This is a genomic window from Ruegeria hyattellae (assembly GCF_041537925.1).
Classification (GTDB): domain Bacteria; phylum Pseudomonadota; class Alphaproteobacteria; order Rhodobacterales; family Rhodobacteraceae; genus Ruegeria_C.
Genome location: NZ_JBGOSH010000001.1, coordinates 56336 through 112989 on the forward strand (window position 1 = coordinate 56336; position 56654 = coordinate 112989).

The window sequence follows — 56654 nt, forward strand, 5'->3', positions numbered from 1 at the left end:
CATACTGGCCCTCTTCAGCACCACTGACCGGCGTACCCGGCACCTTGTTCTTCATGCCCGAGACCTGCGCCAGCGCATCCTGTGTCACGATCAGGTCCATCGCACCGAAGATGCCGGTAAAGACCCAGAACATGACAAGGCCGAAGCCGACCATGCCGATGGGGCTGTCATACAGCTTGCCATAAAGCCCCAGCCGCCGCTTGAACGCCATCGAGACGGCAAAGAGCAAGATCAGCGCAACCCAGACCGAGGTGAACTGGTAAAACATGCGGGCAATGATTTCGAATGTCGTGAGAGGTTCCATGCTCAATCTCCTCCCTTAAGCAATTCGAATACGTGGGTTCAGGTAGACATAGCCGATATCCGATATCAGCTGCGTCACCAGCACCACAATGACCGACACTACCGACACCGCCAGCAACAGCTGGATGTCGTTATTGCCCGCCGCCTGTACCAGCACCCATCCAAAACCCTTGTAGTTGAAGAGTGTCTCGACAATCACCACACCGTTCAGCAGCCATGGGAACTGCAGCATTATGACGGTGAAGGGGGCGATCAGCGCGTTGCGCAGCGCGTGTTTCATCACGATGTTGGAAAAGCTGACGCCCTTCAGCCGCGCGGTGCGGATATATTGCGCCGTCATCACCTCGGTCATCGAGGCGCGCGTCATCCGCGCGATATAGCCCATCCCGTAAAGCGAGATGGTCAGCACCGGCAAAAAGAAATTCTCGAACGTGGCGTTTTCCATCGCTGAGGTTGCGGTCCCTTTGAACCATTTCAACCCAACAGCGGAGGAGGCAAAGACCGCGATAAAGATCACGCCGGACACATATTCCGGTGTTGCCGTCGTGGTGATCGCGAAGGTCGACAAGGTCCGGTCGGTTTTTGACCCTTCCTTCATGCCCGCCAGAATGCCAAGCAACAGCGCTGACGGGACCATCAGCAACATCACCCAGAACATCAGCTTGCCGGTCAGCGCCAAGCGTGTTGAGACGACGCTGGAGACCTCATCCTTGAAGACTGTCGAATAGCCCCAGAAACCTTGCAGGATGCCGCAGAATTCTGGCGATTCCTCTGCCGTCTTGCCGGGCAGGATGCACCGCCCCTGAACGCTGCCATCTTCATTGGTGTGCCGGTAAGAGGGCAGAATACCAAGCCATTCACCGTATTTGATCGGTATTGGCTGAAGATAGCCGCCCTTTTCGAGGAAACTGCTGACCTGCTCGTCCGACATCCGGAAATTGCCCTGCGTCTTGGCGAGCTTTTCAAGGTTTGGGTAGAGGTTGGTCAGAAAGAAGACGAGGAATGTCAGGCATAACGCAGTCAGGATCATGACGCCGACACGCTTTAAAATGAATAGTCCCATGTGTGCCCCTGTTGGTGGCCGGTGCGAGGCTATTCAGGCCTCGCGCATCGCTATTTTTGTTCGCCGCTGATGGACGAAAAAGCCGCGCCCGGGGGCGCGGCCTGTTTGTTTTTGCGTTTAGCCGATGAGGCCAAACTTATAGATTTGCGGCAGGTCGGCGATGTGTTTTTCGACGCCCACCATATTGTCGCGGTGGTGGCGCATTGCCGTCCGCCAATAAGGCTGGATGGTCACGCCTTCGTCGATCATGATGCCTTGCAGTTTGCCCATCACCTCGCGGCGCTGGTCCACATCGGCAATCGAGTTCGCTTCTGCCAGCAGGGCATCGAATTCGTCATTCGCAAACCCGGATTCGTTCCACGCTTCGCCACCTTTATAAGCCAGCGCGAGAACCTGGGTTCCAAGCGGGCGGTGGTTCCAGTTTGTCGACGAGAACGCGTATTTGGTCCAGTCGTTCCAGAAGGTCGATCCTGGCAGCACAGTATGGCGCGCCTTGATCCCCGCATCGTTGAGCTGGGCAACCACAGCCGCAGTCGTGTTGCGGCGCCAGTCATCATCAATTGACTGAACCTCGTGCTCATAATCTCCCATACCGGCCTCGTCCATCAAAGCCTTTGCGCGCTCCGGATCAAAGGGAAGACGTTTGACCGTGGAATCAAACTCGGGATGCATCGGTCCGACATGGCAGTTATCTGCCGGGATGCCGTAACCCGCCATGCCAAGCTCTAGGCAGACCTCGTTGTCCACCGCCATGGCCAGCGCCTGCCGCACCCGCCGGTCGGCGTAGATCTTGTTGCCGTCGGCGTCTTCAGCCAGTTGATTGGGGCGAATGACAATGGTGAAGCCGGAGGGTATTTCCGAACGCGTCAGGCCGAGACCATCGAAGATGTCGACAAACTCGCCCACCGACTCCCAGTTCATGTCGATTTCTTCGGCCTCGTAAGCCGCCAGGAAGGCCGCGGGATCGGTGCCGTAGTCGATGAATTCGATCCGGTCGATATAACCGCCCTTGCCTGCGGCATAGCCCCACCAGTCATGGCCTTCGTTTCGAACCAGAACCCCTTTGACGCCAACTTCGTGGCTTTCAGGAATCATGAAGCCGGTGCCGATTGGATTGGCAAGCATATTGTCCGGCTCGTGGCTGCTGTGCACCACCGCAGCCGGATAATCCGACATGCCGGGAATGATCGTGATATCAGGTGCGCTGCTCTTGAGCTTCACCGTATGAGGATCAACCACCGTGATCGCCCCGTCCGCAGCTTTGTTGGTTTCCGGATCAACCAGTGACGACATCCGCGACGCCATCGAGTTTCCTTCGACGGTGCCATCGCACCACATGGTGATGTTGCGCGCGACGTCATCAGCGGTGAAATCCTCACCGTTGTTCCACTTGACCCCTTTGCGCACGTTCAGAGTGTGTTCGGTCGCATCGTCATTGGTTTCCCAGCTTTCAAGCAGCATCGGCTTGAACGAGCCGTCATTGTTGTATTCGACCAGGTATTCCAGCCAGCCGGCGGTGAATGTTGCAATCTGGGTCCAGTCGTAGGTGCGCGGATCTTTCAGGCCCCGCACTTCCATCTGGTAGCGGATCGTGCCGCCCTTTTCGGGCTCCTGGGCCTGCGCTGGCGAGGCCAGTCCGATCATGCCGTAGGCAGCAGGCACGGCGACGCCAAGGGCGGTCACGCGAGCCATGAATTCGCGGCGGCTGAGCTTGCCGTCCCGATATTCCTGGGCGTGCATCTCGGCCGCCGGGTGCACCGGTTTTCCAGTCAGTGTCTTGTTGGTCATTTGGTTCTCCCCGTGAGTGAGTTTGTTTTTGATTGTGGTCGGGAGCAGTTGCGCCGGATGTTACGCCAGAGACTACCCTGCGGCGCGCCGTAGGCGCGATGGTCCTTTCAAGCTCCCCATATCAATATACGGCAACAGAAAATCCCGGGCGTCAACGATTGGTTTCGCCATTTCGAGGCTCAAAAACGACATCTGGATGATTAAAAAACGACTTTCGGGCAAAGCCCGGCTTGGACGACCTGCAGGCAGGGCTTATGCCGCGCTGCGGCGGATCGCTGATGGGGCAAGGCCGGTATGGTGCTGCATGAAGCGGGTGAAATAGGCCGCGCTGCTGAAACCGAGGTCTTTGGCGATGTGGCTGGCAGGGCGGTTGCTCTGGACCAAGGCGGCGCGTGCTTCGTGCAGGACGCGGCTGGTCAGCAGGGCCGCGGCGGTGCGTCCGGTTTGCGATTTGCAGACTCGCGTCAGATGGGTGGGTGTCACGCCCAGCGCTTCGGCGTGGTCGGCCATGCTTGCGCCGGTGGCATGGCCGTGCACCAGCCGGTCGAAATAGCGGCGTGCCAATCGCCGCGCGGCGCTGGCGCGGGGTGAGGCGGGTTCAGTCTCGATCACGCGCTGTAACCAGATCGCGGAGAGCTCGGAATAGGCCAGAACCGCCTTTGAGTTCAAGCTCTTGCCACTGTCCTGTTCGCGGGTGATCGCGTCCAGCAACCCGGCCAGTTCGTTCTGCGTGGTGACGTCGCGGACCCGCAGATGGACCGGGCGATCGGGCAACGAGGGCGCACTGCCCACGGGCAGCACCAGTGCCTGACCGAAACACTGCCGTCCCAGATCAACGGCCAGAAGCTGCCGTGCGGGAACGAAAATGGCGTTATGCGTTCCGATGCCCGCCCGCGCGCCGTCAAACAGCGCCACGCCCTGACCGCGGGTGATCCACAGCAGCAGGTGTTCGGGCCGGTCATGGGGCAGGTCCAGTTGCCAGCGCCCTAGCGGCGCGAGCTGGGGCAGGCTCAGCAGCCGGACTTCGTTTGCCAAATTCTCGTCGCTCGCCATGCAGCCAACCCGGTGGGACACCCTGTCATCACCATAATTACAGCATGAATGCGGGGGCCGGACAACCAGCGCGCGGCGATCAGAGGTCGGGTCGCAGCCGATGCCAGCCTGCCATCCGCGCCCGGAACCACGTGCGCTGACGTTTTGCAAATTGCCGCGTCGCGACGGTGGCGCGCTCGCGGGCGGTCTCAAGATCAATCTTGCCGTCGAGATAGGCGATGATCTCGGGTACGCCGATGGCCTTGCAGGAGGGCAGGTTAGCATCATAGCAGGCGCGCATTGCGGCCACCTCGTCCAGCGCGCCGCCCGCCAGCATCGCGTCAAAGCGGCGGGCGATTCGGTCCAGCAGCCAGTCGCGGTCGTTTTCCATCACGATCGGCACCGTTTGGTCGAGAGGCTGGATCGGGGCAGAGGTATCGGCCTGCCATGCGGCCAGCGGGCGTCCGGTGGCGCGCAGCACCTCCCAGGCGCGCTGTACCCGCGCGCGGTTTTGCCGGTCGATCCCTTGCGCGGTGTCCACGTCCAGCCCGGCCAGAAGCGCCTCAAGGGGCAAGGTATCGCCTTTGGCGCGTATTTCGGGCGGCGTTGGCGGGATGTCAGCCATGCCTTCGGTGAGTGATCTGAAATAGAGCCCGGTGCCACCCACGATGATCGGGCGCTGCGGGCCGGTCAGCAGAGGCGTCACTTCGCGCAGCCAGTGACCCGCTGAATAGGCCACATCATAGGGCACATGGCCGTAGAGCAGGTGCGGCGCGCGCGCTTCTTCGTCGGCTGAGGGGCGCGCGGTGATGACGCGCCAGCAGTCATAGACCTGACTGGCATCAGCATTGACGATCACTCCGCCATGCCTCTCGGCGATCTGCAGCGCCAGCTCCGACTTGCCTGAGGCGGTTGGACCGGCGATCAGAACCGGCAAACCTTCGGGGATGTCAGGTAGTTGCGCGGCAAGCCTCATGTGACGGCCCGACATTGCTGCAATTTCCTGTCTGTCTGGTGCCTGACCCGCATTGAACCTCGCTGCGTTTTGCTCCATTTTGCGCCGCAATTACACTGGTGCCGCAGCGGAGCGCAACATGACCTCTCTTTCCCCCGAATTCGTGACGCAAGCCAAATACAATCGGGTGATGCTGAAAATATCGGGGGAGGCGCTGATGGGGGATCAGGGGTTCGGCCTGCATCCGCCCACCGTGCAGCGCATCGCCGAAGAGGTCAAATCGGTTCATGATATGGGCGTCGAGATCTGCATGGTCATTGGCGGCGGCAATATCTTTCGCGGGCTGCAGGGGTCGGCCCAGGGCATGGAGCGCACCACCGCTGACTACATGGGCATGCTGGCCACGGTGATGAATGCGCTGGGGATGCAATCGGCGTTGGAGGAATTGGGCGTGTTCACCCGCGTGATCTCGGCCATTCCGATGGATCAGGTCTGCGAGCCTTATATTCGCCGCCGCGCAGTACGCCACCTTGAGAAAAAGCGGGTCTGCATCTTTGCCGCGGGTACCGGCAACCCATATTTCACCACCGACACCGCCGCCGCGCTGCGCGCCAGCGAGATGGCCTGCGAGGCGATCTTCATGGGCAAGCAGGTAGACGGCATCTATGACAGCGATCCCAAGACCAACTCCGATGCCAAGCGCTATGACCGGATCACCTACAACGAAGTGCTGACCAAGAACCTCAAGGTGATGGACGCTTCGGCGATCGCGCTGACGCGGGACAATAACATGCCGCTTATCGTGTTTTCGCTGGACGAGCCGGGCGGGTTCCGGGGCATTCTGGCCGGCGAGGGCACCTATACCACGGTGATGGGCTGAGGCGCCTCGCAAAGGGCCTGAACTATCCAGCATCTCCCAACACGTTGAAATCTTTGATTTCAGGCGGGGTTGGGTGACCCAGGTAACGCGCGAAATGCAATAATGGTGGCCTTTCGCAAAGTGTATAGGTCTCTTGGATCCTGAACGCGGTACTGCGCCAGCCGGTCGACGGGCGCGTTCCTGTTCATCCGGAGGAAACCCAGTCGGGAAACCGTGCCCGGCCGGACCGGGGGCAGTGCCCCGGTCCCGGGTCTTTTCATGCGCTGCCCGGCGCGGCGCGTTGCAGCATGCCGAACAGATCGCGCGGATCGTCGGGATCAGCGAGCAGGTCAAGCGCGTGGTAGAGGCCCGTCGCCTCCAACTGATCGCGCACATAGCGCAGCGCCGAGAAATCCTCGATCGCGAAACCGACGCTGTCAAAGAGCGTGATCTGGCGCTCTGACGTGCGGCCCGCAGCCGCGCCGGTGATGACCTGCCAGAGCTCGGTGACCGGATAATCGTCGTCGAGTTGCTGGATCTCGCCCTCGATCCGCGTTTGTGGCGGGTATTCCACGAAAATGTCAGAGCGCTGCAGGATGCCTGCGGCCAGCTCGGTCTTGCCGGGGCAGTCACCGCCGATGGCGTTGATGTGCACGCCGCTGCCAACCATATTGTCGCTCAGGATCGTGGCGTTTTGCTTGTCTGCGGTACAGGTGGTCAGGATCTGCGCGCCCTCGATGGCCTCTTCGGGTGTCTTGCAGATCACCACCTTGATATCCTGCGCCGCAAGGTTTGCCGCGCATTTCTCGGTCGCAGCCAGGTCGATGTCATAGAGCCGGACCGATTTCAGCCCGCAGATCGCCTTCATCGCCAGGGTCTGAAACTCGGACTGCGCCCCGTTGCCAATCATCGCCATCGTGTCCGCGTCTTTCGGGGCCAGGTGTTTTGCAACCATGGCCGAGGTGGCGGCAGTGCGCAGGGCGGTGAGCATGGTCATCTCGCTCAAGAGCATCGGATAGCCCGTTTCGACATTTGCCAGCAGGCCGAAGGCAGTAACCGTCTGCAGCCCTTCCTTGGTGTTCTTGGGGTGTCCGTTGACGTATTTGAACCCGTACATTTCCCCATCGGAGGTGGGCATCAGTTCGATCACACCAACCTCGGAATGGCTGGCGACGCGGGGGGTCTTGTCGAACAGCTCCCAGCGGCGAAAATCATCTTCGATGTATTCGGCGATGCCGGTCATCATTGCTTCCACCCCGATATGGTGGATGAGCTGCATCATGTGATCGACGGAGACAAACGGCACAAGTGCCTTGTCGGAGGGTTTCATGCGGCGGTCCTTTCGGGGCGGCGGGTCAGGTGGATACCGGCAAGCATGCAGCGCACCGATCCTCCCGCGGTTTCAAGAGTGGGAATGGTGAGTGGCAGTGGTTTCGCCGAGCGCTCGATGACGGCCAATTGATCGGGACGCAGCGCCTCAAAAGCGCGCGCCGACAAGGCCAGCAGACGCTCGGAGCCAGTCAGCTCGATAGCGTTGCCGGCGAAATTGCCAATCTGATCATGGGTCAGGTCGATCACCTGGCGCCCATTCTCTGACAACCTTTCCGCCACTGTCCGGCGGCGTTCGGGATCGGGGATCATGTCGAGGCAGATCAGCGCGTAATCGGTGCCGATGCCCATCAGAACATTGGTGTGATAGATCGCGGTGCCCTGCGCGTCGGCGGCGTCGAAACTGATTGGTTCATAGTTGAAATGCGCGCAGAACCGTTCCAGCAGCACCGGATCGGCGCGGTTCGACCGGGCCACATAGGCGATGCGCCCGATATGATCCAGTACCATGGCGCCGGTGCCTTCGAGTGACAGACCGTCCTGCTCCAAGCCGCTGTAGTCGATCACTTCCGAGACCCGATAGTCGCGTTTGAGCAGTTCGATCACATCCGCGCGGCGCTCGCGGCGGCGGTTCTCGGCATACATCGGGTAAAGTGCGATATGGCCGCCGGTATGGGTTGAAAACCAGTTGTTCGGGAACACGCTGTCGGGTGTGTCCAGGTCGCCGTGATCGTCAAAGACATGCACGTTCACACCGGCCTCGCGCAGCGTTCCTGCGACCCTGTCGAACTCGGCGCGGGCGCGGGCAGAGACGTCGCGCGCATCAGCCTGGCTCTGAAACGCGTTGTCGGCGCTGGTTTCGGGGTTGGGGTGAAAGGCGTGCGGCCGGATCATAACGACCGAGGAGGGGGCCTGTATGATGCTCACGAGAAACTCCGTGTCGGCCGGTCAAAGACGCGGCGGCCCAGCGCCGAGGCGGCAAGGTCCACCATCAGATGCGCGGTGCGCCCGCGCTCGTCCAGGAACGGGTTCAACTCGACCAGATCAAGCGAGGTCATCAACCCGCTGTCGCTGATCATCTCCATTACCAGATGCCCCTCGCGCATGGTGGCACCGCCCGGCACCGTAGTGCCGACGGCGGGCGCAATCGACGGGTCCAGGAAATCCACGTCGAGTGACACATGCAGCAGACCGTTCTGACTGGCCACATGATTCAGGAACGCGGCCAGCGGGCGGACGATGCCATGTTCGTCGATCTGGCGCATGTCGTGAAAGCGGATATCGGAATTCTGCAGCGCCTCGCGTTCCGCAGTGTCGACCGAGCGTAGGCCAATGATGCAGATGTTTTCCTCGGGCACCTTGTTGGTGATTACCGGAAAGCCGGTGAAGCCGCCGCGTCCGGTCACATAACCCAATGGCGTACCATGCAGATTGCCGGAACCGGTGGTCTCTGGCGTGTGGAAATCGCTATGAGCATCCAGCCAGAGCACGAAAAGCGGGCGGTCGACCGAGGCCGCATGATTCGCCATCCCGGCCACGCTGCCTAGTGCAAGCGCATGATCGCCGCCCAGAAAGATTGGCAACCCACGCTGTGCGGCCTCTTGACCGGTGCGGATCAGCCGGTTTGTCCAGCCGATGGTCCGATTGGGCTGGTGCAGATGGGTATCGTCGGGTTCCGCCGCATGTGAGGCCGGGGTCAGGTTGCCCATATCCTCGACCGCGTGGCCCAGATCACTCAGCGCCTGTGCCAGCCCGGCAGTGCGGTAGGAATCGGGGCCCATCAGGCACCCGGTGCGCCGCTTTCCGCTATCTACGGGAGCGCCGATCAGAATACATTTTGTGGACATCATCATTCGCCTGTCATTTCAGTCTTCTTCCAAAATCTGTGCAAACTGTGTTGCAATCCAGAGGCAAAATTGGTCGATTGGGAAGTGAGTTGATCAAAATGGATATGCAAGATGGACAAAACGGATGAAAGGCTGGTGTCGGCCCTGCGACGTGACGCGCGAGCGTCGCTCTCGGATCTGGCGCTGCAACTCAGCCTGTCGCGCACCACGGTCCGCGCCCGGATCGAGCGGCTTATCCAGCGCGGTGACATTCTGGGTTTTTCGGTGGTGCTGAAAGAGGACACGGCGCAGGACCCGGTGCGCGGGCTGATGATGATCGGGATCGAGGGGCGCGGCGCGCAGCGGATCACCCGCCAGCTTCAGGGGCTGACCGAGGTGCGGGCGATCCATTCGACCAACGGGCGCTGGGACCTGATCGTCGAACTTGGCACCGAAACGCTGGAGGAGCTGGATCGGGCACTGGCACGGATACGCAGTTTCGAAGGGGTGCAGACCAGTGAAACCAGCCTGCTGCTCTCGACCAAGAAAACGGTCTGATCAGTTGCGTCCGACGCGGGCGGCAGAGATCCAGACGCACATTTGGAACAGCGAAAACAGCGCATTCCAGTTCGCCATGGTGAGGCCCAGAAAGAAGGGCTGCAGCGCGTCGCACATCACCAGCGGGGCCAGATCGGCACCCCCGGGCAACAGCGCGTCACCGCTCATCCCGGCCAGACCATCGCCGCTGCCGGTGCAACTGGCGGGGCCCTCCCACCACTTGCGCTCGACACCGGTGTGAAAGATTGCGATGCCGCCGGTCGTGGCCGAGGCCGCAGCCCCCAGCAGCGGAAAGATCGGGCCAGGGATCGCCAGCGCACACAGACCTGCGACGATGGCGGCAAAATGCGGCCAGCGCTGCCACAGGCACATGGCGCAGGGCTCCCACCCGAAAAACTGCGAGATATAGGCCCCGACAAGCAGCGCGGTCGAGGTGGCAGTCGCCGTCAGCACCAGCCTGTTTCGACGTGTCAAAGGTACCTCACAAGCACGAAGCCGCCAATCAGCAGAGCAATAAACAAGGTGAACATGAGACCGAGACGCTTTTCGATGAAATCGCGTATGGGCTCGCCGAATTTCCACAAAAGCCCGGCCACGATAAAGAACCGGAGACCACGCGCAAGGATCGAAGTGGCAATGAACGTGCCCAACGGCATGCCGGTCCAGCCCGACATGATGGTGATGACCTTGTAGGGGAAGGGGGTGACACCAGCGGTCAGGACGGCCCAGAAGCCGAAATCGTTGAAACGGGTGTTGAACGCGTCCATCGCCTGCGCCTTGCCCATGGCTGCCAGCACGGGTTGTCCGATGGTTTCATAGAAGAACGCCCCGATCGCATAACCCAGCAACCCACCCAGTACCGAGGCAACCAGCGCAACTGTGGCAATCAGAAAGGCGCGCGACGGCGCGGCGAGGATCATCGGGATCATCAGCACATCGGGCGGGATCGGAAAGACCGAACTTTCCACAAACGAGACCCCGGCCAATGCCCAGAGCGCATGCGGGTGTTCGGCAAGACGCATAGTCCTGTCATAGAGATTTCTCAGCATCGGATTGTTATGCTCACTGCCTCTTGGTCGGGCCCGGCAAAGCACGACAAGCGGAGCAGGTCAACCAGTGAGGCCCGATTTGCCGAGCCAGAGGTGCCGGAGTGTCCGTTGATCCTTCGTAAGTCGAGCCTGCGGGAACGCAAAGCGACATTTGGGATCTTGTAGATGCCTGAGGGGTCTTATGCGGCTCAACACACTCGCAAAACCTCGCCAATGCAGCTGGCATCATTTCGCAGGCCCGTAAGAGGTGCATTAGGTAGCCAAGGTCCAACTGATGCATTGGGACCATATAATGTTCACGCCCCGAGCTCATTCCATTCTTTTTTTCAAGCGACAATAATGCTAGGATGATCTTATTGTTTTGTTTTTTTGTTCTAGGGTTTGGGTATTGATGTCATTGCTTTTCCGTAGTGTCGCGTTGGCACCCTTTGTGGTTTTGTTTGGTTGGACGCAGCCAATAATGGCGCAGGGCTCGGGTAGCGAGGTCGCGCCGCTGGGTAGTGCAGACAGAATCGATCCGCTTTCGCACGAGGTGGCGTCGTTTCGAAGCATCATTGCAGGGCTCGAACAGGACGCCAGGATGGCAGAGAACATGCTGAGAGCGACCCGCTCGCAACTCAAGACGGCACTTGCAGAAGTCGGAAAGCTTTCAAGAAATATTGACGACCTTCTAAGCACAGAGGCGGATATCAAATCACGAGTAGAAGCAGCCCGCACGGAGCTACAGAAACTGCAGTCCGAGACAGCGGCGGTGCAGGCTGACCTGACAGAGACGCGGGACAATGCCACGCAGCAGGCTGCGGCGCAGGCCGACATCCAATCCGCGCTGTCCGAGCGGGATGCAGTTGTTGCCCAGACCGAAGACGCAAAGACGGATCTGGCTTCGCTGAACACGGAAATCGACCGCCTGCGCCAGACCCGAAGCGATCTGGAGGCACAGATCGCCCGGTCCGAAGAGGCCCGCGTGGCGGCGGAACAGCAGGCGCAGAAGGTGGCGGCGGCGCAGGCCGACATCCAATCCGCGCTGACCGAACGGGATGCGGTGGTGGCGCAGACCGAAACCGCAAAGACGGACCTGGCCTCGCTGAGCGCCGAGATTGACCGGTTGCGCCAGACCCGAAGCGATCTGGAGGCACAGATCACCCGGTCCGAAGAGGCCCGCGTGGCAGCGGAGCAGAAAGCGCAGAAGGTGGCGGCGGCGCAGGCCGACATCCAATCCGCGCTGACCGAACGGGATGCGGTGGTGGCGCAGACCGAAACCGCAAAGACGGACCTGGCCTCGCTGAACACTGAAATCGACCGCCTGCGCCAGACCCGAAGCGATCTGGAGGCACAGATCGGTCAAGCTGAAGAGGCGCGCGTGGCAGCGGAACAGCAAGCGCAGGAGGTGGCGGCGGCGCAGGCCGACATCCAATCGGCGCTGACCGAGCGGGACGCAGTTGTTGCCCAGACCGAAGACGCAAAGACGGACCTGGCCTCGCTGAACACTGAAATCGACCGCCTGCGCCAGACCCGAAGCGATCTGGAGGCACAGATCACCCGGTCCGAAGAGGCCCGCGTGGCAGCGGAGCAGAAAGCGCAGGAGGTGGCGGCGGCGCAGGCCGACATCCAATCGGCGCTGACCGAGCGGGACGCAGTTGTTGCCCAGACCGAAGACGCAAAGACGGATCTGGCTTCGCTGAACACGGAAATCGACCGCCTGCGCCAGACCCGAAGCGATCTGGAGGCACAGATCGGCCAGGCAGAAGAGGCGCGCGTGGCAGCGGAACAGAAAGCGCAGGAGGTGGCGGCGGCGCAGGCCGACATCCAATCCGCGCTGACCGAACGGGATGCGGTGGTGGCGCAGACCGAAACCGCAAAGACGGACCTGGCCTCGCTGAGCGCCGAGATTGACCGGTTGCGCCAGACCCGAAGCGATCTGGAAGCACAGATCGCCCAGGCCGAGGACGCGCGCGTGACGGCAGAACAACAGGCGCAGGTTGCGGCAGCGAATCGCGATGCCATTGCGGCGCAGCAGGAGGCCAAGAAAGCTGAAATCCAGAACACCCTTGCCGACCTTGCCGCGCTAGAGGCAAACACGGCAGATCTCAGGTCTCAACTCAGTACACTAAGGACGGAACGGCAAGAGACCCAAGCAGCTTTCGATGCGTTGAAGGCCGGGTCGCAGCCCGCTCAAGCACCGGTCCAGGAGGCACCGGCCCAAACCGCAACCAGATCGAAGCAGCGCCGGGCGGCGCCGTTGCAGTCTGAAGAAGTCAGCCGAGCGATTGCGGCAGCACCGGGTTTGGCTGGAACTCCCGCCGAAAAGCGAAGTGAGTTGCAGGAGCTATTGACGGAAGGTGTATGTACACATGACGCATTGAGTGCCGTATTCAACTCGATCAACCGTCAGACGCTCGCGTCACTGGTCCGCGATCTTGGTCGTTGTTGAAAAACCGAATTTAAGGAACAGGAAGAAAGATGAAGAATTTTGCAAAACGATCGCTGCAGCTTTTGGGCACTGCCTTGATCATGTGCTTTGGCCCCAACAGCATCGAAGCACAGGAATTCGAGAAAAACATTCTGACCGGCGGCCCGACCGGCACCTATATTCAGATCGGTCGCGACATCTCGAACCTGATGGCTGGTTGCGGACAGACACTGATCGTCAATGAAAGCGCCGGTTCCCTGGAAAACTTCCTGGGCGTGCGCAAGCGGCGGGCGACGCAGTTCGGGATCGTGCAAAGCGACGTTCTTGAATATCTGAAGACTTATTCCGCGAACGACCCCGACATTGCCCGGGCGATTGCCGGTGTAAGGATCGCCTTTCCGCTTTATAACGAAGAGGTCCATATTCTGGCCTCCAAAGACCTTGGCTCGGTTGCAGACCTGAATGGCAAGCGGGTTGCCGTGGGCGTTGCCGATAGCGGTACGTTTCTGACGGCATCGCTGTTGCTGGATTTGGTCGGTGTCAAAGCAGGGAAGACGCTGACAATCGGACCCGATGAATCGATGGCGCGTCTGAAGAATGGCGAGATCGATGCATTCTTTTATGTTGCCGGAGCGCCAGCTCGGTTGTTTGCGGACTCGGGCCTGGACGTATCGAAATTCCATCTGCTGCCGATTGTCGATCCGGTGCTGCAGGCGGTCTACACTCCAGTGCAGATACCCGCGGGCACTTATGACTTCGTATCCGAGCCGCTTGATACCGTCGCCGTGAAAGCGGTTTTGATGACATATGATTATGACAGGGGCCGGAACAATTATCACCGGCTCAGCTGCGATGCAGTTGCGGATGTGTCGAACCTTATCCAGAACCAGTTTTCGGCGCTGCAGCAGATCGGACATCCCAAATGGGGGCAAGTTGACCTGAATGACCAGCCTCCCGGATGGGATATCGGAATTTGTGTCAGCCGGGGACTTGACGAGAACTATGTGCCTAATTGCCGTGAGGAGCCTGGGGAATCGGTTCTCGAAAGCCCTGCAAACGCAGCCTATCGTGAACGTATCTGCGCAGCGATTGGCTGCTGACTTGCTTGCAGGCGCCACGCCAATAGCTCGGCCATCCGGTTGCTGACTGGATCGTGCGTTCCTCGGTTGGGGGGGCGCATATCGAATAAAACGAAAGCGTGGCAGAAACGGGTACTTTAGGGCTTTTCAAACCCGTTTCGCATCGCTAGGTAGGCGCACGGTCCGGGGCGTGGCGCAGTCTGGTAGCGCACCTGTTTTGGGTACAGGGGGTCGTGAGTTCGAATCTCGCCGCCCCGACCACATCTGCAACGATCAGGCGATTGTGATCGGCAGCCTTTGCGTCGTGCTCCCTTTCTGGGAGCAGACCATCGGAATCGAAACCGGGTGTGATCAGGCGTGATCCACACTCTTTGAACCGATCTCTCCCACATGCTCGACGATTTGATGCATCAATTTTCGTTTCGACAACTCCGCCACCGCCGTTGGCAAATTTCGCAACTCTCCCTGTCTGGCAACCACTGTCAGCGTTCGGGACAACCCGACGACCGGCAATTCCATCAGACGCAGTTTCATGTTTTCCACCATGCCATCGATCAGCAGGGTTGGCGTCAGCAAACTGAACCCCTGACCGGCGGAAACGCAGGATGTCACCATGCTGGAGCGGTCGGCCTGAATGACCTTGTCCGGCTCAAACCGTAGGCGCCGCAGGTGCTGGGCTATTTTTCGACCGGCATTGGTCGTGTCTCCGAACCGCACCAACGGCAGGCGCTTCTGGATGGCTTCAAGGTTGTCTGTGGGGCCGTCATACCCGCTTGGCAGGACAAGCAGGTAGTCTTCTTTCAGGATGTGATGCCGTTCCAGCCCGTCCATGTCCAGGAATGGGTTCGAGGTGATGGCCAGATCAGCTTGTTTGGTACGCAGCAAATGCTCGTGATTTCCGCTTTGACCTGCGTGGAGCGTAATATCCTCGACACCGAATTCACTTTGGACCAGCGCCACCAGCGATGGCGTTAACGTGGTTGCGATGGACGCCTGAATTCCGACCCGCAACAGGCTGATCGACGCTTGCCCCACATGGCGCAACTCGGATTCCATGTCGGACAGGGCGTGAAGGATTTTTTGCGCGCGATTGTGCAGGCGCAAGCCCGCGTGGGTCAATCGCGCGGGCCGAACGCTGCGATCGATCAGGCGCGTGCCGAACGCCTTTTCAAGCGAGGCAATATGTTGCGATGCTGCGGGTTGTGACAGGCCCAACAGCCGGGCACCCGAGCGCATCTGGCCGGTTTCTGCCACGGCAACAAAAACTTCCAACGAGCGGATGAGGCTGGGCGAAAGGGAACGGCGGTCGAGCATCAGATCATCTTTAGTATAAGAATTCCTTATATAGTGTGAATGCGTTTGGGAACTGTCAATCCACCTGCAAAGCTAAACGCATGGAACGACGAGGCAGACACAGACGCCGCGGCAACGCGGCCCGGGCCACCGGAGCAGAGCCTTGCGCGCCGTTCATTCAGCGCAAACTTTCGACCTTCAATGTCCTGAGCGAGGCTGGGTTGGAGCAAATCGAGGCCAATGCGGATCAAATCCTGTTCGAGACGGGAATGGAGTTTCGGGACGATCCCGAGATACTGACAATCTTTGCCGATGCCGGCTGCGATGTGGCCGGATCCCGGGTTCGGTTTGCCCCGGGGTTCTGCCGCAAGACGATCATGGCCACAGCTCCGGCACGATTTGTCCAATATGCCCGCAACCCAGAGAAAAATGTGCAGCTTGGTGGCGATGCGACGGTATTGTGTCCGTCCTGGGGGCCACCGTTTGTCCATGATCTGGACCGGGGACGGCGCTATGCCTCCTATACGGATTTCATTGAACTGGTGAAGCTGCACCAAACGCTTCCGTGGTTGCATCATTCCGGCGGTGTAGTGTGCGAGCCGGTGGACCTGCCGGCCAACAAACGCCATCTGGACATGCTTTATGCCCATATCCGCCATTCGGACCGGGCCTTCATGGGTGCCTTTATCGGCGCCGAACGGGCCGGACATGCGATCGACATGGCAGGCATTCTGTTCGGTGAGAAATTCGTGGCCGAAAAGCCAGTGCTCTACTGCGTGGCCAATACCAATGCACCACTGGTGATGGATGGCCATATGTCCGGGGCCCTGAAAACCTACGCGCGGGCTGGCCAGCCGGTGGCCTGTACGCCTTGGGTCCTGACCGGAGCGATGTCACCGACCACCGTGGCCGGAACGCTTGCACAGGTTCTGGCCGAGACGATGGCAGCCATGACGCTGGTACAGCTCATCGCACCGGGTGCGCCGTGTCTGATGGGGAGCTTTGCCGTGACGATGTCGATGAAATCCGGCGCGCCGACCTTTGGAACGCCCGAGGCAGGCCTGATGGTGCTGGCAGCCGGACAACTGGCCCGCCGTCTGGGTGTGCCGCTGCACACGGTCGGAACGCTCAGCGCGTCTAAACTGCCAGATGCCCAAAGCCAGCAGGAAGCAACCTGGGGACTGATGATGTCCATGTTCGCGGGCGCGAACCTGATCAACCACGCGACTGGGTGGTTGGAAGGCGGGTTGGTCACGTCATTTGAAAAAACGATCCTCGATCATGATCTCTGCGGCAAAGCGGCCCGGTTCTTTGAGGGCATCGACCTCAGCGAAAATGCACAAGCGATGGAAGCTATCGCCAAGACCGGACCCGGGAAGCACTTCCTTGGGTCCGAGCATACGCAGGCCAATTTCATGACGGCCCTGTTTCGCCCCTGGGCGCCGGATGACAATTCTTTTGAACAATGGGACGCGGCGGGGGCGAAAGATGCGGCGACGCGGGCCAATGCGATCTGGAAAGATCGCTTGCACAGCTACGAAGATCCCGGTCTGGACGCTGATATCGATGCCGCGCTGCTGGATTATGTTGCCCGCCGCAAGGCGGAACAGCCTGATCGGGACTATTTCTGATGGCGGGCACCTTGATCATAGGTGGCGGTGCGATTGGTCTGAGCCTTGCCTACCACTTGGCCAAGCGCGGCGCGCAGGATGTCCTGCTGCTGGAGCGAAACCAACTCACTTCGGGCACATCATGGCATGCGGCGGGTATCGTCGGACCGTTGCGGGCTACACCAAACATGACACGGCTCGCAATGGCGGCACTGGACGTGTTCCCGCATTTGGAGGCCGAAACCGGCATGTCGACCGGCTATGTCCGCACCGGTGGTTACTGGTTGGCACGGGAACCCGCACGGCTGGATGAATTGCATCGGATCGCCGATCTGGGGACGACACAAGGACTGTCACCGCGCATGATTCAGCCCGGTGAGGTTCCGTTGGGACTGCTGGACCTCTCGCATCATGTTGGTGCGCTGTATGTCCCGGAAGATGCAAATGTGAACCCGGTTGATCTTTGCATGGCCTATGCGCGCGCTGCCCGGAAACAGGGCGTCACGATCCGCGAAGGCGTGCAAGTGGCAAGATTGCTGAAGGATCGCCGCCGGATCACAGGCGTGGTCCTGGCAGACGGGACGCAGATCGCGGCAGACCGCGTGGTGATCGCCACCGGTGCCTGGTCGTGCGAATTGGCGGCAACGGCTGGGGTTGCCCTGCCGCTACAGGCGGTTGAGCACATGTATGTTGTCACGGAACCCCTGCCGGACCTGCCCAATCCATTCCCGGTGATCCGGGATCTTGATCGCGGCATCTATATCAAGGGCGACGCGGGCAAGCTGGTCTTTGGCGGATTCGAACCCAACGCCAACTGCTGGGATGCTTATGGTCCCGAAGGCGATCGCGCCTTTCTGGAACTGGCCGAGGACTGGGATCATTTCGCGCCCTTTCTGGAAGCGGCACTGGACGTGTGCCCGTCACTCAAAACCGTCGGCATCCAACATTTCATGAACGGACCCGAGAGCTTTACAGCGGACACGCGACCTCTGGTTGGCGAATCCGAGGTTGACGGGCTGTTCGTGGCAGCCGGGATGAACTCGGTCGGGATCATGTCGTCGGCGGGGATCGGTCGCGCGCTTGCGGATTGGATCGCCGATGGCGTTCCACCAATGGATATGTGGGAGGTTGACGTTGCCCGCGTCGATCCGGCGACCGCCAGCCCCTCTCATCTGCAGGATCGCATGAAAGAGGCTGTTTCCGACCTCTTTGCGCTTCACTGGCCCTACAAGCAGCCCAAGGCCGGACGGAATTTGCGCAGAACCGCGCTGCACGATCACTGGGCCGCGGCAGGTGCGCAGTTCGGGGTCACTGCGGGATGGGAGCGCGGGCTCTGGTATGGGGCGGCGCAACCCTATTCCGTCGGGACACAGGCATGGTGGCCGAGGGCCGAGGCCGAAGCGGCCGTCATGGCAGAGGGCACCTCGCTGATCGATCTCAGTCCGCTGACCAAGCTAGATCTGTCCGGGCCTGACACGCTCAGCGCTTTGAACTGGCTCTCGACCGCTCAACTGGATGTTGCTGTGGGCCGTACCGTTTACACGCAACTTTTGAATGCACGTGGCGGGATCGAGATGGACGTGACACTCACCCGGCTTGGGGCCGAGGCGTTTCACCTGACATCGGGCGCGGCAACCCGGGCACGCGATCTGGCCTATTTGCGTCGCAACCTGCCCGACACCGTGTCGATTGCGGATGTGACCGAAGATTTCTGCACTATCGGTGTGATGGGGGCCGGCAGCCGCGCGCTGTTGGAAGGTCTGGGCGAAGTGCCTGCCATAGGATTTGGGCACTCCACCGAGGCCCGGATCGCCGAGGTCACATGCCGCGCTACCCGCCTGAGCTTTGTCGGTGAGTTGGGCTGGGAGCTGAGGGTGGCCAATAAAGACGCGGCAATGCTGTTTGACGCTTTGCGCGGCGCCGGGGCGACGCCGCTGGGACATTACGCGCTGGACGGTTGCCGTATTGAAAAGGGCTTCAAACATTGGGGGCATGAGCTGGGGCCTATGGTGACGGCGCTTGAGGCCGGGTTGGCGTTCACCATCGACTGGGGCAAAGATTTCATCGGCAGTGCCGTCTTGCAGGCGCAGCGATCGGAGGGCGTGCACCAAAGGCTTGTCCTGATGTCGATCATGGGCGAGGCGCTGATGCAGCATGACGAGCCGGTCTTTGAAGCCGGTCGCCATGTGGGGCTGACAACCTCGGGGGGGCGCGGGCCGCGCACCGGCCTGAACCTGTGCTTTGCAATGCTCGACACCATGCCGGGCGAAACCCTGACGCAGACCTGCGCGCGCGCTTTCACTGTCAGAGTCGCCGGGCGAGACTACTCGGCCACACCGCTGCGCCGCGCTCCATTTGATCCCGATGGCAAAAGGATGCGGGCATGACCAGGGTGCAAGTGCTGATCATCGGGGGCGGGGTCATGGGCGTCTCGCTCATGTACCACCTGGTCAAGGCGGGTTGGTCTGATGTGTTGCTGGTGGAAAAGAACGATCTCACCCACGGCTCGACTTGGCACGCGGCGGGACTGTGCACGCATTTCGCCCATAACCCGACCATTCAGGAACTGCGCGCGGTATCTGTCCGGCTTTACCGCGATGTGTTGCCGCAAGAGACAGGGGAGGATTGCGGCTTTCACCCGTCGGGTGCGATGCGCATCACCCGCAACCCCGACCGAATGGACGAGTTTCGCCATGTGGCCGGATTGTCAGAATTCACCGGCTATCCGCTCGAAATTCTGACGCCGGATCGGATCGCGGACCTGCATCCGCTGGCACGGCTCGACGGATTGCTGGGCGGTATTTATGAACCGGATGACGGTCATGTCGACCCGTCACTGGCGACCAATGCGATGGCGAATGTTGCCCGTCGAGGTGGGGCGCAGATCTGGCGCAACTGTGCCGTGACGGGGATTGCCCGAGACAGCGCCCACTGGCGGGTCGAAACGCAGAAAGGCGTGGTTGCGGCAACCCACATCGTCAACGCAGCCGGGACATGGGGCTGGGAAATCGGACGCATGATGGGCTTGAACATCCCGTCGGTCCCCGTCCTGCACCAATATCTGGTGACCGATACAGTGGATGCTGTCCGAGACCGCGTTGCCGCCGGATTGCCGGAACTGCCCATCATCCGCGATCCGGAAGAAAGCTGGTATGTGCGCCAGGAACGCGACGGGCTGATCCTCGGTCCTTACGAAAAAGAAGCGCAGGTCTGGTCCGTTGATGGTGTCCCTCCCGGATTCGGCGCCGAGTTGATGCCTCCGGATCTGGACCGGGTCGAACATATCATCATGGCAGCGATGGAGCGTATCCCGGCGCTGCAGACGGGCGGGGTAAAATCAGTCATCAACGGGCCGATCACCTTCACCCCCGATGCCAACCCGCTGATCGGGCCCGCCCACGGCGCGCAAAATGCCTGGTTGCTGACTGGATCCTCGATGGGCGTGATGGAGGGTGGCGGTGCCGGTTGGTTCCTGTCCCTTTGGATGACCCACGGCGCGCCGCCGATGGATGCGCTGAGCGTCGATAGCCGACGTTTTGGCGCCTGGGCGGACCGCAATTACCGTGTTGCCAAGGCGGTCGAGTGTTTCGGCCTCCAGTTCGGCGTGCATTACCCCCATGAAGAACGCCCCGCCGGGCGCGGTCTGCGCCTGTCGCCTCTGCATGACCTGATGATCGAGCGCGGCGCGGTGATGGGTGCAGCACATGGCTGGGAACGGCCTAACTGGTTCTCCTCCAAGCCGGGCGTGGTGGCTGACGAAACCTTCCGCCGCGCCAACTGGTTCGGTCCGGTCGCGGCCGAGGTCGAGGCCGCATCCACCCGTGTTGCCATGGCGGATCTGTCTGTCTTCTCCAAGTTCGACGTTACGGGGCCGGATGTTGCCCCCTTTCTCGAGGCATTGGGAGCCAACCGTGCGCCCGGGCCAGGCCGGATCGGACTGACCCATGCGCTCACCCCGGCTGGCGGGGTCTTGTCGGAATTCACTGTCACGATGCTTGGGGCAGGGCACGCCTATCTGACGTCGGCTGCTGCGGCCGAGGAGATTGACCTCGACCTGTTGCGCGCGCGCGCCATGGGCTTCAACGTGCGGGTCAAAAACATAACCGAAGACATTGCCGTGATCGGCGTCATGGGGCCAAAGGCTGCTGACGTTTTGCCGGAAGTGGCCGATATGCCATGGCTAACGGCGCGGGAGACGACCGTTGCGGGCGTGCCGGTGCGCGCTTTGAGGGTGTCCTATATTGGCGAGTCGGGCTGGGAATTGCATGTTGCTGCCAAGAACGCCGTTCAGCTCTTTAAGATGCTGGAGCAGACGGCGCAGCCCTTTGCGCCGGGGTTTTATGGCGCCTATGCCGCCAATTCCATGCGCCTCGAAAAAGGGTATCGGGGATGGGGAAGTGATCTAACAAGCGAGCGCAGCCCTATGGAGGCGGGGCTTGCGTCTTTCGTGCGCCCCGAACTACGCCGCGCGCTGGCCCGCGACACGCCCTGGGACATGGTCCTGCTACGGATCGAAGCTGGCGAAGTGGACCCGTTTTATGCCCATACGCTTTGGCAGTCTGGACGCCCCGTCGGCATCGTCACCTCTGGCGCCTATGGCCATCGCACGGGCAAGGTGCTGGCGCTGGCCTATCTGCGCGAGGTGACGGCCCGTGACAACCTGACCATCTCGATCCTTGGCATGCATCGCGCGGCGGTTATCCTGCCGGAGCCGCCATTTGACCCACGCAACATGCGCCTGAAAGCCGGAGGCTTTTCATGACCGACCATACCCTGCACACCGATTGGGATATCGACACCACTGCAGCAAGACGCGACCAATACTACGCCGCCTCGCTGACCCGTTTCACACCCTTCCGCGACCCGATCGTGTTCAGGAAGGGGCAGGGACAGTATCTGTGGGATGCCGACGGGCGAAAATACACCGACATGCTGGGCATGAATGTCTGCATTTCGGTCGGCCATTCCCACCCACGCGTGGTTGCCGCCGCAATGGAACAGGCGCAGACCCTGACCCATTGCACGACAATGTTCTACCACCCCACACCAGCGCATCTGGCCGAGGAACTGGCGGCAACCATGCCCCGCGGTCATGATTGGGTGGTGCATCTGACCAATTCCGGCGCCGAGGCGATCGACCTGGCGATGACCATGGCGCGTACCTATACCGGGAACCTCGATCTGTTGGCCTTGCGCACAGCATATCATGGCCCCACCGCGGCGGCGCAGTCGATCACCGGCATTGCCGGTTGGCGGCATCCGGGAATGCCCGGCAACGTGGCCTTTGTGCCCGAGCCCAATCAGTACCGCGGCATTTTCGGCCCCGGCACGCAACCGTATCTGGACGAGATCGACCGCACGATCGCCTCGGCCACATCGGGGCAGGTCGCGGGTATATTCGTCGAGAGTGTCCAGGGCTATGGCGGCATCATCGAGATGCCCCCCGGCTACATGTCTGGCGCGGCCGCTCGGGTCCGCGCGGCGGGCGGGCTATACATTGCCGATGAGGTGCAATCGGGCTTTGGCCGCACTGGCGCACATTTCTGGGGGTTCGAGGCCGACGCGGTTATCCCTGACATCGTGGTCATGGCCAAAGGGCTCGGCAACGGCTTTCCCATTGGCGCGGTGGTGGCGAAGAAACACGTCGCGGCGCCAATGGCCGAGAGGTTCATGTTCCACACTTACGGCGCCAACCCCACCTCTGCCGCTGCCGCGCGGTCTGTGCTGGCCATTTTGCGTGACGAAGGACTGCAGGACAACGCGCGCACGGTCGGAGACGCATTGCTGGAGCGGTTGCACGATTTGAAAGACAAACACGCGATCATCGGCGACGTGCGTGGGACTGGCCTGATGCTCGCCATCGAAATGGTGAGCGATCGGGACGCCAGAACACCCGACAAGGACGCCACTACCGAGGTATTCGAAGCCAGTCGCGAGCAGGGGATCATTCTGTCGAAATCCGGGCCGTTTCAATCCTGCCTGCGCATGGTGCCGCCGCTTTGTCTTTCATTGGAGGACGTGGATCATGTGGCGAAAGGTCTGGATGTTGCCTGTCAGAAAGCAGCTGACCGCATCGGTCGCTAAACCGTAGTCCAAGAGACCGGGTCCGGTTCACTGGTCATGTTGCGCGTCAAATCGGTTTGATAGGGCGTCGTCCGCGATTCAGATTGGTGAGAGATGCTTTAGCCGGGTTCTGCCAACACTCCGGGTTCGATCGGAGCGCCGCCTGCCATGCGCAGCAGTCGGGACATTCTGCGGTTGATTCGCGGATCTCCCGGCACCACGCGCTGTGCCAGCCCCTCTTTCTGCGGCACGTTCAGGAACAGTTCCGCATCCACCACATATCCCGGCGCGTCCTCGGTGGCGACGAACCGGATCACCAGTTGAGGCAGGTCTTCGGGATAGCCGTCATAAGCCAGGATCGTTGCGGCCGCCTCGGGCGGCGGAAGCAGTTCGCGGCACTCATACACCTCTTTGCCGGTATGCGAGAACGTATAGGCCGGGCCGGTGCAGGCAGCTTCGAACACGTCGAACAGCTGGGTCGGATACTCCATGAACCGGGCCGAGCTTTTGCCGGGCACAACATCTTGGGGTGCGCAGGCCGTCAGAAGGGCCAATGCCAGGATTGATCCGATGCGTTTCACCTGCTGATCCGTTTTGTCTGCTGCCCGTGTTCGGGTGCCAGACTAAGGTAATTCCGCAACAGTTGCGATGGGGATAATTTTGCAATCGGCATGTGTGCGCCGCTGTGCTCTTTGTGCCGCAGCCCTGCGTAAGGCACTGGAAATCATACTGTTATTTTACTCGGCGTAACGGCTCTCAGCAAAAGGCAGGGTGTGGAGGAATCGTTCACCCGCATCAGGCCGGTGCCATGGCTCTACGGGTCAACAGAAAATAGTTGGATTTTTTGGTAAAAATATCGTTGACCTTATATGACTGCATACGCCAAGTTGTGTAAGCCAGCAGCGTCGCCACTAAATATGGTAGGAAATGCCGAGGCGGCAAAGCAGGCGGGATAGAAAACAAATCATCAAGCAACACGCGACCAGATCGTGTTTGTACCGTGAGATTTGCGGTGCCGGGGGTGTTTTTGTCCCGCCAATGGCGACCGGTTCTGAACCGGGACAGAGAGGGCGATGCGTCCAGTGGAATGATGCTGAATATCTGAGGACAGCGGACATGAAGATTGAAAGAAGATTTACCAAGGCTGGACAAGACGCTTACGCGGAGCTCGATTTCGTCTCTGCGACCTCTGAAATCCGCAATCCCGATGGCACCATCGTGTTCCGGCTGGACGATATCGAGATCCCGTCTTCCTGGAGCCAGGTCGCAAGCGACGTGATCGCGCAGAAATACTTCCGCAAGGCGGGCGTGCCCAGCACCTCCAAGAAGGTCCGCGAAAAGGACGTGCCCGAGTTTCTGTGGCGTTCGGTGCCTGCCGAGGATGCCGAATTCGGCGGTGAAACCTCCTCCAAGCAGGTGTTTGATCGCCTCGCCGGCGCCTGGACCTATTGGGGCTGGAAGGGCGGCTATTTCACCACCGAAGAAGACGCACAGGCCTATTACGATGAAATGCGGTTCATGCTCGCCACTCAACGCGCTGCTCCGAATTCACCGCAATGGTTCAACACCGGTTTGCATTGGGCCTATGGTATCGACGGCCCGGCGCAGGGCCATCACTATGTCGACCACAAGACCGGCAAGTTGACCAAGTCGAAATCGGCCTATGAGCATCCGCAGCCCCATGCCTGCTTCATCCAGTCGGTCGATGACGATCTGGTCAATGAAGGCGGCATCATGGACCTGTGGGTGCGCGAGGCGCGTCTGTTCAAGTACGGTTCTGGAACCGGCACTAATTTCAGTCACTTGCGCGGCGAAGGTGAACCGCTGTCGGGAGGTGGTAAATCCTCGGGCCTGATGGGCTTTCTGAAGATCGGCGATCGTGCCGCAGGTGCGATCAAATCAGGCGGGACAACCCGTCGAGCAGCGAAGATGGTGATCGTGGATGCCGATCACCCCGATATCGAGGCTTTCATCGATTGGAAGGTGCTCGAAGAGCAGAAGGTGGCCTCGATCGTTGCCGGATCGAAGATGCACGAGAAGATGCTGAACGGTATTTTCGAGGCCATCCGCACTTGGGACGGAGCCGAGGCTGACGCCTATGACCCTAAGGTGAATGACGGCCTGAAAGTCGCTGTTCGCGAAGCAAAAAACGTCGCCGTCCCCGAAACATACATCAAACGCGTGTTGGATTACGCCAAGCAGGGCCATACCAGCATCGAGTTTCCGACTTACGACACGGACTGGGACTCGGAAGCCTACAATTCGGTCTCGGGCCAGAATTCGAACAATTCGATCCGCGTGACCAATGCGTTCCTCACCGCCGTCGAAAAAGACGCTGATTGGCAGTTGATCAACCGCGTCGACGGCAAGGTTTCCAGAACCGTCAAGGCGCGCGATCTGTGGGAAAAGGTCGGTCACGCCGCCTGGGCCTGTGCCGATCCGGGCATTCAGTATCACGACACCGTCAATGACTGGCACACCTGCCCGACAGACGGTGAAATTCGCGGCTCAAACCCCTGTTCGGAATACATGTTCCTGGACGACACCGCCTGCAATCTGGCCTCAATGAACCTGCTGACCTTCCTCAAGGATGGCGAGTTTCAGGCCGAGGATTACATGCATGCCACGCGGCTCTGGACCCTGACGCTGGAGGTCAGCGTGACCATGGCGCAATTCCCGTCCAAGGAAATCGCGCAATTGTCCTACGACTTCCGCACGCTGGGTCTGGGCTATGCCAATATCGGCGGTCTGCTCATGAATATGGGCTTTTCTTATGACAGCGACGAGGGCCGTGCGCTGTGCGGATCGCTGACCGCGATCATGACCGGTGTGGCCTATGCCACCTCGGCCGAGATCGCCGGAGAGTTGGGGCCGTTTGCGGGCTTTGAGCGCAACGCAGCGCATATGCTGCGGGTCATCCGCAATCACCGCAATGCTGCCCATGGCGCCGTGAACGGCTATGAAAAGCTGAGCGTGAAACCGGTGCCGATGGATCACGCCAACAATCCCGATCCGCGTCTGGTGCAACTGGCCATGACCGCTTGGGACGAGGCGCTGAGCCTTGGCGAAAAGAACGGCTTTCGCAACGCACAGGCAACTGTGATTGCTCCCACCGGCACCATCGGTCTGGTGATGGATTGCGACACGACGGGCATCGAGCCTGACTTCGCGCTGGTCAAATTCAAGAAACTGGCCGGTGGTGGATACTTCAAGATCATTAACCGCTCGGTTCCGGCCTCGCTGGAAAAGCTGGGCTATTCCAGCGCCCAGATCGAGGAGATCGTGTCTTACGCGGTGGGCCACGGCACCATCGGCAACGCGCCCGGCATCAACCACACCTCGCTGGCGGGGCATGGGTTTGGCGCCAATGAACTGGCCAAGGTGGATGCAGCACTGGCTTCAGCCTTCGACATCCGCTTCGTGTTCAACCAGTGGACTTTGGGCGAAGATTTCTGCACCAGCGTTCTGGGTATCCCGGCAACCAAGCTGAACGATCCCACTTTCGACCTGCTGCGTCATCTGGGCTTCTCCAAGGCCGATATCGACGCCGCCAATGACCATGTCTGCGGGACCATGACGCTGGAAGGTGCGCCGCATCTGAGCGAGGACCATTACGCGATCTTCGATTGCGCCAACCCTTGCGGCAAGAAGGGCAAGCGCTTCCTGAACGTCGACAGCCACATCACCATGATGGCAGCGGCGCAAAGCTTCATCTCTGGCGCGATCTCCAAGACGATCAACATGCCCAATGACGCTACGATCGAGGATTGCCAGAAAGCCTATGAACTCAGCTGGTCGCTGGGCATCAAGGCAAACGCGCTCTATCGTGACGGCTCGAAACTCTCGCAGCCCCTCGCGGCAGCGCTGGTCGAGGATGACGACGAAGCTGCAGAGGTACTGGAAAGCGGCTCGACCCAGGAAAAAGCCGCCGTTCTGGCCGAGAAGATCGTCGAAAAGGTGATCGTCAAAGAGGTTGTCAAATCGCATCGCGAAAAGATGCCCCAGCGTCGCAAGGGCTATACCCAGAAGGCTATGGTGGGGGGGCACAAGGTCTATCTGCGGACCGGCGAATACCAGGATGGCAACCTTGGCGAAATCTTCATCGACATGCACAAGGAGGGCGCAGGTTTCCGGGCGATGATGAACAACTTCGCCATCGCGGTTTCGGTCGGCCTGCAATATGGCGTGCCGCTAGAAGAGTTCGTCGATGCCTTCACCTTCACCAAGTTCGAGCCGGCAGGCATGGTACAGGGCAATGACAGCATCAAGAACGCCACCTCGATCCTCGACTATATCTTCCGCGAATTGGCGGTTTCCTATCTGGACCGCACCGATCTGGCCCATGTGAAGCCCGAAGGCGCAAGCTTTGACGATCTGGGCCGGGGCGAGGAAGAGGGCGTGTCCAACGTCACCGAGATCAGCGACACCGCGGCCTCGAAATCGCTGGAAGTGCTGAAACAGATCAGCTCGACCGGCTATCTGCGCAAACGTCTGCCGCAGGAGCTGGTGGTGCTGAACGGCGGCCAAACCGTGGGCGGCGTCGCTCTGGACAGTGCAGCGAACCCGGTGCAGGCGCTCAGCACGCTGGTCCCGGAAATGGGCGCCGAGACCGCGCTCGGCACCGGCACCGTCAGCATGGATGCCCGCACCAAGGCAAAGATGCAGGGGTACGAGGGCGATCCCTGCGGCGAATGCGGCAACTACACGCTGGTGCGCAACGGCACCTGCATGAAGTGCAACACCTGCGGCGGCACCAGCGGCTGTAGCTGAGGAAACTGAGGGGACCGGTGTAAATTCACCGGCCCCCGATGGATCTCCCGCAAGCGGGGGGCTTGGAAGAACCGGGTCCAACCGGGGGGGTCGGATAGCGAAAGGAAACACGGGCGTATCAGGCGATCAATTTCAGGCAGGGAAATACAGAGTTGTCCCGAGACTTAACCTCAGAAAACTGGGCGAGTCTGTGGAAAACACCCGCTGCAAAGCCAAGCCACTCACGGTTCGGGTCGCCTGATCACGCTTTTGAGAATCACGCCAGAGATGGCGTGTAGGGGTACAGGCGACAGATTCGCCTGACCCCGACGAGTTAGGGTGGGGCGGAAGTTCGGTCCTCCCACTCTCATCCGGGGCGGGTGCGCTCGCCCCTAACGACGTTCAGGCCGCAGGCAAAAAAACACGGGCGGTAAACTAGATGAGCCTGAACGGCGAAACTGAAAGGGGGGTGCAAGCCCCCCTTCTTTTTTTCTCGCAACCCCAGCGTGTTTCGGCAGAGCCTCGCCTAAATCCACCGATGCAATCCGACAGGTTCCGCCGAGCAAATCTCCGCTGACTTGGACGTGCGGTTCGCCGCGCAGTCCGGGCCGTGATTCTGGCGGCGAGCAGCCTGAAACGAGCGCAACTCACGCGGGTGGGTGACGGCGTTTCGCGGGTCGGTTTTTCTGTCCGTGTTCCAGAAAGGAACGGGTAAAAAACCGATAACTAGGAGTGATCCAATGAAACCGACCAAAACGACCGCGCTGCTTGCAATTGCCGTGTCTCTGCCCGCGCTGGCATGGGCCGCAGGAAAAGTGGATGCAAATGGCGATGGCGTATGGACGCTGGATGAGGTGCAGGCCGTCTTCCCCGAAATGTCCGCTGACGGGTTCAACGCGATCGACGTGAATGCCGACGGCGCCCTGGACGAGGCTGAAGTTTCCGCAGCGCAGGAAGCGGGTCTGATCCCGGCGACCGAAGGCTGACCCTTTCAAAGTAGGGGCAGGGACCGGCAAACAACCCACCATGCCGGTCCGGCGGCGGCCGCTTCAATGCGGCCGCCGCCTTTGTTTTTTCAGGCGGGATCTGTCAGGCGGGCAGGTGGATGTTGAACCGCTCGCGCAGGGCCCTGTCCAGCATCGGGTCCCAGCGCGCCTGCGAGGGGTGTGCCAGTATCATCTCTTTCCGCTCGGTGGCCTTGGCAAGCAGGTCGGGCTTGTCATTTTCTGCCCATTCCTTCGGCGAGGTGCGGTCGCCGAATGTCGGGTAGACATAATCCGCCTGCATCCGGTCCAGCGTCTGGCCGGTGCCCAGGTAATGCCCGGTGCCACCCAGACAGACCTCGGCGATCTGGTCCAGCGCCAGCGTTTCCTCGGTCACCTCGATGCCGCGCACGCAACGCAGCGCCTGACCGATCAGATCGTCGCTCAGGATCAGGCTTTCGTGGCAGAAGCCCAGCAGCGAGGCATGCATGCCCGCCGCCTCATAAACCATGTTGAGCCCCGAAAGACCCGCCATCACGTTCGAACACATTTGCTCCCATCCTGCCTGCATGTCGGGCAGTTTGGAATCCGATGCCCCCGCTGCGGCACCTCCGGGCAACCCGTAGAACTGGTGCATCTGCGAGCAACCCGCGCTCAGCAGGGCCTGTTCGCCCGACCCGATCGACATCGCCCCGGTGCGCAGGTCCAGCCCAAAGGGCCAGGTGCCGAAGATCGCCGGGTGGCCCGGCTTCACGGCGTTGACATAGACGAGTCCGGCGAGGCATTCGGCCACCGCCTGCACGATGGCGCCCGCCACGGTCGAGGGCGCGGTGGCCCCGGCCATGCCCGCGCTGAGCAGCAGCACCGGCATGCCGCCTTCGATGCAGCGCTCCATCACTTCGCAGCTTTCGGTGGCGAATTTCATCGGCGGAACGACGAAGCAGTTCGAGTTGCTGACAAAAGGCCGGGCGCGCCATTCATCCTCGCTGCCTGCGATCATGTGCAGCATCTCAAGCGCGGGGGCCACGAAATCGGGTTCGGTGAACGAGGTGCCGATATGTTTGGTTGTGCCCGAGCAGGCGGCGTAGATGGTGTTCAGGTCCATCTCGCGGTTGTCGGGGATATCGCGACAGACCATCGGGCGCTGCACGAAATGGATATTGTCGAGCTGGTCGCAGATCCGCGCGGCGTCATGCAGGTCCTGCACGGTTGAATCGCGGTATTCCCGACCATGCACATCGACCATATGCACCGCGGCGCCGGCGGTGCCGTAATGGACCCGCGTTCCGCTGAGATCCAGATCGGTCTTGCCGTCGCGGCTGCACAGCGTCACCTTGCGGTTTGCGATGGCCAGCGTATCCTCGACCAGTGCGCGCGGAAAGCGCAGGCGGCCATCATCACCCAGGATGCAACCCGCCTTGGTCAGGTATTCGACGCCGCTCGGGGGGGCGTCGGCCAGCCCGATCTGTTCCAGCGCGTCAAGTGCCGTATGGTGGATTTTCTCGACATCTTGCTGCGACAGCGCTTTCAGCGTGCCGCCTTCCATGCCGGGGCGGATGGGGCGGAGATGGTCGGGAAGAGCGGTCGCGCGGGCAGCACGACGCGCGGCGCGTCCGCCGCTGCGCGAGGAGGTTCTGGTTTGGTCGTTCATGGTCTGAATTGTCCGAAAAGGTCCGAGAGGCTTGGGTGAATAGGCGTTCAGACGCGCGCGGGTCGGCCACGCGCGGCACGGCCACGTCCGGCACCGATGGTGCGGATGACGAGACCGATCTTCGACAATTCGCCCTGCATTCGGACCCTCCCATTTCGACAAAGACTGACAGGCAGGCGCGACGGGGTCTGTTCTGTTTGCGACCAATAACCCGGTGGATTTGAGCGGTTTTTTGCGTCTCAGGCCGGTTTCGTGCTATGGTGGATTACAGATTTTAGCATGCGGATTCGGTTCGTTGACAGCACAGGTCATGTCACCCATGTCTCACCTTGATGCTGCCACGGCCAACAGCCCCGTTTCGGGCGATGGTTGTGGTGCGGTGATGACCGGAGTCCGATCATGAAGCGCAGCCTGCCCGCATTGATACTCCTGACACTTAGCTGCGCCAGTCCGGCGCTGGCCGAGGACTGGACTGGAGTCTATGGCGGCTTTGCCCTTGGTTATACCGATGTGGACGGGCCGGCGTCTTCGGGTGGCGACGATGTCAGCTTTGGTCCCTATATCGGATATGACCACGATTTCGGCAATTTTGTACTCGGCGGTGAGTTCGAGTTTAACCGCACCGATATCGATCTGGGTGGCGCCTCGGGCGATCTGGACTATATCGGGCGGCTCAAGCTGCGTGGCGGGTACGATTTTGGCCGAGCGCTGGGGTATGTAGTGGTCGGAGCGGCCCGCGCCAAGACTTCGGGCGCGGATGATACCGGCGCGGTTTATGGTATCGGCGTCTCGGTTCCGGTCAGTGACAGGGTGCTGATCGGCGGCGAGATTTTGCGCCATGATTTCAGCGATTTGGGGGATGGGTCCGGTGATTTTGACACCGACACGTTCAACCTGCGCACAACCTTCCGCTTTTGATTTTTCTCAACGAGACCTACTCGGCGGCGCGCGTTTTTGCAATCTGACCCGCGAAGTCGCACAGGGTTTTCAGCGCAGCGGCAAAGCCTGCGTCATCCACTGTCATCGCGACGCGAATATGGCCCGCCGCCGCCTTGCCGAAGCTTTCACCGGGCATGACCGCGATGTGATGGGTATCGAGCAGGGCATAGGCAAATGCCTCGCCGTTCATGCCGGTCGCGCGTATATCCAGCATCAGGTACATCGCGCCCTGTGCCGGCACCAGTCGCAGCACGTTCTGGGCTTGCAGCACCTGCTGCGCCAGCGCGCGTCGTCGGCGGAAAGGAGCGGCGACTTCGTCCTCCAGCCAGGGGCCTTCGTTCAGCGCGAAATTTCCCGCCGCCTGGACAAATCCCGGCACGCCATAGGTGGTGTGGGTGGCTAGATTGATCAGATGCGCGATCGCCTCCTCCGGGCCCACGACCCAGCCGCAGCGCGATCCGGTCATGGCATGGGATTTCGACATCGAACCGACCACCAGAGTACGATCCACCATGTCGGGCAGGGCGCGCGGGCTAAGATGTTCGCCCTCCCAGACCTGAGTGTCGTAGACCTCGTCCGAGATCAGCCACAGGTCGCGCTTACGGCAGACCCCGGCAATCCCTTCCAGCGTGTTGCGGGAATAGACCACGCCGGTGGGGTTGTTGGGCGTGTTGATCAGCAGAGAGGTGGCGCCCTCGGCGGCTGCGTCGATTTCGGCGGCGCGCGGTTGGAACCCGTCTTCGGCATGGGCTTGAACCGGTTTCGCAATCGCGGCCACACCCCGGATCGTGCCGGGATAGGTAGCATAATAGGGATCGATGAACAGACCCACGTCACCCGGATCACAGGTTGCGTTATGGGCGGCGAACAGTGCCGCCTGGCCACCCGGGGTGATCAGCACATTGTCGCGGCTGGTGGGCACGCCGGTCCGGTCCTGGATGCGGGCGGCAACGGTGTCGCGCAGGTCAAGCTCGCCAGGCACGCTGGAATACCCGGTCTTGCCCGCACGCGCGGCCGCATCCATCGCGTCGAGGATCACTGGATGGGTGCGGATGTCATGCTCGCCCTGCGTCAGCTCGGTGACCGCAACGCCGGCGCGCACCATTGCGCGCGCCTTGTTGAACACATCCCACCCGTCCGAGCCGCCGCCGGTGATGTTCGTGATACGATGAGACAGCTTCATCCCCACCTCCCATATTGGTCGTCAAGCGGAGAGGGGCAGAGGCGATGTGATTTGTCAATCTCAACCGCGCGGTGGCAAGCTCGCTTGCAGTTTCTTTGTCAGACCGGCCCGCACCAGATCGTAAGACACCTCGATCCTGTGGCGCGTCTCGTCCTCGGACGAATCCCAGCCCAGCCTGATCCAGCTGCGGTGAAAATACGGCGCGCGAACGCCAACGCCTGCGTCAATCAGCATCTGGGCGGTTTCGATATCGGGGGTCTTGACCGACACACCGTCATTGGCGGTGCCGATACAGGCAAACATCTTGCCGCCCACCTTCCAGGCGTCATGGCCACCGCCCCAAGGGTCCGAGACCTCGGCGCCCGGCAGCGCGGCACAGATGCGGTTCACGCTGTCACGCGACACGGTCTATAGCCCGGTTTCCAGCTTCAGCTCTCCGTCGGCGATCAGGTTTCCCGCCGAGCCCACCGCCTCGAAAGAGGTCTTGGCCGCCTTCAGTTCGCGTTGAATGCGCGCGGAATGCTTGGCCGCCTGGCGCAGGCTCTCCTCATAGGCGGCGGTTTCCTTTCTCATCGTCTTTTCAACAGATTTGCGCTTTTTCTTATCCCCGTCCGAGCGCGCTTTCCTGAGGCTTTTCATGTGACTGGCAAGGATCTTTTCGTGGCCCGATATCTGCGTGCGGCAATGAACCAGATGCTCGCGCTCAGATTCCAGCCGGGTCAGGCACTGATCAAGTTCGCGCAGATGCTTGTGAATGCTGGTTTCGAACCGCTGCTGCTTGGTTCGCAACCCCGACACCAGCGCGGCATAGTCACTGTCCAGCGCGTTGACCACCGCACTGTCAAGTTGCGTGGCAGCGCTGTCATCTGTCTCATGCGGTCCCAAGGACCACTTCGCTCTTGAGGTGTTCATTTGTGTTATATGGCTCCCTGTGGTTGCACTATAGCACAAAGTTCCGGTGCTCGCAGCCCTTTTGGACCGGCCTTGAAAGATCGGCGGCGGAGCGCTATGCAGGTCCCATGAACCCGATTTGTATCATTATTTGCTGCATTCCCTGCTGAGCGATCACGCGGGCCGGTTTCTTTCGTTTTCTTCCCAGAGACAAGTTGCTAAGCCCGCGCCAGCGTGCCTTTGGTCCGCGCTTTGAGGAAAGAGACGATGACACCTATCAGACTGCACAACACCAAAACCCGCCGGAAAGAGGATTTCGCACCGATCAATGCGAAAGATGTGCGGATGTATGTCTGCGGGCCGACTGTTTATGACCGGGCGCATCTGGGCAATGCGCGGCCCGTGGTGGTGTTCGACGTGCTCTACCGGCTGTTGCGGCAGTTCTATGGGGCCGAACACGTGACCTATGTACGCAATTTCACTGATGTGGACGACAAGATCAACGCAACCGCTCTGGCCCGCAAGCAGGCCGGGGCCGAAGGCACGTTGGAAGAGTTGGTGCAGGCGCGTTCGGATGAGACGATTGGCTGGTATCTGAAAGACATGGATGAGGTCGGCGCGATGCGACCGAACGAGATGCCGCGCGCCACCGAGTATATTGCCCAGATGATCGCGATGATCGAGGGGCTGATTGCGGAGGGGTACGCCTATGAGAAAGAGGACCATGTCCTGTTCCGCGTGCGCAATTACGATGATTATGGCAAGCTCTCGGGTCGGTCAGTGGATGACATGATCGCAGGCGCGCGGGTCGAGGTGGCGCCTTTCAAGGAAGACCCGATGGACTTCGTGCTGTGGAAACCCTCGACCGACGATCTGCCCGGCTGGGACAGCCCTTGGGGACGGGGGCGGCCCGGTTGGCACATCGAATGCTCGGCCATGGCGCATGAGTTGTTGGGCGACAGTTTCGACATTCATGGCGGCGGCAATGACCTGATGTTCCCGCATCATGAGAACGAGATCGCCCAAAGCCGTTGCGCCCATCCCGAGGGGGAATTCGCCAAGGTCTGGCTGCATAACGAGATGCTTCAGGTCGAGGGCAAGAAGATGTCCAAATCCCTGGGCAATTTCTTTACCGTGCGTGATCTACTCGACAAGGGCGTGCCCGGTGAGGTGATCCGGTTCGTGTTCCTGCAGACGCACTATCGCAAGCCGATGGACTGGACCGAGAAAAAGGCGCGCGAGGCGGAGGGAACGCTCCGGAAATGGCGGGCGCTGACAGCGGGCATCGAACCCGCGGCCAGCGCGGCGCCTGCAGTCATCGCCGCGCTTGCCGACGACCTGAACACGGCGGGCGCCCTCGCAGAGCTCCACCGTCTGGCTGCGACTGGCGAGGCCGCGGGCCTGTTGGCGTCGGCGCAGTTGCTTGGGCTGCTGACGGAGGAGTTAAGCAGATGGGCCGAAACAGGTGATTTGGACCTGTCGACGCATGAGATCCGTCTGTCCGATGCGCGCAGCGTTGCGATGGAAAGCAAGGATTTTGCAGAGGTCGACCGCCTGAAAGCGGCCTATCTGGAGGCGGGCCTTGAGGTGCGCATGAGCAAGGCGGGCGTGGAACTGGTGCCAGGGCCCGATTTCGACGCTGCCAAGCTGGAGAGCGTGTGATGACCCGTGAGCGCCTGTACCTCTACGACACCACCCTGCGCGACGGGCAGCAGACGCAGGGGGTGCAGTTCTCGACCCCCGAAAAGGTCCAGATCACCCGCGCTTTGGACGAGCTGGGGCTGGATTATGTCGAGGGCGGCTGGCCCGGTGCCAACCCCACCGACAGCGCATTTTTCGCCGATGCGCCCCAGACGGGCGCGCGGCTTGCCGCCTTTGGCATGACCAAACGCTCGGGCCGGTCGGCCGAGAATGACGATGTGCTGGCGGCGGTGCTGAATGCGGGCACCGGCACCGTCTGTCTGGTTGGCAAGAGCCATGATTTCCACGTCACCGACGCGCTCGGCATCGCGCTGGAGGAGAACACCGAAAACGTCCGTGCGTCGATCGCGCATATCGTGGCGCAGGGGCGCGAGGCGCTGTTTGACGCGGAGCATTTCTTTGACGGCTACCGTGACAACCCGGACTATGCGCTGGCGGTCTGCCATGCGGCACTGGAGGCCGGGGCGCGCTGGATCGTGCTGTGTGACACCAATGGCGGCGCGTTGCCATCCGAGATCGGACGGATCGTGGGCGAAGTGATTGCCTCGGGCATCCCCGGCGACCGTTTGGGCATTCACACCCATAACGACACCGAACAGGCGGTCGCCGGTTCGCTGGCCGCCATCGAAGCGGGCGCGCGGCAGATCCAGGGTACGCTGAACGGGCTGGGCGAGCGCTGCGGCAACGCCAACCTGACCTCGCTGATCCCGACACTGCTGCTGAAAGAGCCTTATGCCAGCCGCTTCGAAACCGGCGTCACGCCAGAGGCGCTGGCGGGGCTGACCATGGTCAGCCGGATGCTGGACGATATCCTCAACCGGGTGCCGACCAAGCAGGCGCCTTACGTGGGCGCTTCGGCCTTTGCGCACAAGGCCGGGCTGCATGCCAGTGCGATCCTGAAAAACCCCTCGACCTATGAACATGTGGACCCTGCGGTCATCGGCAACACCCGCATCATCCCGATGTCGAACCAGGCCGGGCAGTCGAACCTGCGCAACCGACTGGCCGAGGCCGGGCTGGAGGTGGCCAAGGGCGACCCGGCGCTGGGGCGTATTCTGGAACGGATCAAGGAGCGCGAGGCCGTAGGATACTCCTATGACACCGCGCAGGCCTCTTTCGAGCTGCTGGCGCGTGAGGAACTGGGGCTGCTCCCCGAACTTTTCGAGGTCAAACGCTACAAGGTCACGGTCGAGCGGCGCAAGAACAAGTACAACCGGATGATCAGCCTGTCCGAGGCGGTGGTTGTGGTGAAGGTCGACGGCGAAAAGCGCCTGTCGGTCAGTGAATCGCTCGATGAAGACGGCAGCGACCGGGGGCCAGTGAACGCGCTGGCCAAGGCGCTGGCCAAGGATCTGGGCCAGTACTCGGCTGTGCTGGAAGACATGCGGCTAGTCGACTTCAAGGTGCGCATCACGCAGGGCGGCACCGAAGCCGTCACCCGCGTCATCATCGACAGCGAGGACGGTGCAGGGCGGCGCTGGTCTACCGTGGGGGTCAGCGCGAACATAGTGGATGCCAGTTTCGAGGCGCTGCTGGATGCGATCCGATGGAAACTCATCCACCACACAGAGGCTTCCGCATAGTGGACTGGCAGGCGTTTTTCAGACTTCACCACGATCTGCCTCGCGAAGGACCCGGCGCGCCAGAGGATGTGGATTGGGTTCTGCGCGAGACCGGGCTCACGGGTGCCGTTTCGGTCTGTGACGCGGGGTGCGGGCCGGGGGGCGACCTTGAAACGCTGGCCGTCCGGCTGCCCGAGGCAAATCTGATCGGACTGGACAAGCATGATGGGTTTGTCACCAGTGCGCAAAATCGCTGCACGCGTTTCGGCGACCGCGTGCAGGTCCGGCAGGGTGACATGTCTGACCCCGGCGGGCCCTATGATCTGATCTGGTGTGCCGGGGCGCTGTATTTCCTGGGTGTGACCGAAGGGCTGACCTCATGGCGCAAAACGCTCGCGCCGGGTGGTTTCGTCGCCTTTTCCGAGCCGGTGAAACTGCAAAATGAGATGCCGCAGGCAGCGCGCGAGTTCTGGCAGGACTACCCCGAGATCACCGATCTGGCAGGCATCGAGGCGCGCGTTGACGCTGCGGGATTTGACATTCTAGGTCATCGTCTGATCGTCGGGCAGGCATGGGAAAACTACTATGCGCCCCTGCGCCGGCGCATCGCCGAACTGCGCGCCGTCACCCCCGATCCGGCAATGGTCGAGATGCTGGACATGAATGCGCGTGAGATCGCGCTTTGGGAGGCCGCCTCCGATCACATCGCCTATGCCTTGATGCTTGTCCGGCCCCGATGAGCTTTGACGCCGACCTGACCGCCTGTGCCGCGCTGGTGGAAAAGGCTGACCCGGACCGGTTTCTGGCCGCCATGGCCGCACCGGTTTCGGCACGCCGAGTGCTGTTCCCGCTCTATGCGCTGAATGTCGAAGTGGCGCGCGCTCCCTGGGTCACGCAAGAGGCGATGATCGCCGAGATGCGCCTGCAATGGTGGCGAGACGCGCTGGAAGAGATCGCCGGGGGCAAACCCGCACGGCGGCATCAGGTGGTGACGCCTCTGGCCGCGATCCTGTCGCCAGAACTTGCGGTCTATCTGGATCAATATGTCTCGGTCAGGCGTTGGGATATCTACAAGGACCCGTTCGAGGACGCGGCGCATCTGGCCTCGTATCTGGAGCACAGTGCCGGGGCGCTGATGGTCGCAGCGGCGCAGAGTCTCGGGCCAGCGGACACGGATGTTCTGCGAGATTATGGCTATGCCACGGGCGTGGCCAACTGGCTGCGCGCCATGCCAGAGCTTGAGGCGCGCGGGCGCATACCCTTGCTGGATGGCACGGCGGAAGGCGTCCGCATGCTGGCCGAGAACGGGTTGACGCGTCTAGTGCGGGCGCGGCGCGGTCGAGCGGCGGTCTCTGCGGCGGCGCGACCGGCGCTTCTGGCAGGGTGGCAAACAGAGGCCATACTGAAACAGGCGGTGGCGGCGCCGGGTCTCGTCGCATCGGGCGCGTTGGGGCAGAGCGAGTTCCGCAAACGCGCCAGCCTGATGTGGCAAGCCGTTTCGGGGCGCTGGTGATCGTGGCTCTGACGCGTGTTCAAAGCGCTGCCTTGCGCGAACTCAAGGCGAAGCCGCAGCGCATGCCCGTTCCGGCGGGCAGGCGCTTTGTCACCGGCGCGCTGACCGGCGAATGAAGATGTACCTGGAACCATAATGCGCACCGAACAGACGTTGTAGCGCCCGCCTGCGGGCATACGCCGCGCGGCGACCGGACATTCAAGTTTCGAAGCAGAAGCGATGAGTTCTCCCCGCTCAGGCCAGTTCCTCTTTCGGGCGCAATACCAGCCAGATCAGCGCGCCGCCCGCCAGCACCAGGAAGGGGGCCATGGCAAGGTTCACGGCGGTCCAGCCCTCGACCGGGTTGCCGCCCGAGCAATTCATCAGCCCGCCCGAGGCGACCGAGGCAAAGGTCACGCCGCCAAAGACCAGCAGGTCGTTCAGCCCCTGCATCCGGCCCCGCTCGCTGGGTGCATGGGAATCGGCGAGCATGGTGGTGGCGCCGATAAAGCCGAAATTCCAGCCGACCCCCAGCAGGATCAGGGCGAGGAAGAAATTGTTCAACTCGACGCCTTCCAGGGCGACAACTCCTGCCGCTGCCAGAATGACCAGCCCCAGTGCCACGATTTTCTCGACGCCAAAGCGCGCGATCAGATGGCCGGTGAAGAAGCTTGGGATAAACATGGCCAACACATGCCAGGTGACCACATCTGCCGCGTCATGTGTGGTATAGCCGCAACCCACAACCGCCAGCGGGGTCGAGGTCATCACAAGGTTCATCAGCGCGTATGACACCATAGCGCAGATCACCGCCACCGCGATACGGGGGGTTGTGATCAACTCCCACCTTGTGCGGCCCTTGGGGCTGTCCGCCGACGGTGGCGCAGGGCGCGGTATGTCGAGGAACAGAAACAGCAGCGATCCGACGAGATTGAGTGCGATTACTGCCGCATAGGTGCCAAGGAACGGGACCACGTATGCGGTGGCGGTCAGCTTCACCAGTTGCGGCCCAATGATGGCCGCTGCCAGCCCGCCCGCCATCACATAAGAAATCGCCTTGGGCCGGAACGCGTCCGAGGCGGTATCGGCGGCGGCAAAGCGATAGAACCCGTGTGCGCTCATATAGATGCCGGTCAGGAAGCTGCCCGCCAGAAAGATCGGGAACGACGCCAGGTAGAGGCCATAGGCCCCCACCACGCCGCCCAGTGCGCCCATCAGCGCGCCCAGCATGAACCCGGCGCGGCGGCCCCAGCGCTGCATGATCGCCGACATCGGCGTGGCCGCCAGCATCGACCCCAGAACGATCATGGAAATCGGTAGGGTCGCCAGGCAGACATTGCTCGCCAGCGACTGCCCGGCCAGCCCTCCGATCGTGAAGATCATCGGCATTTGCGCGCCCAGCACAGCCTGCGCCGCCACCAGAACCACAACATTGCGGCGGGCGGTGCGGTCGTCGGTGGGGGCGAGTGCGTCTGTCATGCCTGCACACGTATCCCCGATTGCGCAGCGCGACAAGCGGTTGCAACTGCACCGGATGCGGTTACGGTGCCGCAGCACCGCGCAACGAAAACGGGCAGGGATGGCACAAAGCGAACGGATCATCGAAACGCCCGACTGCGTGGCCGAAGGGGCGGATTGGCTGGCCGGTCATTGCCCGCGCATGTCGCATGCCATGACGCTCACCGGCCCGCTGCCTTTGCGGCGCAAGCCGGACGGGTTTGCCGAGCTTCTCAGTGCCATTGTCAGCCAGCAGGTCAGCGTCGCCTCAGCCAATGCGATCTGGGGCCGGTTGAAGGCGGCCAAGCTGACCGGGCCGCGAAGGATTCTCTGGGCCGGTGAGGACGATCTGCGCGCAGTGGGTCTCAGCCGTCAAAAAATCCGCTATGCACGCGCGCTGGCCGAGGCGCGGATCGACTACGATGCCTTGCGCGACGCACCCTCAGATGAGGTTATTGCAACGCTGGTCGAGGTGCCCGGCATCGGCGCCTGGACCGCTGAGATATACGCCATGTTCTCGCTGGGTCGCGCTGATGTCTTTGCTCCGGGTGATCTGGCGCTGCAGGAGGCGGCGAAAGTTCTTTATGACCTGCCCGAGCGCCCCAGGGAAAAGGAACTGCGACAAATGGCGGAAGACTGGTCGCCCTGGCGGTCGGTTGCGGCCCGCGTGCTCTGGGCCTATTACCGCGTGGCCAAGGACAGGGAAGGTATCAGATGACGCGCGTTTTGAACTCCGGCCGGAAAGAGCCGCATTCGGGCACCGCACGATCGGTTGTGGTGTTTCTGCACGGCTACGGTGCCAATGGCGCGGACCTGCTGGGGATGGCTGATGTGCTGGGCGAACACCTGCCCGACACGCTCTTCGTGGCCCCCGACGCGCCTGAACAAATCCCCGGCATGCCCGGCAGCTATCAGTGGTTTCCAATCCCCTGGATCGACGGCTCGTCCGAGGAGGAGGCCATGCGCGGAATGGCGGCGGCGGTCGAGGATCTGAACGCCTATCTCGATGCGCTGATGGTGGACGAGGATATGCTGCCGGAACAGGTCGTGCTGTTCGGCTTCAGTCAGGGCACGATGATGAGCCTGCATGTCGCGCCCCGACGCGAAGACCCGGTGGCGGGCATCGTCGCCGTCTCGGGTCGGTTGCTCAGCCCCGAGACACTGGCCGATGAGGTGGTCAGCCGCATGCCTGTGCTGCTGGTGCATGGCGATGCCGATGACGTGGTGCCGCCGCAATCACTGCCCGAGGCCGCCGAGGCGCTGCAGGAAGCAGGCTTCAAAGAGGTCTACGCTCATGTGATGAAAGGCACCGGCCACGGTATCGCGCCCGACGGGCTGAGCGTTGCGCTGGCCTTCATGCGCGACAAGCTGAGCCTTTGAACAGGGCGGAATTGGGAGGACAGACATGTTGATCGTCACCGGAGTAATCGAAATCTCGCCCGAAGGGGTCGAAGCCGCCAAGGTCGCGGCACAGGCCATGGTCGCCGAAACCACTCAGGAGGCGGGCTGCATCATCTACGAATTCAGCCAGGTGATCGGGTCCGACACCCTGTTCCGGGTCTACGAAGAGTGGACAGATCAGGCCGCGCTTGAGGCACATTTCACCGCGCCCCATATGGCTGTCTTTCAACAGGCGCTGGGGCAGGTGGGCGTCGTCTCGCGCGATATCTATCGTGTCGTGGGCGGCGAAAAGCAGCCGCTGCGCTAAGTCAGCCCGGTTCGCCCCACAGCCAACTTTCGGCAAACTCCACCGAATTGCCGGCCGGATCGCGAACATAGAGCGATCTGGCCCCGTTGGGCCAGTCGAACGCAGTGTCGATTGTGACATTGGCCGTCAAGAGCCGGGCCTGCATCATCTCAATGGCCTCGCGATCCATCGTGAAACACACATGCCCATGACCGTGTGCGCCATGGGCCGGCACGGGAAGGCGGGGATTGTTGGGGGGCAACACCGTCTGATGCGGGTTGAAGATCAGCAGCACGGCGGGGCCGACCCGGTAAAAGACATGCCGCTTGCCGATGCGCTGGATGCATTCGAGCCCCAGCAACGTTCCATAAAACGCCTCGGCCAGATCCAGATCCTCGGCATAAAGCGTGGCTTCGAGAATGGCAGAGGGTGCGGGGGCGGGGGGCAATCTGTCGGTCATGCCCGACTATATCACCCGCGGCGGGGTCTGTCAGTCGGTGGCAGCGCCTCCCATCTGCCCGACCCCAGCCCGTCCAGCGACCAGTCGCCGATCCGGCATCGGATCAACCGCAGGGTGGGGTGGCCCACGGCGGCAGTCATGCGCCGTACCTGCCGGTTGCGGCCTTCGCGGATGGTCAGTTCGATCCAACTGTCGGGCACCGATTTGCGCACTCGTATCGGCGGTGACCGTTGCCACAGACCATCAGGCGTATCCATAAGGCGCGCGCGCGCCGGGCGGGTCAGACCGTCCTTGAGCTCGACACCTTTCTGCAAGGCATCAATCGCCGTCTGATCCGGGATTCCCTCGACCTGGGCCCAATAGGTTTTGGCCATCTTGTGTTTCGGGTCCGTGATCCGCGCCTGCAACCGCCCGTCATCGGTCAGCAGCATCAGCCCTTCGCTGTCGCGATCCAGTCGTCCCGCCGGATAAACACCGGGCAGGTCAATGAACGTGGACAGCGTCCGGCGCGGGCTGCCTTCGCTGCCTTTGTCGGTGAATTGCGACAGCACGTCGAAGGGTTTGTTGAAACGGATGAACCAGCTCATGACCCCGTCCTAGCGGGCGCGGCTGCTGTGGGCAAGCATGTGGATATCCGTCATGTCCGTGTTACGGTTGCCCGTTAGCAAGACGGCGATATGTTGTGGAAATTCAAGGCTTGTCAGGACGTGACCACGATATATAGTTATATCAAAGGCAGGGGCGGGGCTCCCCGCCCTGATGTCACAAGAGGACAGAGCAGGGCGAGTGGAGAGTCAGGTATGGATGGCGATTTCAGGACCGAATTTGTCAGGGAGCCAGGCGCCCTGAAACAGCACCCGGCGCTGGTGCTGAATGCGGATTACAGGCCGCTCTCCTATTATCCTTTGTCACTGTGGGCCTGGCAGGATGCCATCAAGGCCGCGTGGCTGGACCGGGTGGATATCGTGGCGGAATATGACGAGGTTGTCCGAAGTCCGTCGACGGAAATCAGGATACCCTCGGTCGTTGTCCTGAAAGACTATGTAAAACCCCAAAAGCGCGTGGCCTTCACGCGCTTTAATTTATTTCTGAGAGATGGTTTCCACTGCCAGTATTGTGGCAGTAAGGGGGATCTGACTTTTGACCACGTGGTGCCCCGCGCAGCAGGAGGCGTCACAAGCTGGGAAAATGTGGTCGCCGCCTGCGCGCCCTGCAACCTGCGCAAAGGATCGAAATCGCTGCGCCGCGCCGGGATGAGCCTGCGTAAACCCCCGCGTCGACCGCAAGCCGAGGAATTGCGCAATTCCGGTCGGAAATTCCCGCCCAATCACCTGCATGAAAGCTGGATCGACTTCCTCTATTGGGATACCGAACTGGACGCGTGATCCGCTGGCCTACTGGTCGCGTCTGGGTGGCAGTCCGACGTCCCTTCTCATATGATCGTCCAGTTGGTCGATATGGATTATGCGGCGTTTTCCCGAACTCATTTGACAAAAATTCCAATACTTCATGCGTCGCTTGATGCCCAGGTACAGTCTATGCATGGGATGCGCTTTCTGATTTACTGATTTGATCTGTACACAATAGTTCTTAAAAAAACGACGTATTGTGAAACTCAGAGACAGCATGAAAGCATAAGGAGAGTTTATGCATGATGCAGGCGATTCCCTCCCTCGCCGCCATCCGCGCCTTTGAAGCCGCCGCGCGGCATCAGAGCTTTACCCGCGCGGCCGAGGAACTGGGCATGAGCCAGGCCTCAGTCAGTTACCAGATCCGGGTGCTGGAGGAGCGTTTGGGGTTCCGCCTGTTCGCGCGCGCGGCTCGCAAGGTGCATCTGACCCGCGATGGTGAACGGCTGGCAAAATCAGTGGTCGAGGCGTTCGACCTGATGCGGGCGGCGTTTCAGACGGTCGAGGCGGATCAGCAGGCAACACTCACGATCAGCGCCACGCCGACGTTCTCGGCCAATTGGCTGGCCCCCAATATCGGTCGCTTTCAGATTGCGCATTCCGAGATTGCCGTGCGTGTTCTGGCGCATGAGGAACGGGCGGATTTCGCCCGCGCCGAGGTCGATCTGGCCATCCGCTACGGTGACGGCGACTTTCCAGGCCTACGCGCGCACCGGCTGATGCCGACCGAGTTCACGCCGGTCTTTGGGCCCGCGCTGGGGGCAGGGCCGCGCACACCGGCTGAACTGTTCGATTTTCCGCTGATCAGCCCCGGCGATTCCTATTGGCGCATTTGGATGGAACAGGCGGGCTGCGATGCTGCACTGCTGGACCGGCTAACCGGAACCTCGATGGCCTCGCAAACCGAGGCGGCGCAGGCGGCGATGGCCGGGCATGGTATCGCGATGCTCTCCCCGCGTTTCTTTGCCCAGGACTTTGCATCCGGCCGCCTGATACAACCCTTTGATCTGGTTGCGACGGACGGGATGGCGCATTGGTTGGTTTATCCGGAATCGCGAAGAAACCTGAGCAAGATCAGACTCTTCCGCCGCTGGATTGAAGCAGAAACCGCTTAGGATGCCAAATACGCAAGGAGCGAACAGATCTCTGTTGCCATTATTGATACCTGAACCATCCATGGATGCTCCCAATGGCAAAATGTGTCTCGCTTGATCGGCCAAGTGAATGGCAGCAAATCTTGAGCTGCTCAGTTGCGGGCCGTGACAAGTGTTGCCGGTAAGTTTGCCGCTTGAAGTCTGGAGATAGCGGCTGGTCGGCCTCGTCTTTGCTGTGAATGTGGTTCATGATTGCTATACATCCAGAAGCCGATGGCGTATGACCCGTCAAAACAGCACCTGAAGCAAGGGGAGTGGGCAGCATGTCTGAAGATTTCGAACTGGATACCGATGATCTGAAGCGCCGCATGGATGGCTCGATGGCCAATCTGCGAACCGAGTTTGCGTCGCTGCGCACCGGCCGGGCCTCGGCCTCGATGCTGGAGCCAGTGATGGTGGATGCCTATGGCTCGATGACGCCGATCAACCAGGTCGGAACCGTCAACGTGCCCGAGTCTCGCATGGTGACAGTGAATGTCTGGGACAAGTCTCTGGTCGGCAAGGTCGAGAAGGCCATTCGCGAAAGCGGGCTTGGCATCAACCCACAGCTCAACGGCACGATCATCATGCTGCCGATCCCGGAACTTAACGAGGAACGGCGCCGCGAACTGGGCAAGGTGGCTGGGCACTATGCCGAAAGTGCACGTGTGGCGATCCGCAATGTGCGTCGTGACGGGATGGACCAGATCAAGAAAGCCAAGGCCGACGGCATGTCCGAGGATGACCAGAAATTCTGGGAAACCGAGGTGCAGGAACTGACCGACGAGATGATCAAGGCCGTCGATACCGCGCTGGAAACCAAGCAAGCCGAAATCATGCAGGTATAAACGCGTCAGGCGATGCCCAAGGATCCTTTCTCTGACACAGCTGGCGGGCCTCGCCATGTCGCAATCATCATGGATGGCAATGGCCGTTGGGCGCAGGCGCGCGGGCGACCGCGACTGTTCGGGCATCACGCGGGTGCGCGCCGGGTGCGCGAAGTGGTCGAGGCCTGTCCCGAACTGGGTGTCGAATATCTAACGATCTTTGCCTTTTCGACCGAGAACTGGAAGCGGACCCAAGTCGAGGTGGCGGGGCTGATGACCTTGTTCCGCCGTTACATCACCAAAGAAACCCGCGCGCTGTCCGAACGCGGCGTTTGCGTGCGTTTCATCGGCGACCGGGTGCGACTGGACAACAAGCTGGTTGCGTTGATGGACACGCTTGAGGAAAAGACGCGCGACAATGCACGTGTGAACCTGACCATCGCGCTGAACTATGGCGGCCGTGACGAGGTGGCGCGCGCCACGAAGCGGTTGGCGCAGGATGTAGCCGCGGGCAAGCTGAACCCCGACGACGTCGATGAGGAAACCTTGCCGCGTTATCTCGATACCTGTGTGTTGCCGGACCCCGATCTCGTCATACGCACCAGTGGCGAGGCGCGGATCTCGAACTTCCTGCTCTGGCAGTCGGCCTATGCTGAATATGAGTTCATCGACACGCTCTGGCCTGATTTCACCGCAGAAGAATTGGCGCGCCTGTGCCGGAATTACGGCGCGCGCGACCGCCGCTTTGGTGCGGTGCGCGCATGAGCGACAGCAAGTGGTCCGATCTGGCGACGCGGATCGCGTCGACGGTTGTTCTGGTTGCGATTGCTGCGATCGAGCTTTGGCTGGGTGGCTTGTGGTTTGAAAGCTTCATCGCGGCGGCCTGTGGCGTGATGATCTGGGAACTGGTGCGGATCATCGCCCCGGATAAGCGTAACGAGGCCATCCATTTGGGCATCTTGACTGGGTTGGCAGTGCTGATCAGCTATCATGTACCTTTGGTTTTCCGATTGCCGATCCTTCTGGCGCCGGTGCTTGTGGGCGTCGGGCAGGTCAAGGTTCGGCGCGGCCTTTTTGCGGTCTTTGCCTTGTGGATCAGTGCCGCGGGGCTGGGGTTCATCTCGATCCGTCTGACGATGGGCTTTGGCTGGATGCTATGGCTAGTTGGCGTGGTGGTGGCCACCGATGTGGCCGGGTATTTCGTGGGCAAGTCTATCGGTGGGCGCAAGTTCTGGCCGCGTGTGAGCCCCAACAAGACCTGGGCCGGGATCGTCGGAGGCTGGGTCGCCGCAGCACTGGTTGGCGCCGCTGTTGCCATGCAGGTCGGTTTCGGTGTGCCGTTTGTGCTGGTGTCGGTGCTGGCCTCGATGGCGAGCCAGGCGGGCGATATGGCGGAAAGCGCGCTCAAGCGGCACTGCAACGTCAAGGACAGTTCAAGCCTGATCCCCGGCCATGGCGGGTTTCTCGACCGGTTCGATGGCATGATGGGGGCAGCGCTCTTTGTGCTGATCGCTGGGCTGATCTATGCGCCGGGGCCAATGTAATGCGGCGGGTTTCCATCCTGGGAGCGACCGGCTCGATCGGGCAGAATACCGTGGATCTGATCGCCCGAAACCCTGAACGGTTCGAAGTTGTGGCCCTGACCGGCGGCGCCAATATCGACCAACTGGCGGCGGATGCGCGGGCGTTGAAGGCGCAACTGGCGGTCACTGCCCATGCGGGCCAGTACCAGGCCTTGCGCGAGGCACTCTCGGGGACTGGTATCGAGGTCGCGGCAGGCCCGGAGGCGCTGATCGAGGCAGGTGCGCGTCCCGCTGATTGGGTGATGTCGGCCATTGTCGGCGCCGCCGGACTGGCGCCGGGGTTGCGGGCTTTGGAGCAGGGCGCAACGCTGGCGCTGGCCAACAAGGAATCACTGGTCTGTGCGGGGCGGCTGGTGCTGGACACCGCACGCCGCCATGAGGCGCGGCTGTTGCCGGTCGACAGTGAACATTCGGCGGTGTTCCAGGCTCTGACCGGCGAGGATATTTCGGCGGTGGAGCGTATCGTCATCACCGCCAGCGGCGGCGCGTTTCGCGACTGGCCGCTGGAGGCGCTGAAAGAGGCGACACTGGAACAAGCGTCCTCGCATCCCAATTGGGCGATGGGCCAGCGGATCACCATCGACAGTGCATCCATGTTTAACAAGGCGCTGGAAGTTATCGAAACCAAAGAATATTTCGGTGTCGCGACAGAGCAAATCGAAGTGATCGTTCACCCGGAATCGATCATCCACGCGATGGTCGGATTCCAGGACGGGGCGATGATGGCGCATCTGGGCGCACCCGATATGCGACACGCGATCGGCTATGCGCTGAACTGGCCAGACCGGCAGCATCTGCCGGTGGCGCGACTGGATCTGGCGCAGCAGGCGCAGTTGAATTTCCGTGCACCCGACGATGCCCGCTATCCGGCGTTGGCATTGGCGCGGCAGGTGATGCGGCGCGGCGGGTTGTCGGGGGCGGTGTTCAACGCCGCCAAGGAGAGGGCGCTGGATCACTTCATAGCGGGACGCATCGGTTTTCTCGAAATGGCGGCGACGGTCGAGGCGGTGCTCGACCGATTTGAGACCGATCCGGGACTTATTGACGCCCCAATGACACTTGATAACGTGACGCAAACGGACCATCTGGCACGTATCCGGGCCGATGAAACCATCGGCGCAAGAGCAGGGTAGACATTTGGACATTCTAGGGATGATCCCGCAGTTCGGCGGACTTCTGTACACCATCATTGCCTTTGTGGTGGCGCTTTCGGTGATCGTAGCGGTCCACGAATACGGCCATTACATCGTCGGGCGCTGGTCGGGCATTCACGCCGAGGTGTTCTCGCTGGGCTTTGGTCCCGTATTGTGGAGCAGGGTCGACCGCCACGGCACCCGTTGGCAATTCGCACTGCTGCCCTTTGGTGGCTATGTGAAGTTTCTGGGCGATGCCAATGCGGCCTCGGGCAAGGATGGCGCAGCAATGCAGACGTTGGCCGAGGACAACCCGCAGGCCGTGCGCGCCTCGATGCATGGTGCGCCGCTCTGGGCACGGACTGCGACGGTAGCTGCGGGCCCCGTATTCAATTTTATCCTGTCGATCCTCGTCTTCGGCGCGATCTTCATGTTTCGCGGCGTCGCCAGCGACCCCCTGACCGTGGGCGCGGTCGAGCCGCTGCCGAATGTGGTCGAGGAATTGCAGGTTGGGGACCGGATCACGGCGATCGACGGGGCGGTGGTGCCCGATATTGGTAACACCGATGCCTGGGGCGATTTCATCGATGATCTGCAGCCCAAACCGGTGCTCGAATATGCAGTCGTTCGTGACGGGCAGGACGTGCTGGTTCAGGGGCCGTGGCTGTTTCCGCCACTGGTCAGTGCGGTGGCGCCCCGCAGTGCTGCGATGGATATCGACCTGAAACCCGGTGATGTGATCACTGGCATTGACGGCGCGCCGGTCTTTGCGTTCTCCGAGTTGAAGGATGCAGTCGAAGGATCGGACGGGAAGGGGCTGCTGCTGAATGTCTGGCGCGATGGCGAGATGCTTGAGTTTGCGCTTGTGCCCCGTCGCACTGACGAGCCGCAGCCCGATGGTGGTTTTGTCACCCATTGGCGGATCGGTATTGTCGGCGGCATGGCGCTGGAACCTGCGACAGAACGGGCGGGGCCGGTGCAGGCCCTGGCCGAAGGGACCGAGCAGACCTGGCGGATCATTCGCGGATCGGTCTCGGGCCTGTGGCACATGATCACCGGCGCAATCAGCACCTGCAACATCTCGGGTCCGATCGGAATTGCCGAAACATCGGGCGCAATGGCCAGTCAGGGTGCACAAAGCTTCATCGGGTTCATTGCAGTGCTGTCGGCGGCGGTGGGCCTGATGAACCTGTTCCCGATCCCGGCGCTGGATGGCGGACATCTGGTCTTTTACGCCTATGAGGCGATTGCAGGCAAACCGCCCAGTGATCTGGCCCTGCGGGTGCTGATGACGGCGGGCATTTCGCTGATCCTCGGCCTGATGGTCTTTGCGCTCAGCAACGACTTGTTCTGCTGACTTCGTCCCTCTTGTTGCCGCAGGTCTGCCCAAGTCTCGCCATATTCCGACACTAGTTTATTCCCATTCATTCTTTGGGGGTTTGCCATGCAGACACTTCAACATTCCTATCGCGGGCTAAGCCTGCTTTTTGAACTGAACTGGGACCGCCTGCTGTTTGTGGGCGCGCTTGGGGCAGGTCTCGCCATGGGCGCTTATCTCAACAGTTTCTGATTCTCGGGCTCTGATTTCCAAGAAAGGCACGTGAACCGCAGGGTTGCGTGCCTTTGGTGTTTTGACAACTCGCTTCAATCCCGCTAGTGAAAAGCAAAAATAGCGGTTTGAAATCGGGTAGTACAAAAAATGAAGACTGGCACGGGGACGGGTACATCCTGCGGCGGAGCACGGGGCAGCGGCAATATGTTGTGGCGCGCGCTGGCTGCGATTTTCTTTTTGACGACAACGGCTTTTGTAACCCTGCCGGATATGGCAGCGGCGCAAACCTATGTCTTCAATTCGGTCCAGGTCGAGGGCAACGAACGGATCGAAACCTCGACCATCATCACCCGCACGGGAATCGAACGTGGCAAGGAAGTCAGCGCGGGCCAGCTCAACGATGCCGTGCAGCGGGTTCTTGACAGTGGCGTATTTGAAACAGTCGAGATGATCCCGCGCGGCAGCACCTTGATCGTGAAGGTCGCGGAATACCCGACGATCAACCAGATCAGCTTCGAAGGCAACAAGCGGATCAAGAACGAAGTGCTGACCGAAGTTGTATCCTCGGAATCGCGCCGTGTGTACACGCCTGAGCAGGCTGAACGGGATGCTGTTGCGATCTCGGATGTCTATTCGGCGCGAGGGCGTATTGCCGCAACGGTTGTCCCGCGCATCATCCGCCGCAATGACAATCGTGTCGATCTGGTCTTCGAGATCGCCGAAGGCGAAACGATCGAAGTTGAGCGGATCAGTTTTGTCGGCAACCGCAACTATTCCGACCGCCGCCTGCGCCGCGTGCTTGAAACCAAACAAGCCGGTTTGCTGCGGACTTTCATTCAGGCTGACACGTTCATTGCCGACCGGATCGAGTTCGACAAACAGGTTCTGCGCGACTTTTACCTGTCGCGCGGCTATGTCGATTTCCGCGTGAACAGTTCCAACGTGGAATTCACCCGCGAGCGCGACGCGTTCTTCCTTGTTCTCAACGTTACCGAAGGCCAGCAATTCTCGTTTGGTCAGGTCACCGTGTCCAGCGAGATCGCGGGCGTTGATCCCGCGCCCTATCTGGAGGCGATCAAGGTCCGCCCGGGGGTGATCTATTCCCCGTCGCTGGTGGACAATGAAATCGCGCGCCTTGAAAAGCTGGGCCTGCGCAACGGAGTAGATTTCCTGCGGGTCGAACCCCGGATCACTCGCAATGACCGCGACCTGAGCCTGGATATCGATTTCGCGCTGGTGCGTGGACCGCGCATCTTTGTCGAGCGGATCGATATCGAGGGCAACACTACAACCCTGGACCGGGTGATCCGCAACCAGTTCCGGACGGTCGAGGGCGACCCCTTCAACCCGCGTGAAATCCGCGAGAGCGCGGAACGGATCCGTGCTCTGGGCTTCTTCGCCAATTCCGATGTGGAAACCCGCGAAGGCTCTACCCCGGACCGGGTTATTGTCGATGTGGATGTCGAAGAGCAGCCGACCGGCTCGCTCAACCTCGGCGGTAACTACTCGGCGGCGGACGGGTTTGGTCTGGCGATTGGATTGACAGAAAACAACTTCCTAGGCCGGGGACAGAGTGTATCGCTGAATCTTTCAACGGCGCAGGAATCAGAGCGCTATACCTTCAGTTTCTCCGAACCCAACCTTCTGGGGCGTGACCTGCGTGGTGATCTGGATCTTGGATATGCCGCGCGCGATTCGAGTTTTTCGAACTACGATACCAGACGTGTCTTCTTCACGCCCGGCGTGACATTTCCGATTGGCGAATTGTCCTCAATGCAGTTGCGTTATGACTGGGGCCAGAGTGAAATGCGCAACCGGGGGTCTCAGCCGGTAGGGGCGGTCATCGCCTCGGAAATCGCCGAGGGCAAGCGGACTGCCAGCGGGTTGGGGGTGAGCTATGTCTATGACAGCCGTCGCAGCGGGCTTGATCCCACGGCAGGTGTTCTGTTCCGGGCCGATGTGGACGCGGCGGGGCTTGGTGGAGATGACAAATTTGTCAAGGCAAAGGTCACCAGCACAGCGCAGCGCCTGGTTTTGAGCGAAGAGGTGACCCTGAAGGCAACTGTCGAGCTTGGCGCTTTCCACTGGCTTGGCGATGGCAACAGCCGCACGATCGACCGTTTTCTGCTGGGGCCGCGCACCTTCCGCGGGTTCGAGCCAGCGGGCATCGGCCCTCGCGATCTGTCCAACAATGTGGATGATGCCATCGGCGGCAACTATTACGCAGTTGCACGGCTCGAGGCCGATTTCCCGCTCGGACTGCCCGAAGAATACGGGATCCGTGGTGGGTTGTTCTACGATCTGGGCAACCTGTGGAATATCGATGATGTGAATACCACCGGCGCCTCTATCGTCGGGGGAAGCGGGTCGCTCCGGCAAGTGGTCGGTTTCTCGGTCCTCTGGACAACCCCTTTTGGCCCGCTGCGCTTTAACTTTTCAAAGGCGCTTCAGAAAGAGGACTTCGACAAGGAGCAGAGTTTCGACGTGACCCTGCAGGCGCGGTTCTGATCCCGGATGGTGCTTGGGCGCAGATCCGGCCTGGGCGCTGCGCTGGCAATGACAGTGGCGCTGCTCTTCGGGGCGCCACCGGCGGCGGCACAGGATACTGGCCTGCCCACCGGCCAGATCCTGACCATTTCCGCCGACCGGCTTTTTGCCGATTCTAATTTCGGTCAACGTGTGCTCAGCGAATTGGAGGCCGAGGGCATTGTTCTTTCCGCCGAGAACGAGCGCATCATTGCAGAGTTGAGCCGCGAGGAAGAATCGTTGACCGAGCGCCGCGCCACAACCGACCCGCAAGCCTTCCGCGCGCTGGCCGATGCCTTTGACAAGAAGGTAGAAGAACACCGCGCCAACCAGAAGGCCAAGCTTGATGCGCTGACGCTGAACCGTGAGAAGGCGCGCGCGGTGTTCTTTGAGGCCGTCCGCCCGGTACTGGAAACGCTGATGCGGGATACCGGCGCGGGCGTCATTCTGGAACGCTCGGATGTTTTCCTGAGCGCCAATGCCACGGACATCACCGCCGACGCCATCGCTCGGATCAACGAGGCGATCGGCGATGGTGCGGATCTGGAAATCCAGATCGAGCGCTAGCTTGCTTGCTCAAACGGGCGTCTGTTGCTAGTGACGCCCCAACAAGAATGAACCACGGGACGACCGCGCAATGACATCAGAGACCAAGAGCGCCGATATTCAACTGATCCAGCGTATTCTGCCGCACCGCTATCCCTTTCTTCTGGTCGATAAGGTGGTGGATATTGACGGCTTTGCCTCATCGCGCGGGATCAAGAACGTCACCATGAACGAGCCGCATTTTCAGGGCCATTTTCCCGGCACTCCGATAATGCCAGGCGTGACGATCATCGAGGCGATGGCACAGACGGCGGGCGTTATGCTGGGGGTTGGCTTCGATGTGATCGATACCGAATTGCTGATCTATTTCATGTCCATCGACAAGTGCAAGTTCCGTCGCAAGGTGGTGCCCGGCGACGTGATGGAGATGCATGTCCAGACCGTGCGCGGCAAGAAGGGCGGCAAGATCTTCAAGTTCAGCGGCCTGGCCACGGTCGAGGGCGAAGTGGCGGCGCAAGCCGAGTTTTCTGCCTATGTTGACTGGGACATGGAAAAGACCACATGAGCGGCATCCACCCCAGCGCCATCATCGAAGAGGGCGCGCAGATCGGCCAGGACTGCGTCATCGGCCCATTCTGTGTGGTCGGGTCGCAGGTGAAACTCTGCGACCGGGTCGAGCTCAAGTCCCATGTGGTGGTGACCGGCGATACCGAGATCGGCGACGATACGGTGATTTTCAATTTCTCGGTGATCGGAGAGATCCCACAGGATCTGAAATTCGGCGGTGAAAACACTTCGCTGGAGATTGGCAAGCGTAACCGCATCCGGGAACACGTGACGGTCAATACAGGGACCGAAGGCGGCGGCGGGGTGACCCGGATCGGCGATGACTGCCTGCTGATGGCAGGCGTTCATGTGGCGCATGACGTGCAGATCGGCAACCGGGTCATCATGGTCAATCATTCCGGGGCGGCGGGACATTGCGTGGTCGAAGACGACGTGATCGTCGGCGGCATTTCCGGACTGCATCAATGGGTGCGGGTGGGGCGCGGCGCGATCATCGGCGCGCTGACCATGGTGCCCAATGACGTGATCCCTTATGGCCTAGTGCAGGCGCAGCGCGGGCGGCTTGACGGGTTGAACCTTGTCGGTCTCAAGCGGCGTGGCTTGTCGCGGGCCGATATCTCGGCCCTACGCGCGGCCTTTAAGGAACTGTCCGAAGGAGACGGCACCTTCCAGGATCGTGCAAAGCGCCTGGGCGAAAGCAGCGACAGCGAGTATGTTCAGCAGATCGTTGATTTCGTGACCGGGCAGAGCGACCGGTCCTTCTTGACGCCGGAGCGCTGAGCCATGCTGGCGCTGATTGCCGGAACCGGGGGCTTGCCTGACGAAATCGTCGCGCGGCTGCCCGAGCGGCCTTATATCTGCGCGATGGAGCCGTTCCTGCCGGACCATTTGAACGTGGACCGCCCCTTTGTCGTCGAACAGCTTGGCACACTGATTGCGGAGCTCAAAGACAGGGGCGTGACAGCGATCTGCATGGCGGGCGCGGTCGGGCGACCTCCGATCGATCCGTCACGCATCGATGCCGCCACCATGCCGCTGGTGCCGGTGCTGCAGCAGGCGATCCTGTCCGGCGATGACAGCGCCCTGCGCGCGATCATCGGAATTTTCGAAGAGGCCGGACTGACCCTGCGCGCCGCGCATGAGATTGCGCCGGACCTGTTGCCGCCGCTGGGCACGCTGACCGAGGCACAGCCGGGCGAGGGTGATCTGCGCGATGCCGATCGTGGTACCGGCGTGGTGCGCGCGATGAGCGCCGCCGATATCGGGCAGGCCTGCGTGGTGGCCAAGGGGCAGGCGCTGGCGATCGAAGGGATTTATGGCACCGCCTGGATGCTGCAATCGCTTACCCAGCGCCCGGATGCGGGCGGTGGCATCCTGTTCAAGGCGCCGAAACCCGGTCAGGACCGGCGCGCCGATCTGCCGACAATCGGCCCCGACACCGTAACCGGCGCCGTTGCCGCCGGTCTCTCCGGGATCGTGATCGAAAAGGGCGGCGTGATCGTGCTGGAGCGTGACCGGGTCGTCGAAGAGTGCAACCGGCTCGGCCTGTTTCTGACCGTGCGCGAACGGACCGCCTGATGCAGGTCTTCATCCTTGCGGGCGAGCCCTCGGGGGACCGGCTAGGCGGGGCGCTGATGCAGGGGCTGCAACAGTTGGAGCCAGACGTGCGCTTCGAGGGGATCGGCGGGCCGATGATGACGGGGCAGGGGCTGCAGAGCCGCTTTCCGATGTCGGAGCTCAGCGTCATGGGTCTGACCGAGGTGCTACCGAAATTCTTCCACCTCAAGCGCCGCATCGCCGAGACGGCTCAGGCGGTGCTTGAAATGAAGCCGGATGTGCTGATCACCATCGACAGCCCCGATTTCAGTCTGCGCGTGGCCAAACTGGTCAAGGCACAAAGCACGATCCGCACCGTGCACTACGTGGCTCCCAGCGTCTGGGCCTGGCGGCCGGCGCGCGCGAACAAGATGGCCAAGGTGATCGACCATGTTCTGGCCCTGCTGCCCTTTGAGCCGCCCTATATGGAGCGCGCCGGGATGGAATGCGACTTTGTTGGCCATCCCGTGGCCGCCGATCCGGTGGCCAGTGCAGACGAGATCGCTGCGCTGCGGGCGGAACTGGATCTGGGTGATGCGCCTGTGTTGCTGGCCTTGCCGGGTTCGCGACGGGGCGAGATCGAGCGGCTCGCGCCGGTCTTTGGCGCCGCTCTACAGGTCTTTCTGAAAGATCGGCCCGAGATGCGCGTACTTGTTCCGGCGGTGCCGCATGTGGTTGATCTTGTGCAGGCGCAGGTCGCCGACTGGCCGGGTCGCCCTGTCATCCTCGACCCGCGTGGGATCGACAGCGACGTTGCCGCGACGCGCAAGCGTGCGGGTTTTGCCATGGCCGATCTGGCGCTGGCGGCCTCGGGCACAGTCTCGCTGGAATTGGCGGCGCAGAACACACCGATGGTGATTGCCTACAAGCTGAGCTGGCTCACCCAGAAGATCGCCGAACGGATGGTCAAGCTGGATACGGTCACGCTGGTCAATCTGGTCAGCGAAACCCGCGTTGTGCCGGAATGCCTCGGCCCCGAATGCACCCCGGACAATGTCGCCGCCGCGCTTGCGGCGTTGCAGGCCGACGCCTCGGGGCAGTCTGCAGCCATGGCGCTGACGATGGAGCGTCTGGGCCGCGGTGGAGAAGCACCGGGTCTGCGCGCCGCCCACGCCGTGTTGGACCGGCTGCAAGGCTGATGCTCGACCACCTGATCTTTGCGCTCTCTGCTGCGCTGGCGCAGGTGCTGACCAATCTCGACAATCTGGCGGCGCTGATTGCGCTGATGCTGGTGTCGGGTGCGGCGCGCTCGGTCGTCGGGTTTCTGCTGGCGCAACTGCTGATGCTGGCGGCGGCGATGGGTGTGGCTTTTGGCGTCAGTGACGCGGTACCGCATTGGGCGGGGTATCTGGGCGTCTTTCCTCTCGGGCTTGGACTTTGGGGATTGTGGCGGCAGTTTTCAGTGCGATCTGATGCGCCATCCTCGCCGCTGCCGGCTGGGGCATCGGTATTGGTGACAACGCTGCTGTTTCTCAGCCTCTCGGTGGACAGTTTCATGGTGATGGCGCCATTGCTGGCCGATTCTGCCCCCAGCTATCGCATCGCCGGACTGATCGGGGCCGTTCTGGCGGTTTGCGCTCTGGCGGTACTGGCGCTGGCCGGGGCCCGCGCCACTGGTGCCGCCGAGCGGATTGCCCGCCGGATGGAAAGGATCGTGCCCTATGTCATGATCTGCGCCGGGATCTACATCCTCAGCAACAGCTGGACTGACGTGGTCCAGTAGCGATGGTTCAGTAGCCGCGCCAGATCCAGCCGCCACCAAAGATGCGG

Annotated in this window: 53 protein-coding genes and 1 tRNA gene (2 of these 54 running past the window's edge); 34 read left to right on the top strand and 20 right to left on the bottom strand. The window is 61.3% G+C overall.

The window, feature by feature from the left end; translation table 11 throughout:
• The 5 genes from AB1E33_RS00270 to miaA all read right to left on the bottom strand — a co-directional run.
• On the bottom strand, positions 1 to 304 hold the start of the coding sequence (locus AB1E33_RS00270; RefSeq protein ID WP_372575257.1) for an ABC transporter permease. Its footprint begins 911 nt before the window's first position; 304 of the gene's 1215 nt are visible here — the first part of the coding sequence; its start codon is at positions 302 to 304; its stop codon lies off the left edge, out of view.
• A gap of 15 nt (positions 305 to 319) precedes the next feature.
• Positions 320 to 1366, bottom strand: a complete 1047-nt coding sequence (locus AB1E33_RS00275) for an ABC transporter permease (RefSeq protein WP_372575258.1) — start codon at positions 1364 to 1366, stop codon at positions 320 to 322.
• Positions 1367 to 1483: 117 nt separating this feature from the next.
• Positions 1484 to 3154 carry an ABC transporter substrate-binding protein gene (locus AB1E33_RS00280; RefSeq protein WP_372575259.1) on the bottom strand — a complete coding sequence of 557 codons (1671 nt, stop codon included), beginning with the start codon at positions 3152 to 3154 and terminating at the stop codon, positions 1484 to 1486.
• Between the two features lie 252 nt (positions 3155 to 3406).
• Positions 3407 to 4228, bottom strand: coding sequence for an AraC family transcriptional regulator (locus AB1E33_RS00285; RefSeq protein ID WP_372575260.1), 822 nt, complete (start codon positions 4226 to 4228; stop codon positions 3407 to 3409).
• Positions 4229 to 4286: 58 nt separating this feature from the next.
• Complete coding sequence (gene miaA / locus AB1E33_RS00290) at positions 4287 to 5162, bottom strand: tRNA (adenosine(37)-N6)-dimethylallyltransferase MiaA (RefSeq protein ID WP_372575942.1); 876 nt, start codon at positions 5160 to 5162, stop codon at positions 4287 to 4289.
• 118 nt (positions 5163 to 5280) lie between these two features.
• Between miaA and pyrH the strand changes: the two genes are divergently transcribed.
• Positions 5281 to 6021, top strand: coding sequence for a UMP kinase (gene pyrH / locus AB1E33_RS00295; RefSeq protein WP_372575261.1), 741 nt, complete (start codon positions 5281 to 5283; stop codon positions 6019 to 6021).
• A gap of 256 nt (positions 6022 to 6277) precedes the next feature.
• Here pyrH and ocd read toward each other — a convergent pair whose 3' ends face one another.
• The 3 genes from ocd to rocF are packed head-to-tail and all read right to left on the bottom strand — an operon-like array spanning position 6278 to position 9179.
• The gene (ocd, locus tag AB1E33_RS00300) at positions 6278 to 7330 is read right to left on the bottom strand and encodes an ornithine cyclodeaminase (RefSeq protein ID WP_372575262.1); all 1053 of its coding nucleotides are present in this window, start codon (positions 7328 to 7330) and stop codon (positions 6278 to 6280) included.
• Complete coding sequence (gene ctlX / locus AB1E33_RS00305) at positions 7327 to 8256, bottom strand: citrulline utilization hydrolase CtlX (RefSeq protein WP_372575263.1); 930 nt, start codon at positions 8254 to 8256, stop codon at positions 7327 to 7329. The genes ocd and ctlX overlap by 4 nt, the downstream gene beginning before the upstream one ends.
• On the bottom strand, positions 8253 to 9179 hold the full coding sequence (gene rocF / locus AB1E33_RS00310; RefSeq protein ID WP_372575943.1) for an arginase: 927 nt from the start codon (positions 9177 to 9179) through the stop codon (positions 8253 to 8255). Before rocF ends, ctlX begins: the two co-directional genes overlap by 4 nt.
• A gap of 108 nt (positions 9180 to 9287) precedes the next feature.
• Between rocF and AB1E33_RS00315 the strand changes: the two genes are divergently transcribed.
• Positions 9288 to 9713, top strand: coding sequence for an Lrp/AsnC family transcriptional regulator (locus AB1E33_RS00315; RefSeq protein WP_372575264.1), 426 nt, complete (start codon positions 9288 to 9290; stop codon positions 9711 to 9713).
• Here AB1E33_RS00315 and AB1E33_RS00320 read toward each other — a convergent pair whose 3' ends face one another.
• Positions 9714 to 10187, bottom strand: coding sequence for a disulfide bond formation protein B (locus tag AB1E33_RS00320; RefSeq protein WP_372575265.1), 474 nt, complete (start codon positions 10185 to 10187; stop codon positions 9714 to 9716). It abuts the gene before it with no gap.
• Positions 10184 to 10762: a YqaA family protein gene (locus tag AB1E33_RS00325; protein ID WP_372575266.1), complete on the bottom strand. Its 579-nt coding sequence runs from the start codon at positions 10760 to 10762 to the stop codon at positions 10184 to 10186. The genes AB1E33_RS00320 and AB1E33_RS00325 overlap by 4 nt, the downstream gene beginning before the upstream one ends.
• A gap of 580 nt (positions 10763 to 11342) precedes the next feature.
• Here AB1E33_RS00325 and AB1E33_RS00330 point away from each other — a divergent pair.
• From AB1E33_RS00330 to AB1E33_RS00340, 3 genes are all read left to right on the top strand, one after another.
• Positions 11343 to 13193 (top strand): hypothetical protein, encoded by a 1851-nt coding sequence (locus AB1E33_RS00330; RefSeq protein ID WP_372575267.1) that lies wholly within the window; start codon positions 11343 to 11345, stop codon positions 13191 to 13193.
• Between the two features lie 29 nt (positions 13194 to 13222).
• Entirely contained in the window at positions 13223 to 14272 is a 1050-nt protein-coding gene (locus AB1E33_RS00335) for a TAXI family TRAP transporter solute-binding subunit (protein ID WP_372575268.1), read from the top strand.
• A 163-nt stretch (positions 14273 to 14435) separates the two neighbouring features.
• Positions 14436 to 14512: transfer RNA gene (locus AB1E33_RS00340), tRNA-Pro, on the top strand.
• A gap of 90 nt (positions 14513 to 14602) precedes the next feature.
• Here AB1E33_RS00340 and AB1E33_RS00345 read toward each other — a convergent pair.
• Complete coding sequence (locus tag AB1E33_RS00345; protein WP_372575269.1) at positions 14603 to 15565, bottom strand: LysR family transcriptional regulator; 963 nt, start codon at positions 15563 to 15565, stop codon at positions 14603 to 14605.
• Positions 15566 to 15645: 80 nt separating this feature from the next.
• Between AB1E33_RS00345 and AB1E33_RS00350 the strand changes: the two genes are divergently transcribed.
• From AB1E33_RS00350 to AB1E33_RS00365, 4 genes are read left to right on the top strand one after another with little or no spacing between them, the layout of a single operon-like run.
• On the top strand, positions 15646 to 17175 hold the full coding sequence (locus AB1E33_RS00350) for a trimethylamine methyltransferase family protein (protein WP_372575270.1): 1530 nt from the start codon (positions 15646 to 15648) through the stop codon (positions 17173 to 17175).
• Positions 17175 to 19541, top strand: a complete 2367-nt coding sequence (locus AB1E33_RS00355; protein ID WP_372575271.1) for a GcvT family protein — start codon at positions 17175 to 17177, stop codon at positions 19539 to 19541. Before AB1E33_RS00350 ends, AB1E33_RS00355 begins: the two co-directional genes overlap by 1 nt.
• The gene (locus tag AB1E33_RS00360) at positions 19538 to 21916 is read left to right on the top strand and encodes a GcvT family protein (RefSeq protein ID WP_372575272.1); all 2379 of its coding nucleotides are present in this window, start codon (positions 19538 to 19540) and stop codon (positions 21914 to 21916) included. The genes AB1E33_RS00355 and AB1E33_RS00360 overlap by 4 nt, the downstream gene beginning before the upstream one ends.
• On the top strand, positions 21913 to 23238 hold the full coding sequence (locus AB1E33_RS00365; protein WP_372575273.1) for an aspartate aminotransferase family protein: 1326 nt from the start codon (positions 21913 to 21915) through the stop codon (positions 23236 to 23238). Before AB1E33_RS00360 ends, AB1E33_RS00365 begins: the two co-directional genes overlap by 4 nt.
• Positions 23239 to 23336: 98 nt before the next feature.
• Here AB1E33_RS00365 and AB1E33_RS00370 read toward each other — a convergent pair whose 3' ends face one another.
• The gene (locus AB1E33_RS00370; protein ID WP_372575274.1) at positions 23337 to 23798 is read right to left on the bottom strand and encodes a hypothetical protein; all 462 of its coding nucleotides are present in this window, start codon (positions 23796 to 23798) and stop codon (positions 23337 to 23339) included.
• 535 nt (positions 23799 to 24333) lie between these two features.
• Here AB1E33_RS00370 and AB1E33_RS00375 point away from each other — a divergent pair.
• Both AB1E33_RS00375 and AB1E33_RS00380 read left to right on the top strand, forming a co-directional pair.
• Complete coding sequence (locus AB1E33_RS00375; protein WP_372575275.1) at positions 24334 to 27987, top strand: vitamin B12-dependent ribonucleotide reductase; 3654 nt, start codon at positions 24334 to 24336, stop codon at positions 27985 to 27987.
• 719 nt (positions 27988 to 28706) lie between these two features.
• Complete coding sequence (locus AB1E33_RS00380; protein ID WP_306194565.1) at positions 28707 to 28952, top strand: EF-hand domain-containing protein; 246 nt, start codon at positions 28707 to 28709, stop codon at positions 28950 to 28952.
• Positions 28953 to 29055: 103 nt separating this feature from the next.
• Here the strand turns inward: AB1E33_RS00380 and AB1E33_RS00385 are convergent, their stop codons facing one another.
• The gene (locus tag AB1E33_RS00385; RefSeq protein WP_372575276.1) at positions 29056 to 30600 is read right to left on the bottom strand and encodes a trimethylamine methyltransferase family protein; all 1545 of its coding nucleotides are present in this window, start codon (positions 30598 to 30600) and stop codon (positions 29056 to 29058) included.
• 399 nt (positions 30601 to 30999) lie between these two features.
• Between AB1E33_RS00385 and AB1E33_RS00390 the strand changes: the two genes are divergently transcribed.
• Complete coding sequence (locus AB1E33_RS00390; protein ID WP_372575277.1) at positions 31000 to 31518, top strand: outer membrane protein; 519 nt, start codon at positions 31000 to 31002, stop codon at positions 31516 to 31518.
• A 16-nt stretch (positions 31519 to 31534) separates the two neighbouring features.
• Here AB1E33_RS00390 and AB1E33_RS00395 read toward each other — a convergent pair whose 3' ends face one another.
• From AB1E33_RS00395 to AB1E33_RS00405, 3 genes are read right to left on the bottom strand one after another with little or no spacing between them, the layout of a single operon-like run.
• Entirely contained in the window at positions 31535 to 32722 is a 1188-nt protein-coding gene (locus tag AB1E33_RS00395) for a pyridoxal phosphate-dependent aminotransferase (protein ID WP_372575278.1), read from the bottom strand.
• A 60-nt stretch (positions 32723 to 32782) separates the two neighbouring features.
• On the bottom strand, positions 32783 to 33127 hold the full coding sequence (locus tag AB1E33_RS00400; RefSeq protein WP_372575279.1) for an MmcQ/YjbR family DNA-binding protein: 345 nt from the start codon (positions 33125 to 33127) through the stop codon (positions 32783 to 32785).
• Positions 33128 to 33130: 3 nt separating this feature from the next.
• On the bottom strand, positions 33131 to 33634 hold the full coding sequence (locus AB1E33_RS00405; protein WP_372575280.1) for a hypothetical protein: 504 nt from the start codon (positions 33632 to 33634) through the stop codon (positions 33131 to 33133).
• A 246-nt stretch (positions 33635 to 33880) separates the two neighbouring features.
• Between AB1E33_RS00405 and cysS the strand changes: the two genes are divergently transcribed.
• From cysS to AB1E33_RS00425, 4 genes are read left to right on the top strand one after another with little or no spacing between them, the layout of a single operon-like run.
• Entirely contained in the window at positions 33881 to 35275 is a 1395-nt protein-coding gene (cysS, locus tag AB1E33_RS00410; protein ID WP_372575281.1) for a cysteine--tRNA ligase, read from the top strand.
• The gene (gene cimA, locus AB1E33_RS00415) at positions 35275 to 36897 is read left to right on the top strand and encodes a citramalate synthase (RefSeq protein ID WP_372575282.1); all 1623 of its coding nucleotides are present in this window, start codon (positions 35275 to 35277) and stop codon (positions 36895 to 36897) included. Before cysS ends, cimA begins: the two co-directional genes overlap by 1 nt.
• On the top strand, positions 36861 to 37616 hold the full coding sequence (locus tag AB1E33_RS00420) for a class I SAM-dependent methyltransferase (protein WP_372575283.1): 756 nt from the start codon (positions 36861 to 36863) through the stop codon (positions 37614 to 37616). Before cimA ends, AB1E33_RS00420 begins: the two co-directional genes overlap by 37 nt.
• Positions 37613 to 38389 (top strand): squalene/phytoene synthase family protein, encoded by a 777-nt coding sequence (locus AB1E33_RS00425; RefSeq protein WP_372575284.1) that lies wholly within the window; start codon positions 37613 to 37615, stop codon positions 38387 to 38389. The genes AB1E33_RS00420 and AB1E33_RS00425 overlap by 4 nt, the downstream gene beginning before the upstream one ends.
• Positions 38390 to 38623: 234 nt before the next feature.
• On the opposite strand, the gene AB1E33_RS00430 is transcribed toward AB1E33_RS00425, so the two are convergent.
• Complete coding sequence (locus AB1E33_RS00430; RefSeq protein WP_372575285.1) at positions 38624 to 39847, bottom strand: MFS transporter; 1224 nt, start codon at positions 39845 to 39847, stop codon at positions 38624 to 38626.
• 100 nt (positions 39848 to 39947) lie between these two features.
• On the opposite strand from AB1E33_RS00430, the gene AB1E33_RS00435 reads away from it, so the two are divergent.
• From AB1E33_RS00435 to AB1E33_RS00445, 3 genes are read left to right on the top strand one after another with little or no spacing between them, the layout of a single operon-like run.
• A complete protein-coding gene (locus tag AB1E33_RS00435; protein WP_372575944.1) occupies positions 39948 to 40583 on the top strand; it encodes a DNA-3-methyladenine glycosylase family protein in 636 nt (211 codons plus the stop codon).
• Positions 40580 to 41245: an alpha/beta hydrolase gene (locus tag AB1E33_RS00440; protein ID WP_372575286.1), complete on the top strand. Its 666-nt coding sequence runs from the start codon at positions 40580 to 40582 to the stop codon at positions 41243 to 41245. Before AB1E33_RS00435 ends, AB1E33_RS00440 begins: the two co-directional genes overlap by 4 nt.
• 25 nt (positions 41246 to 41270) lie before the next feature.
• Complete coding sequence (locus AB1E33_RS00445) at positions 41271 to 41573, top strand: putative quinol monooxygenase (protein WP_372575287.1); 303 nt, start codon at positions 41271 to 41273, stop codon at positions 41571 to 41573.
• Position 41574: 1 nt separating this feature from the next.
• Here AB1E33_RS00445 and AB1E33_RS00450 read toward each other — a convergent pair whose 3' ends face one another.
• Both AB1E33_RS00450 and AB1E33_RS00455 read right to left on the bottom strand, forming a co-directional pair.
• A complete protein-coding gene (locus AB1E33_RS00450; RefSeq protein WP_372575288.1) occupies positions 41575 to 42012 on the bottom strand; it encodes a VOC family protein in 438 nt (145 codons plus the stop codon).
• Between the two features lie 11 nt (positions 42013 to 42023).
• Entirely contained in the window at positions 42024 to 42599 is a 576-nt protein-coding gene (locus tag AB1E33_RS00455; RefSeq protein WP_372575289.1) for a pseudouridine synthase, read from the bottom strand.
• A 213-nt stretch (positions 42600 to 42812) separates the two neighbouring features.
• Between AB1E33_RS00455 and AB1E33_RS00460 the strand changes: the two genes are divergently transcribed.
• The 15 genes from AB1E33_RS00460 to AB1E33_RS00530 all read left to right on the top strand — a co-directional run bounded on the left by AB1E33_RS00460 (position 42813) and on the right by AB1E33_RS00530 (position 56607).
• The gene (locus tag AB1E33_RS00460; RefSeq protein ID WP_372575290.1) at positions 42813 to 43397 is read left to right on the top strand and encodes an HNH endonuclease; all 585 of its coding nucleotides are present in this window, start codon (positions 42813 to 42815) and stop codon (positions 43395 to 43397) included.
• 266 nt (positions 43398 to 43663) lie between these two features.
• Entirely contained in the window at positions 43664 to 44536 is an 873-nt protein-coding gene (locus AB1E33_RS00465) for a LysR substrate-binding domain-containing protein (RefSeq protein ID WP_372575291.1), read from the top strand.
• A 302-nt stretch (positions 44537 to 44838) separates the two neighbouring features.
• On the top strand, positions 44839 to 45402 hold the full coding sequence (gene frr / locus AB1E33_RS00470; RefSeq protein ID WP_372575292.1) for a ribosome recycling factor: 564 nt from the start codon (positions 44839 to 44841) through the stop codon (positions 45400 to 45402).
• A 12-nt stretch (positions 45403 to 45414) separates the two neighbouring features.
• Positions 45415 to 46146: a polyprenyl diphosphate synthase gene (gene uppS, locus AB1E33_RS00475; protein ID WP_372575293.1), complete on the top strand. Its 732-nt coding sequence runs from the start codon at positions 45415 to 45417 to the stop codon at positions 46144 to 46146.
• Positions 46143 to 46925 (top strand): phosphatidate cytidylyltransferase, encoded by a 783-nt coding sequence (locus AB1E33_RS00480; RefSeq protein ID WP_372575294.1) that lies wholly within the window; start codon positions 46143 to 46145, stop codon positions 46923 to 46925. Before uppS ends, AB1E33_RS00480 begins: the two co-directional genes overlap by 4 nt.
• Positions 46925 to 48097: a 1-deoxy-D-xylulose-5-phosphate reductoisomerase gene (gene dxr / locus AB1E33_RS00485; protein ID WP_372575295.1), complete on the top strand. Its 1173-nt coding sequence runs from the start codon at positions 46925 to 46927 to the stop codon at positions 48095 to 48097. The genes AB1E33_RS00480 and dxr overlap by 1 nt, the downstream gene beginning before the upstream one ends.
• A 4-nt stretch (positions 48098 to 48101) precedes the next feature.
• The gene (gene rseP / locus AB1E33_RS00490) at positions 48102 to 49454 is read left to right on the top strand and encodes an RIP metalloprotease RseP (RefSeq protein WP_372575296.1); all 1353 of its coding nucleotides are present in this window, start codon (positions 48102 to 48104) and stop codon (positions 49452 to 49454) included.
• Positions 49455 to 49541: 87 nt separating this feature from the next.
• Positions 49542 to 49667, top strand: a complete 126-nt coding sequence (locus AB1E33_RS00495; RefSeq protein WP_372575297.1) for a hypothetical protein — start codon at positions 49542 to 49544, stop codon at positions 49665 to 49667.
• A gap of 129 nt (positions 49668 to 49796) precedes the next feature.
• Complete coding sequence (gene bamA, locus AB1E33_RS00500) at positions 49797 to 52157, top strand: outer membrane protein assembly factor BamA (RefSeq protein WP_372575298.1); 2361 nt, start codon at positions 49797 to 49799, stop codon at positions 52155 to 52157.
• A 48-nt stretch (positions 52158 to 52205) separates the two neighbouring features.
• Positions 52206 to 52742 (top strand): OmpH/Skp family outer membrane protein, encoded by a 537-nt coding sequence (locus AB1E33_RS00505; RefSeq protein ID WP_372575299.1) that lies wholly within the window; start codon positions 52206 to 52208, stop codon positions 52740 to 52742.
• 70 nt (positions 52743 to 52812) lie between these two features.
• On the top strand, positions 52813 to 53286 hold the full coding sequence (gene fabZ / locus AB1E33_RS00510) for a 3-hydroxyacyl-ACP dehydratase FabZ (protein WP_372575300.1): 474 nt from the start codon (positions 52813 to 52815) through the stop codon (positions 53284 to 53286).
• A complete protein-coding gene (gene lpxA, locus AB1E33_RS00515) occupies positions 53283 to 54068 on the top strand; it encodes an acyl-ACP--UDP-N-acetylglucosamine O-acyltransferase (protein ID WP_372575301.1) in 786 nt (261 codons plus the stop codon). Before fabZ ends, lpxA begins: the two co-directional genes overlap by 4 nt.
• Before the next feature lie 3 nt (positions 54069 to 54071).
• Positions 54072 to 54866 (top strand): LpxI family protein, encoded by a 795-nt coding sequence (locus AB1E33_RS00520; protein WP_372575302.1) that lies wholly within the window; start codon positions 54072 to 54074, stop codon positions 54864 to 54866.
• Complete coding sequence (lpxB, locus tag AB1E33_RS00525; RefSeq protein ID WP_372575303.1) at positions 54866 to 56023, top strand: lipid-A-disaccharide synthase; 1158 nt, start codon at positions 54866 to 54868, stop codon at positions 56021 to 56023. Before AB1E33_RS00520 ends, lpxB begins: the two co-directional genes overlap by 1 nt.
• Positions 56023 to 56607 (top strand): hypothetical protein, encoded by a 585-nt coding sequence (locus AB1E33_RS00530; RefSeq protein ID WP_372575304.1) that lies wholly within the window; start codon positions 56023 to 56025, stop codon positions 56605 to 56607. Before lpxB ends, AB1E33_RS00530 begins: the two co-directional genes overlap by 1 nt.
• 7 nt (positions 56608 to 56614) lie before the next feature.
• On the opposite strand, the gene mnmA is transcribed toward AB1E33_RS00530, so the two are convergent.
• Positions 56615 to 56654, bottom strand: the final stretch of a protein-coding gene (mnmA, locus tag AB1E33_RS00535; RefSeq protein ID WP_372575305.1) for a tRNA 2-thiouridine(34) synthase MnmA. 1106 nt of this gene lie beyond the right edge of the window; the window shows 40 of its 1146 coding nt (coding positions 1107–1146); the start codon falls outside the window, past its right edge; the stop codon is at positions 56615 to 56617.

Bases quoted from the DNA above. Each gene is read 5' to 3' on its own strand.
- AB1E33_RS00275 (WP_372575258.1), bottom strand. From the start codon at position 1,366: ATGGGACTATTCATTTTAAAGCGTGTCGGCGTCATGATCCTGACTGCG.
- AB1E33_RS00280 (WP_372575259.1), bottom strand. From the start codon at position 3,154: ATGACCAACAAGACACTGACTGGAAAACCGGTGCACCCGGCGGCCGAG.
- miaA (WP_372575942.1), bottom strand. From the start codon at position 5,162: ATGAGGCTTGCCGCGCAACTACCTGACATCCCCGAAGGTTTGCCGGTT.
- pyrH (WP_372575261.1), top strand. From the start codon at position 5,281: ATGACCTCTCTTTCCCCCGAATTCGTGACGCAAGCCAAATACAATCGG.
- ocd (WP_372575262.1), bottom strand. From the start codon at position 7,330: ATGAAACCCTCCGACAAGGCACTTGTGCCGTTTGTCTCCGTCGATCAC.
- rocF (WP_372575943.1), bottom strand. From the start codon at position 9,179: ATGATGTCCACAAAATGTATTCTGATCGGCGCTCCCGTAGATAGCGGA.
- AB1E33_RS00315 (WP_372575264.1), top strand. From the start codon at position 9,288: ATGGACAAAACGGATGAAAGGCTGGTGTCGGCCCTGCGACGTGACGCG.
- AB1E33_RS00325 (WP_372575266.1), bottom strand. From the start codon at position 10,762: ATGCTGAGAAATCTCTATGACAGGACTATGCGTCTTGCCGAACACCCG.
- AB1E33_RS00330 (WP_372575267.1), top strand. From the start codon at position 11,343: ATGGCAGAGAACATGCTGAGAGCGACCCGCTCGCAACTCAAGACGGCA.
- AB1E33_RS00335 (WP_372575268.1), top strand. From the start codon at position 13,223: ATGAAGAATTTTGCAAAACGATCGCTGCAGCTTTTGGGCACTGCCTTG.
- AB1E33_RS00345 (WP_372575269.1), bottom strand. From the start codon at position 15,565: ATGCTCGACCGCCGTTCCCTTTCGCCCAGCCTCATCCGCTCGTTGGAA.
- AB1E33_RS00350 (WP_372575270.1), top strand. From the start codon at position 15,646: ATGGAACGACGAGGCAGACACAGACGCCGCGGCAACGCGGCCCGGGCC.
- AB1E33_RS00355 (WP_372575271.1), top strand. From the start codon at position 17,175: ATGGCGGGCACCTTGATCATAGGTGGCGGTGCGATTGGTCTGAGCCTT.
- AB1E33_RS00360 (WP_372575272.1), top strand. From the start codon at position 19,538: ATGACCAGGGTGCAAGTGCTGATCATCGGGGGCGGGGTCATGGGCGTC.
- AB1E33_RS00365 (WP_372575273.1), top strand. From the start codon at position 21,913: ATGACCGACCATACCCTGCACACCGATTGGGATATCGACACCACTGCA.
- AB1E33_RS00375 (WP_372575275.1), top strand. From the start codon at position 24,334: ATGAAGATTGAAAGAAGATTTACCAAGGCTGGACAAGACGCTTACGCG.
- AB1E33_RS00380 (WP_306194565.1), top strand. From the start codon at position 28,707: ATGAAACCGACCAAAACGACCGCGCTGCTTGCAATTGCCGTGTCTCTG.
- AB1E33_RS00385 (WP_372575276.1), bottom strand. From the start codon at position 30,600: ATGAACGACCAAACCAGAACCTCCTCGCGCAGCGGCGGACGCGCCGCG.
- AB1E33_RS00390 (WP_372575277.1), top strand. From the start codon at position 31,000: ATGAAGCGCAGCCTGCCCGCATTGATACTCCTGACACTTAGCTGCGCC.
- AB1E33_RS00395 (WP_372575278.1), bottom strand. From the start codon at position 32,722: ATGAAGCTGTCTCATCGTATCACGAACATCACCGGCGGCGGCTCGGAC.
- AB1E33_RS00405 (WP_372575280.1), bottom strand. From the start codon at position 33,634: ATGAACACCTCAAGAGCGAAGTGGTCCTTGGGACCGCATGAGACAGAT.
- cysS (WP_372575281.1), top strand. From the start codon at position 33,881: ATGACACCTATCAGACTGCACAACACCAAAACCCGCCGGAAAGAGGAT.
- cimA (WP_372575282.1), top strand. From the start codon at position 35,275: ATGACCCGTGAGCGCCTGTACCTCTACGACACCACCCTGCGCGACGGG.
- AB1E33_RS00420 (WP_372575283.1), top strand. From the start codon at position 36,861: ATGGAAACTCATCCACCACACAGAGGCTTCCGCATAGTGGACTGGCAG.
- AB1E33_RS00425 (WP_372575284.1), top strand. From the start codon at position 37,613: ATGAGCTTTGACGCCGACCTGACCGCCTGTGCCGCGCTGGTGGAAAAG.
- AB1E33_RS00430 (WP_372575285.1), bottom strand. From the start codon at position 39,847: ATGACAGACGCACTCGCCCCCACCGACGACCGCACCGCCCGCCGCAAT.
- AB1E33_RS00435 (WP_372575944.1), top strand. From the start codon at position 39,948: ATGGCACAAAGCGAACGGATCATCGAAACGCCCGACTGCGTGGCCGAA.
- AB1E33_RS00440 (WP_372575286.1), top strand. From the start codon at position 40,580: ATGACGCGCGTTTTGAACTCCGGCCGGAAAGAGCCGCATTCGGGCACC.
- AB1E33_RS00445 (WP_372575287.1), top strand. From the start codon at position 41,271: ATGTTGATCGTCACCGGAGTAATCGAAATCTCGCCCGAAGGGGTCGAA.
- AB1E33_RS00450 (WP_372575288.1), bottom strand. From the start codon at position 42,012: ATGACCGACAGATTGCCCCCCGCCCCCGCACCCTCTGCCATTCTCGAA.
- AB1E33_RS00455 (WP_372575289.1), bottom strand. From the start codon at position 42,599: ATGAGCTGGTTCATCCGTTTCAACAAACCCTTCGACGTGCTGTCGCAA.
- AB1E33_RS00460 (WP_372575290.1), top strand. From the start codon at position 42,813: ATGGATGGCGATTTCAGGACCGAATTTGTCAGGGAGCCAGGCGCCCTG.
- AB1E33_RS00465 (WP_372575291.1), top strand. From the start codon at position 43,664: ATGATGCAGGCGATTCCCTCCCTCGCCGCCATCCGCGCCTTTGAAGCC.
- frr (WP_372575292.1), top strand. From the start codon at position 44,839: ATGTCTGAAGATTTCGAACTGGATACCGATGATCTGAAGCGCCGCATG.
- uppS (WP_372575293.1), top strand. From the start codon at position 45,415: ATGCCCAAGGATCCTTTCTCTGACACAGCTGGCGGGCCTCGCCATGTC.
- AB1E33_RS00480 (WP_372575294.1), top strand. From the start codon at position 46,143: ATGAGCGACAGCAAGTGGTCCGATCTGGCGACGCGGATCGCGTCGACG.
- dxr (WP_372575295.1), top strand. From the start codon at position 46,925: ATGCGGCGGGTTTCCATCCTGGGAGCGACCGGCTCGATCGGGCAGAAT.
- AB1E33_RS00495 (WP_372575297.1), top strand. From the start codon at position 49,542: ATGCAGACACTTCAACATTCCTATCGCGGGCTAAGCCTGCTTTTTGAA.
- bamA (WP_372575298.1), top strand. From the start codon at position 49,797: ATGAAGACTGGCACGGGGACGGGTACATCCTGCGGCGGAGCACGGGGC.
- AB1E33_RS00505 (WP_372575299.1), top strand. From the start codon at position 52,206: ATGACAGTGGCGCTGCTCTTCGGGGCGCCACCGGCGGCGGCACAGGAT.
- fabZ (WP_372575300.1), top strand. From the start codon at position 52,813: ATGACATCAGAGACCAAGAGCGCCGATATTCAACTGATCCAGCGTATT.
- lpxA (WP_372575301.1), top strand. From the start codon at position 53,283: ATGAGCGGCATCCACCCCAGCGCCATCATCGAAGAGGGCGCGCAGATC.
- AB1E33_RS00520 (WP_372575302.1), top strand. From the start codon at position 54,072: ATGCTGGCGCTGATTGCCGGAACCGGGGGCTTGCCTGACGAAATCGTC.
- lpxB (WP_372575303.1), top strand. From the start codon at position 54,866: ATGCAGGTCTTCATCCTTGCGGGCGAGCCCTCGGGGGACCGGCTAGGC.
- AB1E33_RS00530 (WP_372575304.1), top strand. From the start codon at position 56,023: ATGCTCGACCACCTGATCTTTGCGCTCTCTGCTGCGCTGGCGCAGGTG.